Source organism: Thalassococcus profundi (assembly GCF_003344785.1).
GTDB classification, from domain to species: domain Bacteria; phylum Pseudomonadota; class Alphaproteobacteria; order Rhodobacterales; family Rhodobacteraceae; genus Puniceibacterium; species Puniceibacterium profundi.
The window spans coordinates 430,143-484,748 of record NZ_QPMK01000001.1 but is presented as its reverse complement, the minus strand read 5'-3'; the positions used below and the strand labels follow the sequence as shown (position 1 = coordinate 484,748).

Annotated in this window: 58 protein-coding genes (2 of these 58 running past the window's edge); 21 read left to right on the top strand and 37 right to left on the bottom strand. The window is 64.3% G+C overall.

The features are described 5' to 3' along the window. The 3 genes in view from DU478_RS02245 to DU478_RS02235 are tightly spaced (at most 30 nt apart) and all read right to left on the bottom strand, a layout consistent with a single transcriptional unit that may run on beyond the window. Positions 1-75, bottom strand: partial view of a carbon-nitrogen hydrolase family protein gene (locus DU478_RS02245; RefSeq protein WP_114509292.1) — the 5' end (the start) only. It extends 756 nt beyond the left edge of the window; 75 of the gene's 831 nt are visible here — the first part of the coding sequence; its start codon is at positions 73-75; its stop codon lies beyond the left edge, outside the window. Continuing rightward, positions 75-332 carry a glutaredoxin 3 gene (gene grxC, locus DU478_RS02240; RefSeq protein WP_114509291.1) on the bottom strand — a complete coding sequence of 86 codons (258 nt, stop codon included), beginning with the start codon at positions 330-332 and terminating at the stop codon, positions 75-77. Before grxC ends, DU478_RS02245 begins: the two co-directional genes overlap by 1 nt. A gap of 30 nt (positions 333-362) precedes the next feature. Next, positions 363-1,037, bottom strand: a complete 675-nt coding sequence (locus DU478_RS02235) for a ComF family protein (protein ID WP_114509290.1) — start codon at positions 1,035-1,037, stop codon at positions 363-365. 68 nt (positions 1,038-1,105) lie between these two features. Between DU478_RS02235 and DU478_RS02230 the strand changes: the two genes are divergently transcribed. After that, positions 1,106-1,927 (top strand): methyltransferase domain-containing protein, encoded by an 822-nt coding sequence (locus DU478_RS02230; protein ID WP_114509289.1) that lies wholly within the window; start codon positions 1,106-1,108, stop codon positions 1,925-1,927. Between the two features lie 55 nt (positions 1,928-1,982). Further along, on the top strand, positions 1,983-3,047 hold the full coding sequence (gene hemH / locus DU478_RS02225) for a ferrochelatase (RefSeq protein WP_114509288.1): 1,065 nt from the start codon (positions 1,983-1,985) through the stop codon (positions 3,045-3,047). A gap of 78 nt (positions 3,048-3,125) precedes the next feature. Here the strand turns inward: hemH and DU478_RS02220 are convergent, their stop codons facing one another. After that, positions 3,126-3,317, bottom strand: coding sequence for a ferrochelatase (locus tag DU478_RS02220; protein ID WP_114509287.1), 192 nt, complete (start codon positions 3,315-3,317; stop codon positions 3,126-3,128). A 152-nt stretch (positions 3,318-3,469) separates the two neighbouring features. Then, positions 3,470-4,072: a L,D-transpeptidase gene (locus tag DU478_RS02215; RefSeq protein ID WP_114509286.1), complete on the bottom strand. Its 603-nt coding sequence runs from the start codon at positions 4,070-4,072 to the stop codon at positions 3,470-3,472. A 166-nt stretch (positions 4,073-4,238) separates the two neighbouring features. Here DU478_RS02215 and dalA point away from each other — a divergent pair, with 166 nt between their 5' ends. Beyond that, positions 4,239-4,802 (top strand): divisome-associated lipoprotein DalA, encoded by a 564-nt coding sequence (gene dalA / locus DU478_RS02210; protein WP_114509325.1) that lies wholly within the window; start codon positions 4,239-4,241, stop codon positions 4,800-4,802. Between the two features lie 60 nt (positions 4,803-4,862). Here dalA and DU478_RS02205 read toward each other — a convergent pair whose 3' ends face one another. From DU478_RS02205 to hslO, 8 genes are all read right to left on the bottom strand, one after another. Then, a complete protein-coding gene (locus tag DU478_RS02205) occupies positions 4,863-5,363 on the bottom strand; it encodes a L,D-transpeptidase family protein (RefSeq protein WP_114509285.1) in 501 nt (166 codons plus the stop codon). Between the two features lie 82 nt (positions 5,364-5,445). Beyond that, on the bottom strand, positions 5,446-6,225 hold the full coding sequence (locus DU478_RS02200) for an ion transporter (protein ID WP_114509284.1): 780 nt from the start codon (positions 6,223-6,225) through the stop codon (positions 5,446-5,448). Beyond that, positions 6,225-7,451, bottom strand: coding sequence for a class I SAM-dependent RNA methyltransferase (locus tag DU478_RS02195; RefSeq protein ID WP_114509283.1), 1,227 nt, complete (start codon positions 7,449-7,451; stop codon positions 6,225-6,227). Before DU478_RS02195 ends, DU478_RS02200 begins: the two co-directional genes overlap by 1 nt. A gap of 48 nt (positions 7,452-7,499) precedes the next feature. After that, positions 7,500-9,332, bottom strand: coding sequence for an ABC transporter ATP-binding protein (locus DU478_RS02190; RefSeq protein ID WP_114509282.1), 1,833 nt, complete (start codon positions 9,330-9,332; stop codon positions 7,500-7,502). Next, a complete protein-coding gene (locus DU478_RS02185) occupies positions 9,329-11,185 on the bottom strand; it encodes an ABC transporter ATP-binding protein (protein ID WP_114509281.1) in 1,857 nt (618 codons plus the stop codon). The genes DU478_RS02190 and DU478_RS02185 overlap by 4 nt, the downstream gene beginning before the upstream one ends. 159 nt (positions 11,186-11,344) lie before the next feature. Beyond that, on the bottom strand, positions 11,345-12,508 hold the full coding sequence (locus DU478_RS02180) for a CCA tRNA nucleotidyltransferase (RefSeq protein WP_114509280.1): 1,164 nt from the start codon (positions 12,506-12,508) through the stop codon (positions 11,345-11,347). Next, positions 12,505-13,110 carry a CoA pyrophosphatase gene (locus tag DU478_RS02175; protein WP_114509279.1) on the bottom strand — a complete coding sequence of 202 codons (606 nt, stop codon included), beginning with the start codon at positions 13,108-13,110 and terminating at the stop codon, positions 12,505-12,507. Before DU478_RS02175 ends, DU478_RS02180 begins: the two co-directional genes overlap by 4 nt. Next, positions 13,094-14,083, bottom strand: coding sequence for an Hsp33 family molecular chaperone HslO (gene hslO, locus DU478_RS02170; RefSeq protein ID WP_114509278.1), 990 nt, complete (start codon positions 14,081-14,083; stop codon positions 13,094-13,096). The genes DU478_RS02175 and hslO overlap by 17 nt, the downstream gene beginning before the upstream one ends. Positions 14,084-14,159: 76 nt before the next feature. Between hslO and DU478_RS02165 the strand changes: the two genes are divergently transcribed. Beyond that, positions 14,160-14,600 (top strand): NUDIX hydrolase, encoded by a 441-nt coding sequence (locus DU478_RS02165; RefSeq protein WP_114509277.1) that lies wholly within the window; start codon positions 14,160-14,162, stop codon positions 14,598-14,600. Positions 14,601-14,603: 3 nt separating this feature from the next. On the opposite strand, the gene DU478_RS02160 is transcribed toward DU478_RS02165, so the two are convergent. After that, on the bottom strand, positions 14,604-15,875 hold the full coding sequence (locus tag DU478_RS02160) for a PP2C family protein-serine/threonine phosphatase (protein ID WP_267897073.1): 1,272 nt from the start codon (positions 15,873-15,875) through the stop codon (positions 14,604-14,606). A gap of 155 nt (positions 15,876-16,030) precedes the next feature. Here DU478_RS02160 and DU478_RS02155 point away from each other — a divergent pair, with 155 nt between their 5' ends. Then, complete coding sequence (locus DU478_RS02155; RefSeq protein WP_114509276.1) at positions 16,031-16,363, top strand: Hpt domain-containing protein; 333 nt, start codon at positions 16,031-16,033, stop codon at positions 16,361-16,363. Positions 16,364-16,447: 84 nt separating this feature from the next. Here the strand turns inward: DU478_RS02155 and ilvA are convergent, their stop codons facing one another. Continuing rightward, on the bottom strand, positions 16,448-17,674 hold the full coding sequence (gene ilvA, locus DU478_RS02150; RefSeq protein ID WP_114509275.1) for a threonine ammonia-lyase IlvA: 1,227 nt from the start codon (positions 17,672-17,674) through the stop codon (positions 16,448-16,450). Between the two features lie 40 nt (positions 17,675-17,714). Beyond that, on the bottom strand, positions 17,715-18,467 hold the full coding sequence (locus DU478_RS02145) for a hypothetical protein (RefSeq protein WP_114509274.1): 753 nt from the start codon (positions 18,465-18,467) through the stop codon (positions 17,715-17,717). A 128-nt stretch (positions 18,468-18,595) separates the two neighbouring features. Between DU478_RS02145 and DU478_RS02140 the strand changes: the two genes are divergently transcribed. Continuing rightward, positions 18,596-19,837 (top strand): argininosuccinate synthase, encoded by a 1,242-nt coding sequence (locus tag DU478_RS02140; RefSeq protein ID WP_114509273.1) that lies wholly within the window; start codon positions 18,596-18,598, stop codon positions 19,835-19,837. A 73-nt stretch (positions 19,838-19,910) separates the two neighbouring features. Next, positions 19,911-20,195: an SCP2 sterol-binding domain-containing protein gene (locus DU478_RS02135; RefSeq protein WP_114509272.1), complete on the top strand. Its 285-nt coding sequence runs from the start codon at positions 19,911-19,913 to the stop codon at positions 20,193-20,195. A gap of 96 nt (positions 20,196-20,291) precedes the next feature. Here the strand turns inward: DU478_RS02135 and DU478_RS02130 are convergent, their stop codons facing one another. From DU478_RS02130 to DU478_RS02115, 4 genes are all read right to left on the bottom strand, one after another. Further along, positions 20,292-20,708, bottom strand: coding sequence for a DUF7282 domain-containing protein (locus DU478_RS02130; protein WP_114509271.1), 417 nt, complete (start codon positions 20,706-20,708; stop codon positions 20,292-20,294). Between the two features lie 134 nt (positions 20,709-20,842). After that, the gene (locus DU478_RS02125) at positions 20,843-21,559 is read right to left on the bottom strand and encodes a sulfotransferase-like domain-containing protein (RefSeq protein ID WP_114509270.1); all 717 of its coding nucleotides are present in this window, start codon (positions 21,557-21,559) and stop codon (positions 20,843-20,845) included. Positions 21,560-21,562: 3 nt separating this feature from the next. Beyond that, positions 21,563-21,841, bottom strand: coding sequence for a hypothetical protein (locus DU478_RS02120; RefSeq protein WP_114509269.1), 279 nt, complete (start codon positions 21,839-21,841; stop codon positions 21,563-21,565). Then, the gene (locus tag DU478_RS02115; protein ID WP_114509268.1) at positions 21,838-22,743 is read right to left on the bottom strand and encodes a D-amino acid aminotransferase; all 906 of its coding nucleotides are present in this window, start codon (positions 22,741-22,743) and stop codon (positions 21,838-21,840) included. Before DU478_RS02115 ends, DU478_RS02120 begins: the two co-directional genes overlap by 4 nt. A 111-nt stretch (positions 22,744-22,854) precedes the next feature. Between DU478_RS02115 and msrA the strand changes: the two genes are divergently transcribed. Then, positions 22,855-23,508 carry a peptide-methionine (S)-S-oxide reductase MsrA gene (gene msrA / locus DU478_RS02110; protein WP_114509267.1) on the top strand — a complete coding sequence of 218 codons (654 nt, stop codon included), beginning with the start codon at positions 22,855-22,857 and terminating at the stop codon, positions 23,506-23,508. Positions 23,509-23,583: 75 nt separating this feature from the next. Here the strand turns inward: msrA and DU478_RS02105 are convergent, their stop codons facing one another. Both DU478_RS02105 and DU478_RS02100 read right to left on the bottom strand, forming a co-directional pair. After that, positions 23,584-24,456: a ribokinase gene (locus DU478_RS02105; protein WP_114509266.1), complete on the bottom strand. Its 873-nt coding sequence runs from the start codon at positions 24,454-24,456 to the stop codon at positions 23,584-23,586. Between the two features lie 96 nt (positions 24,457-24,552). Next, positions 24,553-26,808: an NADP-dependent malic enzyme gene (locus tag DU478_RS02100; protein WP_114509265.1), complete on the bottom strand. Its 2,256-nt coding sequence runs from the start codon at positions 26,806-26,808 to the stop codon at positions 24,553-24,555. Between the two features lie 126 nt (positions 26,809-26,934). On the opposite strand from DU478_RS02100, the gene mutS reads away from it, so the two are divergent. Further along, on the top strand, positions 26,935-29,577 hold the full coding sequence (gene mutS, locus DU478_RS02095) for a DNA mismatch repair protein MutS (RefSeq protein WP_233501082.1): 2,643 nt from the start codon (positions 26,935-26,937) through the stop codon (positions 29,575-29,577). 34 nt (positions 29,578-29,611) lie between these two features. Here mutS and DU478_RS02090 read toward each other — a convergent pair whose 3' ends face one another. Both DU478_RS02090 and hrcA read right to left on the bottom strand, forming a co-directional pair. Next, positions 29,612-30,175, bottom strand: a complete 564-nt coding sequence (locus tag DU478_RS02090) for a nucleotide exchange factor GrpE (protein ID WP_114509264.1) — start codon at positions 30,173-30,175, stop codon at positions 29,612-29,614. 9 nt (positions 30,176-30,184) lie between these two features. Next, the gene (gene hrcA, locus DU478_RS02085; protein WP_114509263.1) at positions 30,185-31,249 is read right to left on the bottom strand and encodes a heat-inducible transcriptional repressor HrcA; all 1,065 of its coding nucleotides are present in this window, start codon (positions 31,247-31,249) and stop codon (positions 30,185-30,187) included. A gap of 113 nt (positions 31,250-31,362) precedes the next feature. On the opposite strand from hrcA, the gene rph reads away from it, so the two are divergent. The 3 genes from rph to hemW are packed head-to-tail and all read left to right on the top strand — an operon-like array spanning position 31,363 to position 33,834. After that, on the top strand, positions 31,363-32,076 hold the full coding sequence (gene rph, locus DU478_RS02080; protein WP_114509262.1) for a ribonuclease PH: 714 nt from the start codon (positions 31,363-31,365) through the stop codon (positions 32,074-32,076). After that, positions 32,073-32,684, top strand: coding sequence for an RdgB/HAM1 family non-canonical purine NTP pyrophosphatase (gene rdgB / locus DU478_RS02075; protein WP_114509261.1), 612 nt, complete (start codon positions 32,073-32,075; stop codon positions 32,682-32,684). The genes rph and rdgB overlap by 4 nt, the downstream gene beginning before the upstream one ends. Further along, positions 32,677-33,834 carry a radical SAM family heme chaperone HemW gene (gene hemW / locus DU478_RS02070; RefSeq protein ID WP_114509260.1) on the top strand — a complete coding sequence of 386 codons (1,158 nt, stop codon included), beginning with the start codon at positions 32,677-32,679 and terminating at the stop codon, positions 33,832-33,834. The genes rdgB and hemW overlap by 8 nt, the downstream gene beginning before the upstream one ends. Here the strand turns inward: hemW and DU478_RS02065 are convergent. Genes DU478_RS02065 through rho form a run of 6 tightly spaced genes read right to left on the bottom strand, consistent with a single transcriptional unit; the run spans position 33,831 to position 40,624 of the window. Further along, positions 33,831-34,742 (bottom strand): ParB/RepB/Spo0J family partition protein, encoded by a 912-nt coding sequence (locus tag DU478_RS02065; protein WP_114509259.1) that lies wholly within the window; start codon positions 34,740-34,742, stop codon positions 33,831-33,833. The genes hemW and DU478_RS02065 overlap by 4 nt on opposite strands. 17 nt (positions 34,743-34,759) lie before the next feature. Further along, positions 34,760-35,569 carry a ParA family protein gene (locus DU478_RS02060; RefSeq protein ID WP_114509258.1) on the bottom strand — a complete coding sequence of 270 codons (810 nt, stop codon included), beginning with the start codon at positions 35,567-35,569 and terminating at the stop codon, positions 34,760-34,762. Next, the gene (gene rsmG, locus DU478_RS02055) at positions 35,562-36,170 is read right to left on the bottom strand and encodes a 16S rRNA (guanine(527)-N(7))-methyltransferase RsmG (RefSeq protein WP_114509257.1); all 609 of its coding nucleotides are present in this window, start codon (positions 36,168-36,170) and stop codon (positions 35,562-35,564) included. The genes DU478_RS02060 and rsmG overlap by 8 nt, the downstream gene beginning before the upstream one ends. Before the next feature lie 2 nt (positions 36,171-36,172). Next, complete coding sequence (gene mnmG / locus DU478_RS02050) at positions 36,173-38,047, bottom strand: tRNA uridine-5-carboxymethylaminomethyl(34) synthesis enzyme MnmG (RefSeq protein WP_114509256.1); 1,875 nt, start codon at positions 38,045-38,047, stop codon at positions 36,173-36,175. A 2-nt stretch (positions 38,048-38,049) separates the two neighbouring features. Beyond that, complete coding sequence (gene mnmE, locus DU478_RS02045; protein WP_114509255.1) at positions 38,050-39,336, bottom strand: tRNA uridine-5-carboxymethylaminomethyl(34) synthesis GTPase MnmE; 1,287 nt, start codon at positions 39,334-39,336, stop codon at positions 38,050-38,052. 16 nt (positions 39,337-39,352) lie between these two features. After that, positions 39,353-40,624 carry a transcription termination factor Rho gene (rho, locus tag DU478_RS02040; RefSeq protein ID WP_114509254.1) on the bottom strand — a complete coding sequence of 424 codons (1,272 nt, stop codon included), beginning with the start codon at positions 40,622-40,624 and terminating at the stop codon, positions 39,353-39,355. Between the two features lie 539 nt (positions 40,625-41,163). On the opposite strand from rho, the gene DU478_RS02030 reads away from it, so the two are divergent. Genes DU478_RS02030 through dnaQ form a run of 4 tightly spaced genes read left to right on the top strand, consistent with a single transcriptional unit; the run spans position 41,164 to position 43,865 of the window. Then, on the top strand, positions 41,164-41,763 hold the full coding sequence (locus DU478_RS02030) for a Maf family protein (protein WP_114509252.1): 600 nt from the start codon (positions 41,164-41,166) through the stop codon (positions 41,761-41,763). Then, positions 41,760-42,593 carry a shikimate dehydrogenase gene (locus DU478_RS02025; RefSeq protein WP_114509251.1) on the top strand — a complete coding sequence of 278 codons (834 nt, stop codon included), beginning with the start codon at positions 41,760-41,762 and terminating at the stop codon, positions 42,591-42,593. The genes DU478_RS02030 and DU478_RS02025 overlap by 4 nt, the downstream gene beginning before the upstream one ends. Then, on the top strand, positions 42,590-43,186 hold the full coding sequence (gene coaE / locus DU478_RS02020) for a dephospho-CoA kinase (RefSeq protein WP_114509250.1): 597 nt from the start codon (positions 42,590-42,592) through the stop codon (positions 43,184-43,186). The genes DU478_RS02025 and coaE overlap by 4 nt, the downstream gene beginning before the upstream one ends. Then, positions 43,179-43,865, top strand: coding sequence for a DNA polymerase III subunit epsilon (gene dnaQ / locus DU478_RS02015; protein ID WP_114509249.1), 687 nt, complete (start codon positions 43,179-43,181; stop codon positions 43,863-43,865). Before coaE ends, dnaQ begins: the two co-directional genes overlap by 8 nt. Positions 43,866-43,869: 4 nt before the next feature. Here dnaQ and secB read toward each other — a convergent pair whose 3' ends face one another. Further along, positions 43,870-44,379 (bottom strand): protein-export chaperone SecB, encoded by a 510-nt coding sequence (secB, locus tag DU478_RS02010; RefSeq protein WP_114509248.1) that lies wholly within the window; start codon positions 44,377-44,379, stop codon positions 43,870-43,872. 57 nt (positions 44,380-44,436) lie between these two features. Continuing rightward, positions 44,437-44,946, bottom strand: coding sequence for an FxsA family protein (locus DU478_RS02005; RefSeq protein WP_114509247.1), 510 nt, complete (start codon positions 44,944-44,946; stop codon positions 44,437-44,439). Between the two features lie 119 nt (positions 44,947-45,065). On the opposite strand from DU478_RS02005, the gene DU478_RS02000 reads away from it, so the two are divergent. From DU478_RS02000 to DU478_RS01990, 3 genes are read left to right on the top strand one after another with little or no spacing between them, the layout of a single operon-like run. Beyond that, the gene (locus DU478_RS02000) at positions 45,066-45,725 is read left to right on the top strand and encodes a Tim44/TimA family putative adaptor protein (RefSeq protein ID WP_114509246.1); all 660 of its coding nucleotides are present in this window, start codon (positions 45,066-45,068) and stop codon (positions 45,723-45,725) included. Between the two features lie 41 nt (positions 45,726-45,766). Beyond that, complete coding sequence (gene mltA / locus DU478_RS01995; RefSeq protein ID WP_233501081.1) at positions 45,767-46,768, top strand: murein transglycosylase A; 1,002 nt, start codon at positions 45,767-45,769, stop codon at positions 46,766-46,768. After that, entirely contained in the window at positions 46,765-47,358 is a 594-nt protein-coding gene (locus tag DU478_RS01990) for a Smr/MutS family protein (RefSeq protein ID WP_114509244.1), read from the top strand. The genes mltA and DU478_RS01990 overlap by 4 nt, the downstream gene beginning before the upstream one ends. Positions 47,359-47,365: 7 nt before the next feature. On the opposite strand, the gene DU478_RS01985 is transcribed toward DU478_RS01990, so the two are convergent. From DU478_RS01985 to crtA, 5 genes are read right to left on the bottom strand one after another with little or no spacing between them, the layout of a single operon-like run. After that, entirely contained in the window at positions 47,366-48,577 is a 1,212-nt protein-coding gene (locus DU478_RS01985) for an MFS transporter (RefSeq protein ID WP_114509243.1), read from the bottom strand. Between the two features lie 51 nt (positions 48,578-48,628). Then, positions 48,629-49,495: an alpha/beta fold hydrolase BchO gene (gene bchO, locus DU478_RS01980; protein ID WP_114509242.1), complete on the bottom strand. Its 867-nt coding sequence runs from the start codon at positions 49,493-49,495 to the stop codon at positions 48,629-48,631. 1 nt (position 49,496) lies between these two features. Next, complete coding sequence (locus DU478_RS01975) at positions 49,497-51,176, bottom strand: magnesium chelatase subunit D (RefSeq protein WP_114509241.1); 1,680 nt, start codon at positions 51,174-51,176, stop codon at positions 49,497-49,499. Beyond that, the gene (bchI, locus tag DU478_RS01970; RefSeq protein WP_114509240.1) at positions 51,173-52,177 is read right to left on the bottom strand and encodes a magnesium chelatase ATPase subunit I; all 1,005 of its coding nucleotides are present in this window, start codon (positions 52,175-52,177) and stop codon (positions 51,173-51,175) included. The genes DU478_RS01975 and bchI overlap by 4 nt, the downstream gene beginning before the upstream one ends. Then, positions 52,174-52,881, bottom strand: a complete 708-nt coding sequence (gene crtA / locus DU478_RS01965) for a spheroidene monooxygenase (RefSeq protein ID WP_114509239.1) — start codon at positions 52,879-52,881, stop codon at positions 52,174-52,176. Before crtA ends, bchI begins: the two co-directional genes overlap by 4 nt. A 146-nt stretch (positions 52,882-53,027) precedes the next feature. Here crtA and DU478_RS01960 point away from each other — a divergent pair, with 146 nt between their 5' ends. Together DU478_RS01960 and crtB are read left to right on the top strand one after the other, a co-directional pair. Then, positions 53,028-54,551, top strand: coding sequence for a phytoene desaturase (locus DU478_RS01960; protein WP_407703143.1), 1,524 nt, complete (start codon positions 53,028-53,030; stop codon positions 54,549-54,551). Next, positions 54,548-54,606, top strand: the 5' end (the start) of a protein-coding gene (gene crtB, locus DU478_RS01955) for a 15-cis-phytoene synthase (RefSeq protein ID WP_114509237.1). It continues 985 nt past the right edge of the window; only the first 59 of its 1,044 coding nucleotides appear in the window; it begins with the start codon at positions 54,548-54,550; the stop codon falls past the right edge of the window. Before DU478_RS01960 ends, crtB begins: the two co-directional genes overlap by 4 nt.

Below are 54,606 nucleotides of genomic sequence, written 5' to 3'. Positions count from 1 at the left end.
CAGCATTTCAGAGACGATATTGAGGTTGTGCCCCGGGTTGTCCGAGGCCGTCATCTGGAGCAGCGCCGCGCGCATCAGGCGGCCAGCAGCGGGTCCAGCTTGCCCGCCCTGTCCAAGGCATAAAGCTCGTCGCAGCCGCCCACATGGGTGTCGCCGACAAAGATCTGCGGCACGGTGCGGGCGCCGCCTGCGCGGGTGATCATCTCGGGCTTGCGCGCGGGGTCGGCCAGCACATCGATCTCGTTGAACGACACGCCCTTCTGCGTCAGCAGGCGCTTGGCCGCGTGGCAAAAGCCGCAGAGCGGCGAGGTATAGATGTCGACGTTTTGCATATGGGTATCCTTTATCCCTTTGTCGGGGATTTAGGTGTCCTTTGCAACGCGTGCCAGTACCACCGTGACAACCCTGCTTGCACCGGACGCATGGCACGCCTCTGTCGCGGCGCCCAGCGTGGCACCCGAGGTCATCACGTCATCGACGATGACCACCGCACGGTCCTTCAGGACGCCGGCCTTTTTCGGATGCGGCTCTATCGCGCCCTGCAGGACGCCGAAGCGGTCGTCGCGGCTGCGCCCGTCCAGCGACGGCGTGCGCCGGGGCCGGATCAGCGCGTCGGGGCACCAGTCGCAGTCCAGCTCCGCCGCCAGCGCATTGGCCAGCAGCGCCGACTGGTTGTACCGCCGTGCCGCGAGCCGCCAGAAGTTCAGAGGCACCGGCACGAGCAACGGGTCTTCGGGCAGGATCGGCCGCAGCGCGCGGGCCATCCAGCGTGCGGCCGGCACGGCAATGTCGTGCCGGTCGCCGTGTTTCAGCGCCAGCACCAGCCGCCGCGCCGTGTCCCTGTAGAGCAGTGCCGCCCGGCCCTGCGCCCAGGGCCGGGCCACCGTCAGGCAGTCGTCGCAATGTTCGGCCTCGGTCGATTCGCCGGGCAGCGGTACGCCGCAGAGGTCGCAGACAAGGCCTGCGACGAAGGGCGTGTCGCGCCAACAGACACCACACAGGCCGAAATCCGTCTCGACCAGGCCGCCGCAGGACATACAGCGGGCCGGGTAGATCAGCGAAAGCGCCGTTTGAAACCCTCGTGTCAGCAGCTTATCTATCCCACATGTCCACACCGCCCGACCTGACCGACCGCCGCGCCCTTTCGCAGCACCGCGTCCGCGCCGCCCGCGCGCCCGCCCTGTTCCTGCACGAGGCCGCCGCCGAAGAGGTTCAGGATCGGCTCTCCATGGTTAACAAATCCTTTCACGCGCCGGCCGTGATCACGCCTTTTCCGCAGGCCTGGGACACGGTCCTGCCCGAGGCAAGGATCGTCCCCGACGAAGAGGTGCTGGCTTTGGACGAGGCCGCGCACGACCTGATCGTGCATGGTCTTGCGCTGCACTGGGCGAACGATCCGGTCGGCCAGTTGATCCAGTGCCGCCGCGCGCTGAAACCCGATGGTCTGCTGCTTGCCGTCACCTTCGGCGGTCGCACCCTGCAAGAGCTGCGCGCGGCCCTGGGCCAGGCCGAGATCGAATTGACCGGCGGGCTGTCTCCGCGCGTGGCCCCGATGGGCGAAATCCGGGACCTTGGCGGTCTGCTACAGCGCGCGGGCCTTGCCCTGCCGGTGGCCGATGGCGTGGCGCAGACCGTGAGCTACGCCACGCCTTTCGACCTGATGCGCGACCTGCGCGCCATGGGCGAGAGTAATGCCCTGCATGCGCGGCTGCGCAGCCCAACCCGCCGCGCCGTGCTGATGCGCGCGGCAGAACTTTATGCCCAGGGCTTTGCCGATGCCGATGGTCGCATCACCGCCACCTTCGAGACCATCGTGCTCACCGGCTGGGCGCCCGATGCCAGCCAGCCGCAGCCGCTGCGCCCGGGATCGGCCGGCGCACGGCTTGCCGACGCTCTGGGCACGCGCGAGACGCCCCTGAAAGATTGACCTTAGCGTCTCAGGCTATATGTCAGCGTGAACCGCAGACAGACCGGGACCACAGATGCTGGACGCCACCAAAGCCGCGCAGCGCCCTGCGCATGCCCCCGCCGATCATCCGAAAGTCGCCGCCGCCAAGGTCGGCATTCTTCTGGCCAACCTCGGCACGCCGGACAATTACGACTACTGGTCGATGCGCCGGTATCTCAACGAATTCCTGTCCGACCGCCGGGTGATCGACTATTCGCCGTGGCTCTGGCAGCCGTTGCTGCAGCTCGTGATCCTGACCAAGCGCCCGTTCAGCTCGGGCGAGGCCTACAAGTCGATCTGGAACGAAGACCAGGGCGAAAGCCCCCTGATGACCATCACGAAGGACCAGACCGCCGCGATTTCAAAGGCGATGAAAGACCGCTACGGCGACCAGGTCATGGTCGATTTCTGCATGCGCTACGGCAACCCGTCGACCAAATCCAAGGTGCGGGCGATGATCGATGCCGGCTGCCGAAAGATCCTGTTCTTCCCGCTGTACCCGCATTACGCCGGCGCCACCTCGGCCACGGCGAACGACCAGTTCTTCCGGGTTCTGATGGAAGAGAAGTGGCAGCCGACCGTGCGCACCGTCGATCCCTATTTCGAACATCCGCTCTACATCGAGGCGCTGGCCCAGTCGATCGAGGCCGCCTATGCCAAGATGGAGACGAAACCGGATATCCTGTGCTGTTCCTACCACGGTGTGCCGAAACGTTACCTGATGGAAGGCGATCCCTATCACTGCCAGTGCCAGAAGACGACGCGCCTGCTGAAGGAACGGCTGGGCTGGGCCGATACCGACATCAAGACCACCTTCCAGTCCAAGTTCGGCCCCGAGGAATGGCTCAAGCCCTACACCGTCGAAGAAGTGGCACGGCTGGCGTCGGAGGATGGCAAGAAGAACATCGCCGTCTGCGCGCCGGCCTTCTCGGCCGACTGCATCGAAACGCTCGAAGAGATCAACGAAGAGATCAAGGAAAGCTTTGAAGAGGCGGGCGGCGAGCATTTCACCTACATTCCCTGCCTCAACGACGATCCGGCGCACATCCGGGCGCTGTCGGCAGTGATCGAGGAAAACCTCGAAGGCTGGCTGCGCTAGGCGCGATGCTTTCGGATCACGGGACATGAAAAAAGGCGCCGCAATCGCGGCGCCTTTTCTCTGGTAAAGCTGTAGAGCTTAGTTGGCGGCAGCAGCTGCGACGACAGCCAGCAGCAGCAGCGGCACCAGGATCGCGGCCGAGGAAGAAGCCTGTTCGGTTTCTTCGACGACAACGACGGGCTCCATCATGACGTCGTCTTTTGCATACGAACCGGCATAAGCGGTCGATGCAGCAGCGGTCATGGCAGCGGCGAGAGCGAGATTCTTCATTACTATCCTCCAGATATACGCCTGATCGTCTTTCACAAAGGAAGACCGGCAGCAGGCACCCAAGACTTACCTCGTAAGAATTCTTAAGCAGCAATTCTGGGCGATTGCAATTGTATCCTATCAGGCGGCTCGGCGCTCCCGGAGAGATGTCGTCAAATTAGCAACACCTGCGTTCCCACCTTGGCAAGCTGGTACAGCTGCTCGATATGCTCGTTGTAGAGCCCGATGCAGCCGTTCGACGACCGGCGCCCGATCTTGCGAGTGTCATGGGTGCCGTGGATCCGGTAGTAGGTCCAGCTCAGGTGGAGCGACCGCGTGCCGAGCGGGTTGTCCGGCCCCGGCGGCACGTAATCCGGCCATTCCGGGTTGCGCTGCTTCATCGACGGCGTCGGACGCCAGTCGGGGTTCGGGTCCTTCAGGACCACGCTCGTCCGCCCGCGGCGGGTCAGGTCCTCGGTCAGCGGCACGGAGGTCGGATAAAGCTTGTAGGTGCTGCGGTCCTCGGACCAGTAGTGCAGCGCACGGCTTTGCGTGTCGACCAGGATCGCACCGTTGTTGAGATTCGAGAAATAGGGCTGCCAGTCCAGCGACCGGAAGCTCGAGATGTTGCGGCGCACGGAGGTGGAAATGTCGCGCTCCATCTCGACGGTACCGGCGCCGTTGACGTCCTGCGCCAGCGCTGGCGTTCCGATCACTGCAGCGGTCCCGGCGAGGAAACTGCGCCGGTCTAGCGTGTGTTTTGCCGATTTCGTCATGTCATCGACTCCTTAAGAAGACACAATATTGATCGGTATATTATTGCGGTAATGTCTCAGTCGCAAATCAAAGACCCGTCAACAGGCAGGCTCACGCCGATGTGGGTTTGATTAGCAACGTTTGCCGCGATAAGGCAGGGCAATCCCGTGAATAGGTGGCCCCATGATGATCCGCATACCCCTTCTTCTTTCCGCAGCAGCCCTGGCCTTGTCCGCATGTGCCGCACCGCCCCCCTCTGCGCCGACCCTCGGCCCGGATGGTCGGCCGCTGCCGCAAGTGTACCGAATCAACTCTGCGTCCGAAGGGCGGATCCAGTACCGCGTGCTCGATTCCGTGAATTCCCTGCGCCAGGCCGCAGGCGCGTCGCCGGTTGACCTGAATTCGTCGCTGAACGCCGCCGCCGCCACTCATTCGCGCGACATGTCGGTTCAGAACCGGCCGTGGCACTTCGGCTCTGACGGATCGTCGCCGATCGACCGCGTGCGCCGGGTCGGCTACACCGGCGAGATGCTGGGCGAAAATATCTCGGAAACCTACGAGACCGAGTTGGAAACCCTCGGCGCCTGGATGGAAGAATCGGCCACGCGCGACGTGATCCTCGACCCCGAAGCGCGTGAGATGGGCTTTTCCTGGTACCAGGAACCCAACGGCAAGATCTGGTGGACGATGATCATGGGCGGTTCCGGCGCGTCGCAGCCGGTCACACCGATCCCGACCGAAGCCTTCTGATACAGGGTCGGCCGAGATCGATCCGGCCCCGAAGATCAGGCCGGATCAGTCTCTGTTCCGTCACGGATTGATCGTGATCGGCGTGCCGTCCCGCACCATGGCATAGATGTCTTCAATCTCGCGGTCGGTGACCGCGATGCAGCCCCAGGTCCAGTCGCGCAGGTTGCTGCGGTAGGGCTTGGGCCGCCCGTGAATGAAGATGTCGCCGCCCGGGCTCTTGCCCAGTGCCTCGGCCATCGCCTTGTCGCGTTCGTTGGGATAATCCAGCCCGATCGACAGGTGGAACCGGCTGTTTGGGTTACGCCGGTCAATGGTATAGGTGCCTTCGGGGGTCCGACCGTCGCCTTCGACTTGCTTGTGGCCCGCCGGCGCGAATCCCAGACCGATGTCGAAATCGCGCAGTACCTTGGTGTGGTGCAGAAGGTACATGCGCCTGTCGGCCTTGTTGACCACCACATGGGTCACTTCGGGTCCGTTGTATGTCCTGAACTTGCTGCCGCCGCCGCAGCCTGCCAGCGCAAAGGCCAGCAGAAGCGCGGCCAGAACCGGTATCACTCTCATTGCTATGTCCGCTCGTTTTTTTTCGCACCATAGCGGTAAAAACGGCACCGCAACAGATGCAGAATGCGCGATCACGGCGGGTTTACCGCTTGTCCCGCGCCTCCAGCTGTTTCTCGATGGCGACAAGCCGCGCCAAAACCTCGTCGCGGTAGGTGCCGGTGGCGGCGTCGGCTTCCTCGGAATGCGCTTCCTGCATCGAATTGACGATCAGACCCACCAGAAGGTTCACCACGGCAAAGGTCGTGACCATGATGAACGGCACGAAGAAGGCCCAGGCGTAGGGATAGGCGTCCATCACCGGGCGGACGATTCCCATGGACCAGGATTCCAATGTCATGATCTGGAAAAGCGTATAGGCCGACCGGCCAAGGTCGCCGAACCACTCGGGAAAAAGCGCGCCGAACAGCTGCGTCGCCATGACCGCGCCGATGTAGAAGATGATCGCCATCAGCAGGAACACGCTGGCCATGCCCGGCAGCGCGCTGACGAAGCCTTCAACCACGCGGCGCAGGCGGGGTGCTATCGAGATGACCCGCAAGATCCGCAGGACGCGCAGCGCCCGCAGGACAGAGAAGGATTCCGTCCCCGGCGCCAGCGCGATGCCGACGATCAGGAAATCGAAGATGTTCCAGCCGTTGCGGAAGAAATTGCGCCCATGGGCAAAGAGCTTGGCCGCAAGTTCCGCCACGAAGATCGCAAGGCAGGCCCGGTCGAGCGCCTTGATGAGCGGCCCGGCCTCGGCCATGATCTCTTCGGAGGTTTCCATCCCCAGCAGAACCGCGTTGATCAGGATCACCGCGATGATCGCGTTCTGCACACTGGCCCGCGCCATGAAGGCGCCGACCCGTTCCCGAAGTTGCATCATGCCTGTCCCTCGACCCTAAGCTGCGCGGCCATCTCCACATGGGTGGACCAGCGGAACTGGTCAACCACCTGCACCCAGTCGATGCGATAGCCCGCCGACACCAGGGCGGCGCAATCCCGCGCAAAGGTCACCGGGTTGCACGACACATGCGCGACGCGCGGCACCTGTGCCTTGGCGATCTGCGCAATCTGCGCCTCGGCCCCGGCGCGCGGTGGGTCGATGACTACGGCGTCGTAGCGTGACAGTTCCTCGGCCAACAGCGGATTGCGGAAGAGGTCGCGCGTTTCGGTGCTCAGCGGCTTGAGACCCTGCGCGTTGCGCGCGCCGTGATCCAGCGCCGTCAACATCGGGGCACTGCCTTCGACGGCATGGACTCGGGCGGCATCGGCCAATGGCAGGGCGAAGGTGCCGCAACCGGCGAAGAGGTCGACGATCCGGCCAGCCTCGCCCACCGCTTCGCGCACCGCGTCCAGCAGCGCCGCCTCGCCCTCGGGTGTCGCCTGCAGGAAGGCCCCCGGCGGCACGACGACCTCGGCCCGGCCCATGATCTGCCGCGGCGGGCGGCGGGTAATGGCGAAATCCCCGTCCCAGCCTATGCGCGCGAGGTCGTACTTGCGCGCCAGATCCGCCAATGCCGCCGACAACGGTGCATCCAGCGGCTTGCCGCCCGTCACCGACAGGTCGAGCCCGTCGGCCGAACGGGTCATCAGCACCGAAAGCTCGCCTTTGCGGCTGGCCGCGAGCACGGCCAGCTCTTCGGCCAGCGGCAGGGCGGCTGCGATCTGCGGATGCACCAGCTGGCAGTCCGGCACCGACACGATCACGTCCGACGCTTTCATGTGAAACCCCGCCAGCCCGCCCTTCTTCGTGCGCCGCGCCGAAAATGTCGCGCGGCGGCGGCTTTGCGCGGGCGACACTGCGATGGGCCGGAACGGCGCCGAAAGGCCCTGTGCCGCCAGCGCCGTGCGCACCACCTCCACCTTCCAGTCGGCCAGGAATGCGTCGCTGGCATGCTGCAACTGGCAGCCGCCGCAGGACTTGGCATGACGGCAGGGCGGGCGCACGCGGTCGGACGACGGCGTGAGGATGCGCGGCGTCGCCATGACGCCGTCCGTAACGGCGCCTTCGACCTCTTCGCCGGGCAGGGCCCCCGGCACGTAAACCGGCCCGGCGGCAATGCCGTCTCCCTGGTGCCCAAGCCTGTCGATGATGAGATGTTCCATACCCGCCTTGTGCCCGGTCTCGGACGGCGCGTCGAGACCCGGCACCGCCTATTCGGCGGCGTGCCGTGCGCCGAGGAACCCGCCGGATTGCTTGCTCCAGTAACGCGCATAAAGCCCACGCTGCTTCAGCAACGCCTCGTGCGTGCCTTCCTCGACGACGCGACCACGGTCCAGCACGACGATCCGGTCCATGTCCGCGATGGTCGACAGCCGGTGCGCGATGGCCAGCACGGTCTTGCCCTCCATCACCGCCTCAAGCGCCGACTGAATCGATTCCTCGACCTCGGAGTCGAGCGCGCTGGTCGCTTCGTCCAGGATCAGGATCGGCGCGTCCTTCAGGATCGCACGGGCCAGGGCGATGCGCTGCCGCTGGCCGCCCGACAGTTTCACGCCCCGCTCGCCAAGGTGCGCGGCATAGCCCTTGCGCCCGAAATGATCTTCGAGATCCTTGATGAACTCGTGCGCCTCGGCCTTGCGGGCGGCGGCAAAGACTTCTTCCTCGGTGGCGTCGGGCTTGCCGTACCGGATGTTGTCGAGCGCCGAGCGGTTGAACATCGCGGTCTCCTGCGTGACCATCCCGATCTGCCGCCGCAGGCTTTCCTGGGTGACCTTGGAAATGTCCTGTCCGTCGATCAGAATCTTGCCCTTTTCGGCGTCATAGAGCCGCAACATCAACGCCACCAGCGTGGACTTTCCGGCCCCGGAGGCACCGACAATGCCAAGCTTTTCGCCCGGTTGAATGGTCAGCGCGATATGCTCGATCCCGCCGACATCGCGCCCGTAGGCAAAGCCCAGGTCGTCCAGTTGGATCCGGCCATCGGTGACGGTCAGGTCGGTGGCGTCCGTCGCATCGACCAGCCGATGCGGCGGGGTCAGGGTGCGCATGCCGTCCTCGACCTCGCCGACGTTGGCGTAAAGGCTCATCAACGTGAAGCTGACCCAGCCGGTCATCTGTGCCAGACGCAGGCTGATCGCACCGGTCGCGGCGATGTCCCCGGCCGAAATCACCCCCAGCGTCCAGTACCAAAGCGCCCCGCCCACCAGCAGCACCGGCAGGATGCCCGCCAGCGCCATCAGCCAGAACCGGAAGGCGACCGAGACATATCCGAACTCCAGGAACCGCTTGCGGTAGCTGTCCATCGAATTGAGCGCCGCGCGGTCCTCGTGGTCGTGATGGGCAAAGAGCTTCACCGTCTTGATGTTGGTCACCGTGTCCACCACCTGCCCGGTCACCATCGCCCGGGCCGAGGCACGCGCCTTGGACCGGGTGCGGATGCGCGGCATGTAGTGGCGGATCAGAAAACCATAGGCGATCATCCAGACCAGCAGGCCCGCGGCGATGCGCCAGTCCACCGTGCCCAGAAGCAGGATCGACCCGACGACCGACGCCACGGCGAACAGCACCGTCTGGATGATCTCGGTCACCGTGTCGTTCAGCGCGCGGGCGGTCTGCATTTCCTTCTGCGCGATCCGCCCGGCAAAATCGTCGTCGAAGAACGTGACCGACTGGCCCAGCGTGAACCGGTGCAACCGCGACAGGACGAGGTTCATCACCGCCGGCTGCATCAGGATCGTCTGCGCAAACGAACTCAGCCCCAGCACCGCGGGCCGCAGCCCGATGAAGAACACCAGCGCAAAGACGAAGAGCGCCGTGTTCTCGGCGAAAAGCCCGGTCACGCCGGTGTCCAGCGCCGCGTCGATCACCCAACCCAGCAGCAGCGCCGCGATCACCTCGGCCACGCCGGCAAGCACCGACAGGACGGCGGCAAAGGACATGACCCGGCCCGCCCCCTCCAGCGCCCAGCGGAAGAACGCGAACAGCGTGCGGGGCGGCGGGCCCTTGGCCGGTTGAAAGGGATCTATCCAGGTGTCCGGGTTCATTCTGCTGCGTCCGTGTCGATTTCGGGGTCGATGTCGAGAAAGCCGCCCGATTGGCGCTTCCAGAACTGGGCATATAGTCCGCTCACCGACAAAAGCGCGTCGTGAGTGCCCTCTTCGACGATCCGCCCCTGATCGAGCACGAGGATGCGGTCCATACGGGCAATCGTGCTCAGACGGTGAGCGATGGCGATCACCGTCTTGCCCTCCATCATGCCGTAGAGCGTGTCCTGGATCGCCGCCTCCACCTCGGAGTCGAGCGCGCTGGTCGCCTCGTCCAGCAGCAGGATCGGCGCGTCCTTGAGGATCACCCGCGCCAGCGTCACCCGCTGCCGCTGACCGCCCGACAGTTTCACGCCGCGTTCGCCCACATGGGCGTCATAGCCGCGGCGGCCCTGCGGGTCCTCTAGGTCGAGGATGAACTCATGCGCCTGCGCCTGCCGCGCGGCGGCGATCATCTGCTCTTCGGTGGCGTCGGGACGGCCATACAGGATGTTGTCGCGCACCGACCGATGCAGCAGCGCGCTGTCCTGCTGGACCATGCCGATGGCCAGCCGCAGGCTGTCCTGCGTGACGCGGGAAATGTCCTGTCCGTCGATCAGGATGTGGCCTGACTCGGCATCGTAGAATCGCAAAAGCAGCTTGACGAGGGTCGATTTGCCCGCGCCCGACCGCCCGATCAGGCCAACCTTTTCACCCGGCGCGATGGCCAGGTCGATCCCGTCGAGCCCGCCCGCCTCGCGCCCGTAATGATGCATGAGACCCTTCAGCTCGATCCGCCCTTCGCGCAGTTCAAGCGGCTGCGCATCCGGCGCATCGGTGAGCGTGACGGGCTGGGCGATGGTCTCCATCCCCTCGGCCACGACCCCCAGTTCGCGGAAGAACGAGGTCAGCGCCCACATCAGCCATCCGGTCATCGCGTTGAGCCGCAGCGTCAGCGCCGTCGCCGCCGCGACCACGCCGACGGTGGCCGATCCGGTCATCCAGAACGCCACCGCCAGACCGACAACGCCGACGATCAGCAGCCCGTTGAGCAGCACGAGGGTCACATCCATGATGGTAAAGAGCCGCATTTCGCGCTGGAAGGTGACACGCGTCCTGCTCATCGCCTCGCGCGCATAGTCCAGCTCGCGGTCGTGATGCGCGAACATCTTCACCGAATGGATGTTGGTATAGCTGTCGACGACGCGGCCCGTGACCTCGGACCGCGCGTCCGACGCGGCCTTGGACGCGGGCCCGATCCGGCGGACGGTCCAGCGCATGAGCAGACCGTACAGCACCAGCCAGCCCACCAGGGGCAGCATCAGCCAGGGATCGGCGCGCCCCAGCAGCAGCAAAGCGCCGATGGCATAGGCCACCGCGTAGGACAGGGCGTCGAATATCTGGAACACGGCTTCGCCCGCCGAAGAGGGCGTCTGCATGATCCGGTTGGCGATGCGGCCGGCGAAATCGTCCTCGAACCAGCCCACGGACTGCCGCAGAACATGCCGATGCGCGCGCCAGCGCACGAGGGTGCCGAAGTTCGGCAGGATTGCGTTGTTCAGCACCAGCACGTCCAGCGCCTGCACCACCGGGCGCAGCAGCAGGATCGCCAGCGCCAGCCAGATCAGCGCCGCCCCGTGATCGGCCCAGACCTGCGCCGGATCGCCGGAAAGGATGTCGACGATCCAGCCCATGGCCCAGATCAGCCCCAGCTCGACACCGGCCACGACGACGGACAACAGCGCCGCGATGACAAAGAGCCGCCGGAACGGTCCCACATATTGCAACATGAACGGCAACAGCCGCTGCGGCGGCGTGTCGTTTTGCGGATGGTCGACAAACGGATCGACACGCGATTCGAAAAAACGGAACATGGCAGGATTTCCAGGAAACAGGAGAAAGATGGATAGGGTGAGGCCGATGGCTCACCCGCGCGCGCAGGTTCGCTTTAGGCGAAGCTTGGGATGAGGCGCGCGTTTTCCATTAAGATCTCCATTCCGGTGGTCGTTTCTTACACCGGATGACGCAACCTGTCACCCCCTTGATGCGCGCTCCAGAAGTGCGGCGCGTGTCAGGGCAAACCCCGATGCGATCCAGAGCGCTTCGAGCCGGTCGAGTTCCGCGCCCAGCGCGGGGCCGGTCACCCCCGGCATCAGGTCACGTGCGGTGATCGGAAACTGCGCCTTGGCGCCCTCTTCGATCGCGTCGCGTAACCCGTCGGGGAGCGGCTGTTCCAGAAGCGCGCTCCGCAGCAATGCCGCGTCGATGGCGCGGTCCGCACCATGGCGATAGGCGACCTCGGCCAGGCTTGCGGTGCCATCGATCAGGCTCTGATACAGCGCAAGTCGCTTCTCCTGTGCCCGCGACAGACGCAGGTCCGCGCCGGTGAAGACGCCCAGCGCCGCCAGCCGGCGCAGCGGGTCCGGCGGGCAGTCCAGCGAGCCTTCCGAGTGCACCAGAGGAGCCAGAGCCTGCGTGTCGGCGCCGGGCAGGCACCGGGCCAGCACGCCGGTCTGCTGCATCACGGCCACCGCCGGCGCCGGGTCGGGCGCGGCCAGCAGCTTGATAAGCTCCGCCGTCACACGTTCGCGCGACAGCGCGTCCAGACCGTCTAGGTTGTCCGCGATCGCAGCCAGCGCATCGGCATCAAAGCCGCCGTCCGGGTCGGCATACCAGGCGCTGAACCGAAGGAAGCGCAAAATGCGCAGGTAATCCTCGCGGATGCGCGCCGCAGGATCCTCGATGAACCGCACGAGGCGCGCTTGCAGGTCCGGCAGGCCGCCCAGAGGGTCGATCACATGACCGGACGCATCGGCGTAAAGCGCGTTCATGGTGAAATCGCGGCGGCGGGCGTCCTCTTTCACGTCATCGGAGAATCGCACCGTCGCGTGCCGTCCATCCGTCTCTACATCGGCGCGAAAGGTGGTCACCTCATAACCCGTGCCATCGGCCACCACGGTCACGGTGCCATGGTCGATGCCGGTCGCCACCGGCTTCAGCCCCGCCGCTTCGGCCAAGGCCATGACGGTCCGAGGTCGCGCGTCGGTGGCGATGTCGACATCCTCCACCGCCTTTCCGATCAGCGCGTTGCGCACACATCCGCCCACCGCATAGGCCGCATGCCCGGCATCGGTCAGCATGCCCAGCACCGCTTGCGTCCCAAGTGCGGACAGCCACGCTCCGGACACGCGGGTCATCGGCCCATCCGGTCGGCGAGCCCGCGCAACACCCGCGCGGTTGCCCCCCATATGTAATAGGGGCCGAAAGGCACCGTGTAATAATGCCGCCGCGTGCCGCGCCAGCGCCGGAACTGCACGCTGAAGCGGTCCGGGTCGGTGACATGATCCAGAGGGACCAGGAACACTTCTTCGACCTCGCCGGGTTCGGGCACCGGGTCGAAGGCGCCGCGGACAAGTCCGACGACCGGAGTCATGGCAAAGCTGGTGACGGTCTCATGGCCCGGCAGCGTGCCGAGGATCTCGACCCTGTTGCGCGGCAATCCGATCTCTTCCTCGGCTTCGCGCAGGGCTGCAGCGATGGCGTCGGCGTCAACGTCATCCTGTTTGCCGCCCGGAAAGGCGATCTGTCCCGGATGATGCTTGAGCCGCGACGACCGTTTGGTCAGCACGATATTCAGGCCGTCCGCCCCATCGGTTAGCGCAAGCAGAACGCCCGCCGGACGCAGGATACGTCCGGCGGGCAGCACCACTTCGGGGTTCAGGTCGAAATCCGACGTGGCGCGCGTTTCGGCATCGAGAGCCCGGCGCAGGGCCGCGATCTGTTCAGCGGTCCTGCTCATCTGCGGCCTCGAACCCGACGGTCGCCGGGTCCAGATCGTAATGGGCGCCGCAGAACTGGCAATCGGCGGTCACGCGTCCCTCGTCCGTGGTCATCTTCTCGATGTCCTTGGCCGAGTAGATCGACAGGCTTTGCCGCACGCGATCCTCGGAACAGGTGCAGCCGAAACGGACCGGCTGCGGATCGAAGACGCGCGGCTGATCCTCGTGGAACAACCGGACCAGCAGGTCGGTCGGCGGCAGGCTTGGGCCGATCAATTCCATTTCCTCGACCGTATCGAGGTGGAAATTGGCCCGGTTCCAGTTGTCGCCCTCTTCGCCGTCGACGATATCACCCGCTTCCAGCAGCCCGCCTTCGCCGGACCCGCCGTCCTTGGCAAAGGGCGATGCCTTGGGCATGTGCTGCAGCATGATGCCACCAGCGCGCCAGTGTTCGGACCCGCCCTGTTCGGTGGACCGGCCAAAGCTCAGCTGGAACCGCGTCGGCAGCTGTTCGGATTGCGCAAAGTAGGTGCCCGCACAGGCCGCCAGCGAGTCGCCGGTCAGCGGCGTGATGCCCTGATACGGCTGCATGCCTTCGCCCTGGTCGATCAGGATCGCGAAATACCCCTCCCCCACCTGGTCGATCGGCGCACCGTCGGTCAGGCGGTCCCGGTCGAAGCTTGCATAGGCACGAATGCGCGCGGGTTCGCCGTCAGAGGCAGGCGCGAAGTAATCGGTCGCGATCATCCGCACCGGCCCTTTCGACTGCACCTGCAACGACAGTTTCCAGCGCAGCTTGATCGTCGGACCGATCAGCGCGGTGAGCAAGGCCATCTCGGCCACCAGCGCCTCGACCTGCGGCGGGTAGTCATGCTGCTTCAGAATCCCGCCAAGAACGCCGTCCAGCCGTGCGACACGGCCGCGGATATCCGAGCGGTCAAGCTGAAAGGGCAGGACGGTGTCGTCCCAGGCGAGTTTGGTTCCAAGCGTCATGGGGTTTCCTTATTTGCCGCGGATTGGCATACCGCGTCCATATAAGGGCAACAAGGCAGAGTCCAAGGGGGCGGGAATGACACGGCGATTCGGCACACCGCCCGAGGCGGGGCGCAGTTATACCCGCCGCCCGGGTGTCTACGCGATCCTGCCGCGCCGGGGTATGCTGCTGCTGACCCGGCAAGAGGCCCCCGCGCCGGAACTGCAATTGCCCGGCGGCGGCATCGACCCCGGCGAGTCGCCGTTGACGGCGCTGCACCGCGAGGTGTTCGAGGAAACCGGCTGGCGGATCGCGCAGCCGCGGCGCCTGGGCTGTTTCCGGCGCTTCACCTTCATGCCGGAATACGACCTCTGGGCCGAAAAGATCTGCACGATCTACCTCGCAACGCCGGTTCGGCCTCTCGCAGCCCCGACCGAACCCGATCACATGGCGCTGTGGATGGCCCCAGAGGATGCCGCCCGCAAGCTGGGCAATGCCGGCGACCGCAGCTTTGTCGCCCGTTTCGCGGTGCATTAGGGTCTAAAGAACGTCGAACTCCAGCAGCGTCGCCGATACGTCGTCCTGCAGGCCGGTCTCTGCATCCATGGCAAGGGTCAAGCGCCAGAAGAGATCGTCGAGGAATTCGGTGCCGCAGCCGTCTTGGGCCGTTTCCCGAACCAGCCGCAACAGCCCGACCTCGTCGAGCATGGCGCCGTCTTTCATCACCGCCTCGCTGAACCCGTCGGTGTAAAGCAAGAGGCGGTCGCCGCTGCCCAGCTGCAGCGACTGACGGTCGTAGCGTGCCTCGTCGACAAGCCCGATGGGCAATCCGCCGTCCCCCACGAATTCGGCGCTGCCGTCGGCCCGCAACAGCAGGGGCGGCGGATGGCCCGCCTGCACCATGTCGACCCGGCCACTGGAAAGATCGGCGCGGAAATAGAGCATGGTGAGGTATTCCGCCACGCCGGTATCGCCGGACAAGCGCTCGTTCAGCAGTGCCGCGACTTCTTCGGGCGGGCGCAGGCTCTGGCCCGGGCGCGCGGTACGGTCCAGCGCCAGGTTCTGGTCGGGAAAGCGGGCGCTGAGGTAATCCGCGACCCGCGCCGTCACCAGAGCCGAGGTGATGCCATGGCCCGACACGTCGATGCTGTAGGCCCCCAGCGCCCCCGGTTCGGGGCTGAACATGCCGACCAGATCGCCGCCCACATGGCCGCAGGGTTTCAGCAGCAGGCTCACCCGTGAGGTTCCGAAGACGGCACTTCGGTTCGGCACCAGCGCCTCTTGAATGCGGCGGGCCTGTTTCAGATCGTTGTCGATCGCGTCATAGACCGCCTGCAACTTGGCCAGCGTGTCCGAGATCACCCGGTTCTTGTCGCTGAGTTCGCGTTGCATCGACAGAACCCGCGCGCCGGCATTGATGCGCGCGCGCAATTCGTCCGCGTTGACCGGCTTGGTCAGGAAATCGTCGGCGCCCGCGTCGAGCCCGCGCACCACCTCGCCCTTTTCCGACTTGGAAGTCAAAAGGATGAAATAGCCGTAGGCGTCACGCGGCAGGGCCCGGAATCGGCGGCAGAACTCCAGCCCGTCCATGCCCGGCATCATCCAGTCCGACAGCACCATGTCCGGCGCCAATGTCGGGCACAGCGCCAGCGCCGCTTCGGCGCTTTCGACGCAATGCACCTCGATCCCCCATCGGCCCAGCATCGCCGACAGAATCCTGAGCTGCAGAGGGCTGTCGTCGACGACCAGCACCCGCTGCACCGGACCGGGCGCGGGCGATGTCCCGGACGATGAGAAGCCTGTGACCGTCAACTGAATCCCTTTTGCCGAACCTTCGCGTGACCGCAAAGCCCATACGCGCAGGGGTTTAACGCCGGATGAACCGTAAAATCCGCCAAATTCTTCCCGGACACGCTAACCACGTCTTCACCTCTCGGGTGCAGGGTGCCAGCGTCAAGGAGGTGGCGATGATCGACTGGGCGCGCGTGAGGGAACTTCGCGATGAAATCGGTGAAGAGGAATTTCGGGAGGTGGTGACGCTCTTTCTGGACGAGATGGAAACGTCTCTGTCGCGCCTCGAACCGGATGCCACGGCACAGCGGGCGGAATCCGACCTGCACTTTCTCAAGGGCAGCAGCCTGAACCTCGGGTTCTCCGACCTCGCGTCGTTGTGCCAGCGCGGCGAACGGGCGGCGGCAACCGGTGCGCCCGAAACCGTGACGCCAGAAGAGGTCCGGCGTCTTTACTCCGCGTCCAAAGCGGAATTCATGGCCCAGATGCCGGCTCAACTCGGGGTCTGACGCGACCGTTCGGATCAAACAATGCAGATCGGTGATGTCCCCGTCCGGCGCTCGTCTCCACCGCGGTCTTGCCGCCGAAGGCCATCAGATCACGAACTGCGCCAGCAATTCGTCGTCGGTGATGTCGTGATAGGCAAAGCCCTGATGCTCGAGCTTGGCGAAGAAGTGGTCGAAATTCGCGGCATCGGTGGTTTCGATCCCGATCAGCACCGACCCGAAGTTGCGCGCCGATTTCTTCAGGTATTCGAACCGGGCGATATCGTCCTCGGGCCCGAGAATGTTCAGGAAATCCTTCAGCGCGCCGGGCCGCTGCGGCAGGCGAAGGATGAAGTATTTCTTGACGCCGGAGTAGCGCTGCGCACGTTCCTTGACCTCGGGCAGCCGTTCGAAATCGAAATTCCCGCCCGAGGTCACGCAGACAACGCTGCGGCCCCGGATCGCCTGGCCCAGATCCTTGAGCGCATCGACCGCCAGCGCGCCCGCCGGTTCCAGCACGATGCCTTCGACGTTGAGCATGTCCAACATCGTGGTGCAGAGCCTGTCCTCGTCGATGGCCAGCACATTGGCAAGACCCACGCCCGAGAGCCGCGCAAAGGTGCGTTCGCCGATCTGCCCGACCGCGGCCCCATCGGCAAAGGTGTTGACCTTGGGCAGCTTGACCGGCTTGCCCGCCGCCAGCGCCGCCTGCAGGCAAGCGCCGCCCGAAGGCTCCACAAAGGTATACTGACAGCCGGTGCCGAAATAACTGATCGTCCCGGCGGATAACCCGCCGCCACCCACCGGCACCACGACGTGATCGGGCAAGCCGCCCATCTGATCCTCGATCTCGACCGCGACCGATGCCTGCCCCGCGATGACGTCGTCGTCGTCGAAGGGCGACAGGAAATGCCCGCCCGCCTCGGAACAGAAGCTTTGCGCGGCGTGCAGCGTGTCGTCGAAATAATCCCCGACCATACGGATTTCGATCGCATCACCGCCAAACATCCGCGTCTTCTGGATCTTCTGCTGGGGCGTCGTGACCGGCATGAAGATTACGCCGTGGGTGTCGAAATGCCGGCACATGAAAGCCACGCCCTGCGCATGGTTTCCGGCGCTGGCGCAGACGAAGAGCTTTGCCTCGCGCTGCTTGCGCATGGCATTGAACGCGCCGCGCAGCTTGTAGCTGCGCACCGGCGACAGGTCTTCGCGCTTGAGCCAGATATCGGCGCCGAACCGGTCCGACAGATGCGCGTTGCGCAAGAGCGGGGTCGCTGGAAACACCTCGCGCATCAGCTTTGCGGCGTCGCGGGCTTCGGTCTGGAAATCGGTCATACAGTGCCTTTCGGAACCTCGGCTCGGGGCATCGCGCGGGTCAGTCGATGGGCCGTTTTTCGATGAAATGGCCGTACAGCGTGGTCAGCAGCGAAATCCCGATCACCGTGGCGAACCAGTTCACCACCAGCGCGTAGACCAGGCTGATGAAAGAGGTCGCATCGCCGCTGAGCAGCGTCGGTAGCTGCACGACGATGCTGGCGGCGACGACGATGGCGGTCAGCGTCAGCAGAGTGCCGGTTTCGCCCTTGGTCGCATCCCAGGCCTCTCCCAGCCGCAGCTTTTCGCCCAACGCGGCGGCGGGCAACATCACCGAAAGCCGGAAGAAGAGGTACGCGCCGAACCCGATCATGAAGAACGGCACCATCGCCACGAGCGGCGGCGCGACCATGGCGATCAGGCTGATCGGGATCGACGCCGCGACCACGGCAAAGGCGATGAGCAGCCCCAGCAGGATCGACCGTCCCAGGTAGCTCAGCATGTTGGACCCGTGCCAGCGCGGCAGCCAGCCGGTTGGATATTCCTCGGCCAGGACGAACCGGTGCCAGGCGACGGCGATCCAGAGGCTGGCGATGACGGCGAGGATCGACAGTAGCAGGCTCGATCCGGCCGTGCCCGGGTCCATCACCGGAAATTCCGTCCCCGCCATTTCGGTCATTTCCGGCGGGTTGAGGTACAGGAAAATCGAATTGGCCGCCTGTACCAGGTACAGGACCAGCGACACCCGCAGGGCGTTTTCGAGGTTGGAGAACACCAAGCGCACCGAATGGGTGAAAATCTGCAAGCCCTTCATCGCGGCCCCCTGTCTGACATGTCGCGCCTTGGCTAACATGACCCGCGCCGGGCGGAAATGGGCAAACCTTGCCCCGACTTTGAAAACCGGGTAATCGCCGCGCCAAACCCGAGACAAAGGAACGCCTCATGTCCGCCGCCAAAACGCCCGCGCCCAAGAAAGTCGTCCTGGCCTATTCCGGCGGCCTCGACACCTCGATCATCCTGAAGTGGCTGCAAACCGAATACGGTTGCGAGGTCGTGACCTTCACCGCCGATCTGGGCCAGGGCGAAGAGCTGGAGCCCGCGCGCAAGAAGGCCGAGCTTCTGGGGATCGCACCCGAGAACATCTATATCGAGGATGTGCGCGAGGAATTCGTGCGCGACTTCGTCTTTCCGATGTTCCGCGCCAACGCGCTTTACGAGGGTCTTTATCTGCTTGGCACCTCGATCGCACGCCCGCTGATTTCCAAGAGGCTGGTCGAGATCGCGGCCGAAACCGGTGCCGACGCGGTGGCCCACGGCGCGACCGGCAAGGGCAACGACCAGGTGCGGTTCGAACTCAGCGCCTATGCGCTGAACCCAGATATCAAGGTGATCGCGCCCTGGCGGGAATGGGACCTTTCCAGCCGGACCAAGCTGCTGGCCTTCGCCGAGGAAAACCAGATCCCCATCGCCAAGGACAAGCGCGGCGAAGCGCCGTTCTCGGTTGACGCGAACCTCCTGCACACCTCGTCCGAAGGCAAGGTGCTGGAAGACCCGGCAGAGGCCGCGCCGGATTACGTCTACCAGCGCACCGTTGCACCCGAGGCGGCGCCCGACACGCCGGAATTCGTCGAGATCACCTTTGAAAAGGGCGATGCGGTCGCCATCGATGGCGAGGCTTTGTCGCCCGCGACGATCCTCACCCGGCTCAACGAACTGGGCGGCAAGCACGGCATCGGGCGGCTCGATTTCGTCGAGAACCGCTTCGTCGGCATGAAGTCCCGCGGCATCTACGAAACGCCGGGCGGCACCGTCCTGCTCGAGGCGCATCGCGGGATCGAGCAGATCACGCTCGACAGCGGCGCGGGCCACCTCAAGGATTCGCTGATGCCTCGGTATGCGGAACTGATCTACAACGGCTTCTGGTTCAGCCCCGAACGCGAGATGCTGCAGGCCGCCATCGACAAGAGCCAGGAGCATGTGTCGGGCACCGTCCGGCTCAAGCTCTACAAGGGGGCCGCCACCTGCGTCGGCCGCTGGTCGGACGCGTCGCTTTATTCCGAGGCGCATGTGACCTTCGAAGACGACGCCGGCGCCTATGACCAGAAGGACGCCGCCGGCTTCATCCAGCTCAACGCGCTGCGGCTGAAACTACTGGCCGCGCGCAAGCGGCGGCTCAAGGGCTGAGCGCCGTAACGTCGCGATTGCCACACCGAAAATGCGTCTCTACTTCTGCCCGGAAACGGGCAGGAGACTTCTGATGACCATGGATGAAATCGCGGCGCTGATGCAGCGCGGGCTGGACAGGCACCCGCTGGACGACAGCCTGAAATTCGATTGCGGGGACGATGGCGCGATCACGGTGACGGATGGCAAGGCGCTGCGTCAGGACCTGCCCGCGGATTGCACCATCCGCATCTCGCAGGCCAACCTCGTCAAGCTGATCGACGGCAAGCTGAACCCTATGACCGCCTTTGCCATGGGCAAGATCAAGGTGTCGGGCGACATGTCCGTCGCCCTGAAACTCGGAAAGATGCTGGGCTGAGCCCAAAAGAAAACCGCCGGGCACATGGACCCGGCGGTTTCCGAGCGCCGTCAACTCCGCAGTATCACCAGCGCTCTAACGGTTGTCCTCGAAGGACTACTCGGCAGTGACAACCGTCATCACGAGATTCTCTTCGACCCGGATCGGACCGTCTTCGGTGGCGCCCAGCGTATATTCGAACACGCCGGTCGACATGCCGCCGTCTTCGCCGTGGACCATCAGCATCAGCATGTCGCCCGAAGCCACGTCTTCCTGCAGGATCGCGGCCACGTCCATGTTCTCGCCTTCGCGCAGCGGCGCGTAGCCGACCACGGGGCCGGGCTTCATCTCGGAATCGGTGCGGTGTACCACGAGCCAGCCGTTGGCCGGGGCCACGACCTTGGTGGCGCTCACGACGCCGTTTTCGACCGACTGGTCGGACGCTTCGACGGAGGGTGCCATGCCGTGTGCTGCGGCAAAGGCCATGCCAGCGGATACGGTCAGGGCGGCGGTGGTCATCATAAGAGTCTTCATGTCGTCTCTCCTGTTTTCACATGAGGACAAGGGCGTTTGCCCTGTCTCAAATCGAACACACGGCGGATGCGACGGAGAGTTTCATCGGCGACAGAAATTTTTTCGACTGAATTTCCGAGCCCGTGTCGGCACCCTTAACGCAGGGCGGCGGCGGCCATCTTGTCGTAATACGGCAACGCGCGTGCGGCGAGCTCTGCCGCCGGACCGTCCAGATCGGGAAGCGGTCCCTCGGGCCCCGCAAACCCTGTGGACCGGTGCACCGAGGCGTACCAGACCTCTTTCCAAACGCCGTCCTGGCGGTGCCCGCCATTGGGCCAGGACAGCATGGCGGGATCGAAGGGCAGGCCGATGGCCGTGCAAAGCTTGCGCAGCATGTTTTCCGGATCCTGCCGGATGTCGGCGCTGTCGATCACCACCGGGTCCTGACCGGCGGCGCGCAGCGTCTCGAACAATTCGGCTTGTTGCACGAAACCGATATCCTCGAGCGTCGGGTTCTCGTATTTGGCGCCGAAACTGGCGACCACGCGGGCGGGGTGGCGGATCAGGAAGACATGCGTGCAGCCGCCGAACCAGTCGCGCGGCATCGCCGGGATCATGTGCTGCGCCATGTGCTTGTGATAGACATGCGGCTTGCCGTCCGGGATCGGGCCGAGCAAGGCCGCAGCCACCTCTTCGGCGCTGTCCGGCCGGTCGGCAATGATCTCTTCCCGCATTGGATGATCGAGGCCGGTTTCGCGCAGGTATGGCCCGTAAAACGGTTCATCCACCACGTGGAAGTCGGCGCGGTTGCCGAAACTGTACATCATCGCCGTGCTCAGGTTGCGCGGCCCGGACCACATCGCCAGTCGCATCGGCTATTCCATGATGACTGCGACATCGTCGCAGCGCGGCGGCATCACGCCCTCCCGCACCGCGTCATCGAGGCGCGGCGTGATCGTGTGTACCATTCTGCCATCCGTCAGGGTCAGCGACACGGTGCGATCATGCGCCTGGTACACGCTTTCAACCTGACACGCCTGGAACAGCTGCACCGCGTCGGGCCAAGGAATGTCCGATCCCTCTGGCGGCAACGGCACCAACGGCGCGCAGGCGGCTATTGTCAGAACGGCAGGCAGAAGGGCAAAGCGTGTCATCGGCAGGTCTCCGCGATCAGGGATTTGTAAAGCGCGCGGATGCGTTCGGTGACCGGACCCATCTGCCCCGTTCCGATCTGGCGCCCGTCGATCGACCCGACCGGCGTCTGTGCGCCGAAAGTGCCAGTGAGAAAGGCCTCGTCCGCGCCATAGGCATCGACCAGCGAATAGTTGCGCTCGAAACAGGGGATGCCGTTGGCATGGCAAATCTCGATGACCTTGGCCCGAGTGATCCCGTTCATGCAGTAATCCCCGGTACTGGTCCAGACCGCCCCCTTGCGCACGATGAAGAAGTTGCAGGCGTTGGTGGTGTTCACGAATCCATGCACGTCGAGCATCAGCGCCTCGTCCGCGCCGGCCTTTTCCGCGGCGATGCAGGCGAGGATGCAGTTGAGCTTGGAATGCGAGTTGAGCTTGGGGTCCTGCGTCATCGGCAGCCCGCGCATATGCGGAACGGTGGCCAGCCGGATCGGACGCGGGATCGACGGGCGCGAATGCTCCATAATGATCGCCACCGTCGGCCCCTGCCGCGACAGCGACGGGTGCTGGAACGGCCGGGTCTTGACGCCGCGGGTGACCATCAGCCGGGCATGGGCGTCGGTGGTCATGCCGTTGGCCTTTTGCGTCTCTGACAAGGCGGAAATCACCTGATCGCGGGTCATGCCGATGTCGAGATCGATAGCCTTCGCCGCCTCGAACAGACGGTCCATGTGATCGTCGAGGAACGTCCAGTGCCCGTCGTAAAGCCGCAGACCTTCCCACACGCCGTCGCCCAGCATGAAGCCGGAGTCGTAGACGCTGACCAACGCTTCGGCCCTGGGCTTCAGCGCGCCGTTGAGCCAGATCAGGATGGCGTCGTTGCGGGCATCCTCGGCGGCCTGGTGGGTTGTGACCTCGGTCATGTCGGCTCCTGCGTTGCGTCACGTGATGTCACCATGCCGTGACCGGGCGGGCGCGTCCATTGCCGGATGCGTTGTGCCCGTGCAGTCTGATCGCACAGAAGGAGTTTCATCATGCAGTTCCGCAAACCGCTCACCGCCCTTTCCTGCCTGGTGGCCGCCGCGCTGGCGCTGACCGCGCAGGCGCAGCGCGCGACAGCCGCCGATATCGTCGTCGCCGGCGGCTGTTTCTGGTGCGTCGAGGCCGATTTCGAGAAGGTCGCGGGCGTTGGCGACGTGGTGTCCGGCTACACCGGCGGCACGACCGACAACCCGACCTACAAGCAGGTGACAGGCGGCGACACCGGACATTACGAGGCCGTGAGAATCCCCTACGATCCCGCAAAGATCAATCTGGACCAGCTATACCGCCTGTTCTTCCGTTCGGTCGATCCGACGGATGCGGGCGGCCAGTTCTGCGACCGCGGCGACAGCTACCGCACGGCGATTTTCGTCTCTGATGAACGGCAAAGAGCGGCGGCCGAACAGGCCAAGGCCGAGGCGCAGCGCGCACTTGGGCAGGAGATCGTCACGCCGATCCTTGACGCGGACACCTTCTACAAGGCCGAGGACTATCACCAGGACTACTACAAGGGCACGAACAGGGTCCTGACCCGGTTTGGCTATATCGACCAGAAAGACGCGTACGAACGCTACCGCGAAGGCTGCCGCCGCGACCAGCGCGTGCGTGCACTGTGGGGCGACGACGCGCCATTTGTTGGCGGGTAAGAGGCGCCGCTTTCGCACAGAGGCGCATTTTCCTCGAGGGAAACGGACCGGAAATCTCGGGATTTCCGGCACCCTTCAGAAACGGCTGTCCTGCACGTCCTTGAGATCGGGAATGACATCTGCCGTCCCGTGGCGCGTCGTCATGATCGCCGCGGCACGGTTGGCTTGCGCCAGCGCCTGCGCCATCGGCATCCCACGATCCAGGCCGGCCACGAGAAATCCCGTGAATGTATCGCCGGCACCCGTGGTATCCACCGGCGTCACAGGCAGCGCCGGGATGTCCTGCGCGTGTCCCGTGTCGGTGTTGATCCAGCGGCAGCCATCTGCCCCGAGGGTGATCACCACGTCGCGGACCGGCAGAGCGTCCGGTGGCAGACCGGTCGCCGTCTCGAGCTGCGCCGCCTCGACCGCGTTCAATACGAGCAGGTCGAGCAGCGGCAAAACCTCGGCCACAGCCTCCGCGCCGAAGGGCGCAGCGGCATAGGCGATGCGCAGCCCCCGCGCCGACGCCATTCCGGCCCCTGCCCTTTGCGCATTCGTTTCGTTCTGGAACAAAAACGTGTCGCGCGCCGTCGACAGCTCGAGCGCGAGGTCGATTTCCGTCTCTGACAAGGCCCAATTGGCGCCCGGATGCAGAAGAATCGTGTTCTCGCCGGCATCGTCCACGGCGATGATCGCATGGCCCGTCGCCTCGGCGGCTACCGCGATGTGGCGGGTGTCGACGCCGTATTCCAGCAGCCGGTTGGAGGCCCATTGCCCGTCCTCGCCGACCGCGCCGATATGCACCACATGCGCCCCGGCCCGCGCCGCCGCGACGGACATGTTGGCACCCTTGCCGCCCAGCCCGCGCGACATTGATGTCGCCGCCAAAGTCTCCCCCGCGCCCGGCAGATGCGGCACACGGTAGACAAGGTCCGCGTTGATCGAGCCGAGGTTGAAGATGGTCACGACCGATCCTCCTTCATCTTGCCACCCGCGAAATTTGCGTCGCAAAATTCGCGGTCAAACTCCCGCCGGAGGCTCCGATCCCCGCCACACGCGCCGTCATCCGACCTTGCACGCCGCCAGCACCGCCATGTTGAGGATATCGTTCGCGGTCGAGACCGACGAGCAGATCTGGATCGACTTGTCGACACCGGCGAGGATCGGGCCGATCACCGTCGCACCCGCCATTTCCTGCATCAGCTTGACCGAGATTGACGCCGAGTGCCGCGCCGGGACGATCAGGATGTTGGCCGGCCCGCTGAGACGCGAGAACGGATAGGCCTCCATCGCGCGGGCATTGAGCGCCACGTCCACGGTCATCTCGCCCTCGTATTCGAAGGACACACCGCGCTGGTCCAGCACCTGCGGCGCAATGTGCATCTTGGCCGCGCGTTCCGACACGGGGTACCCGAACGTCGAGAAGGATACGAAGGCCACCCGCGGCTCCAGTCCAAGGTGCCGGGCGACGCCAGCCGCGCGTTCCGCGATGTTGGCCATGTCATGCTCGTCGGGCCATTCATGCACCAGCGTGTCGCCGATCAGCACGATCCGGCCCTTGTGCAGCAGCGCCGTGATGCCAGCGGCGCCGTGTTTCGCATCGGCGTCGAAGACATGGTTGATCCGCTGCATCACATGCGCCGATTTGCGCGTCGCACCGGTGATCAGACCGTCGCCATGGCCATGCGCCAGCATCAAGGCCGCAAAGACGTGCCGGTCGCGGGTCGCAAGCCGGTGGATGTCCTGCCGGTCGTGACCTTCGCGCTGCAACCGGTCGTAGAGGAAAGCCTTGTAGGTTTCGAGATACCGGGTGTTCGCGGCGTTCACCACTTCGATCTCGCGGTAGGCGTCTTCTAGGCCGGCCGCTTCGAGCTTGGCCTTCACATCCGCTTCGCGCCCGACGACCAGCGCGGTGCCGAGGCCGGACCGCTGGTACATGACCGCGGCGCGCAGTACGCGCGGATCGTCGCCTTCGGCAAAGATCATCCGCGCCTGGGCCGCCCGCGCCCGGGCGTTGATGCCGCGCAGGATGCTGGCGGTCGGGTCCATGCGGGATTTCAGCGACAGCTCGTAGGCATCCATGTCGATGATCGGCCGCCGGGCCACGCCGGTGTTCATGCCCGCGCGGGCCACCGCCGTGGGAATGCGGTGGATCAGCCGCGGATCAAAGGGCGTGGGAATGATATAGTCGCGCCCGAAACTGAGGTTCTTGCCATAGGCGAGCGCCACCTCGTCCGGCACGTCCTCGCGGGCGAGTTCCGCCAGCGCCTCGGCACAGGCGATCTTCATCTCGTCGTTGATCGCGCGGGCGTGGATGTCGAGCGCGCCGCGGAAGAGATAGGGAAAGCCCAGGACGTTGTTCACCTGGTTCGGATAATCGCTGCGCCCGGTGGCGACGATGGCGTCGGGCCGCACAGCATGGGCATCCTCGGGGGTGATCTCGGGGTCCGGGTTGGCCATGGCGAAGATCACCGGGTTGTCGGCCATGCTTTTGACCATGTCCTGCGTCACCGCGCCCTTGGCCGAAACGCCGAGGAAGACGTCGCAATCGACCATCGCCTCTTCGAGGCTGCGCGCGGGAGTATTGGCGGCATGGGCCGATTTCCACTGGTTCATGCCCTCGGTGCGGCCCTGGAAGATCACGCCCTTGGTGTCGCACATGATGCAGTTGTCGTGCCGCGCACCCATGGCCTTCAGCAGCTCGAGGCAGGCGATGCCGGCGGCGCCCGCGCCGTTCAGCACGATCTTGACGTCCTCGATGTTCTTGCTGCTCAGGTGCAGCGCATTGATGAGACCTGCCGCACAGATCACGGCGGTGCCGTGCTGGTCGTCGTGAAAGACCGGAATGTCCATCTGTTCCTTGAGCGTCTGCTCGATGATGAAGCACTCGGGCGCCTTGATGTCCTCTAGGTTGATTCCGCCGAAGGTCGGACCCATGAGCTTCACCGCATTGATGAAGGCGTCGGGGTCCTCGGTATCCAGTTCGATGTCGATGGAATTCACGTCGGCGAAACGCTTGAAGAGCACCGACTTGCCCTCCATCACCGGTTTCGACCCCAGCGCGCCGAGGTTGCCGAGGCCCAGCACCGCGGTGCCGTTGGAGATCACCGCCACCAGGTTGCCCTTGTTGGTGTAATCGTAGGCCAGTTCGGGGTTCTGAGCGATTTCCTCGCAGGGCACGGCAACGCCCGGCGAATAGGCGAGGCTCAGGTCCCGCTGCGTGGTCATGGGCACGGTGGCCTGCACCTCCCACTTGCCGGGGGTCGGTTCCAGGTGGAAGGCCAGCGCCTCTTCTCGGGTGTATTTCTGGTTGCTCATTCCGGCGCTCCTCCCAAAGCGGTCGGTTGCTCTTAGACCAGCGGCGGGGGCGGCTCAACCGCGTTGGTTTTGGCTTTCGGTCGGATGCCGGGATTTGTAGGGTTGCGGCGCAACCGAGGGGGTCACATGAACGCGGTCACGCCGATGATGGCGCAGTATCTGGAGATCAAGGCGCAGTACCCGGATGCGCTTCTGTTCTACCGGATGGGCGATTTCTACGAGATGTTCTTCGACGACGCGGCCGCGGCCGCGGCGGCGCTGGACATCGCCCTGACCAAGCGGGGCAAGCACGACGGTGACGACATCCCGATGTGCGGCGTCCCGGTGCATTCCGCGGAAGGTTACCTGCTGACCTTGATCCGCAAAGGCTTCCGCGTCGCGGTCTGCGAACAGATGGAAAGCCCGGCAGAGGCGAAGAAGCGCGGATCGAAATCGGTGGTCAAACGCGACGTGGTGCGGCTGGTCACCCCCGGCACGCTGACCGAGGAGTCGCTGCTCGAGGCGCGGCGGCACAACTACCTGGCCGCATTGGCCCGTGTCAGAGACGATTGGGCGCTGTCCTGGGCGGATATTTCGACCGGCATGTTTCACGTGATGCCGTTGAGCCGGCCCCGCATCGGCGCGGAACTGGCGCGTCTGGCGCCGAGCGAGATTCTGGTGTCGGACACGGTCGACGAGGAGATGCGCGAAGTCTTTGCCGACCTCGGACTCCTGCCCACGGTGCTGTCGCGCGGGTCTTTCGACTCCACCTCTGCCGAAGCGCGGGTCTGCGGGCTTTTTTCGGTCCAGACGCTGGAAGCTTTCGGACGCTTCGAACGGGCCGAGGTGGCGGCCATGGGGGCGCTGGTCGACTACCTCGACATCACCCAGAAAGGCCGGCTGCCGATCCTGCACCCGCCACGGCAGGACCAGGTGTCGCGGCTCTTGCAGATCGACGCGGCGACGCGGCGGAACCTCGAACTGACGCACAGCCTGCAGGGCGGTCGGTCCGGATCGTTGCTGTCGGTGATCGACCGGACGGTGACCGCGGCGGGTGCGCGTCTGCTGGAACGGCGGGTGTCGGCGCCGTCCCGCGAGCTGGCGGTGATCGGCGCCCGCCAAGAGGCTGTCACCTGGTGCCTGGAGAACCAGGAACAGGCTCTGTTTCTGCGCGATGCGCTGAAACGCGTGCCGGACCTGGACCGGGGCCTGTCGCGGCTTGGGCTGGATCGCGGCGGGCCTCGGGACCTGGCCGCCGTGCGCAATGCCCTGGAACAGGCCGAAACCCTGGCCCGTCAACTGGACGGTCTGGAGCTGCCCGAGCAGCTGACGGAGGCGCGGGACGATCTTGGCGGACACGACGCGCTGATCGCGCTTTTGGACGACGCCTTGATCGCCGAACCGCCGCTTTTGGCCAGGGACGGCGAGTTCATCGCGGCAGGCTACGATGCGGAACTGGACGAGGCGCGGACGCTGCGCGATGAAGGGCGCGGCGTGATCGCGCGGATGCAGGCGGACTACGCCGCGCAGACCGGCGTGAGCTCTCTGAAGATCAAGCACAACAATGTACTAGGCTATTTCATCGAGACGACGGCCACCCATGCGGAAAAGATGCTGTCACCGCCACTGTCCGACACCTTTATCCATCGGCAAACCACGGCGAACCAGGTGCGGTTCACCACCGTGGAGCTGTCCGAGCTGGAAACCAAGATCCTCAATGCGGGCGGGCGGGCCATCGAGATCGAAAAGCGGCTCTATGATAGCCTGAAAGGTGCGGTTCTGGATCGCGGGGCGGAGATTGCCCAGACGGGGCTCGCGCTGGCGGAATTCGATCTGGCCGCCGGTCTTGCAGACCTGGCCGCCGATCTGGACTGGTGCCGTCCGGTCGTGGACGACAACCGGGCCTTTGCCATCGAGGGCGGGCGGCATCCGGTGGTCGAACGGGCGCTGACGGCGCAAGGTGCGGGTCCGTTCATCGCCAACGACTGCGCGCTGGGACCGGAGGGCGACGGCGCAGCGGTTCAGCTTCTGACCGGCCCGAACATGGCGGGGAAATCGACCTATCTGCGGCAGAACGCGCTGATTGCGCTGCTGGCGCAGATCGGGGCCTATGTGCCCGCGCGATCCGCGCATATCGGGCTGGTGAGCCAGATCTTCAGCCGCGTGGGTGCCTCCGATGACCTGGCGCGGGGCCGGTCGACCTTCATGGTCGAGATGGTCGAAACCGCGGCGATCCTGAACCAGGCCGATGACCGGGCCCTGGTGATCCTGGACGAGATCGGGCGCGGCACCGCGACCTATGACGGGCTGAGCATCGCCTGGGCGACCTTGGAACATCTGCACGAGGTGAACCGGGTGCGCGGTCTCTTTGCCACGCATTACCACGAACTGACCGTCTTGGCCGGCAAACTGCCGGGGGTGCGCAATGCCACCGTGGCGGTGAAGGAATTCGAGGGCGAAGTGATCTTTCTGCACGAGGTCCGCGACGGAGCGGCGGACCGCAGCTATGGCGTTCAGGTGGCACAACTTGCGGGGCTACCTCCCGCGGTGATCAAGCGGGCGCGGGACGTGTTGAACCAGCTGGAAAAGGGCGAACGCGAAAAGGCCGCGCCGAAAGCGTTGATCGACGATTTGCCATTGTTTTCGGTGGCCGCGCAGTCCCCTGCCCCGTCGGCGTCGCAGGACCCGTCTGAAGTCGAAACTCGGCTGTCGGCTTTGTCACCGGACGAGATGTCGCCGCGGGAGGCTTTGCAGGCGCTTTACGATCTGAAGGAGTTGCTACGCGGGTAAGGTGGGTTGGAAACCCACCCTACGAGGGGCGCGATCAGGAGGCGGGCATCGAGCTGACGCCGACCTGCGCGGGGCGCAGAAGCCGGTCGTGCAGCATGAACCCTACGGCGGAGACCTGGATGATCTCGCCCGCCTTGGTGCCGGGCACCGGTGCTTCGAACATCGCTTCGTGCTGCTGCGGGTTGAAGCGCTCGCCGACCTCGGGGGTGATCGGCTGGATGCCGTGTTTCTTGAAGACCGAGGTGAGTTCGCGCAGTGTCAGCTCCACACCCTCGAGCAGGGCACCGGAGATCTGTTTCTGCTCTTCGTTGGCGGTGGCAAGTGCGCGCTGCATGTTGTCGTAGACCGGCAGCAGGTCGCGGGCCAGACGGGCGCCGCCGTAATTCTCTGCTTCGCGGCGGTCCTTGTCGGCGCGTTTGCGGGCGTTTTCCGCATCCGCGAGGGCGCGCATGAACCGGTCCTTGAGCTCGTCACGTTCTGCGCGCAGCGCATCGAGTTCGGCCGCTTCGCCGTCGATCTCTGCGATATCGTCCGCATATTCCTCGGCGGTCGCTTCGTCGATATCGTCGAGAAAGTCGTCTTTCTTCGGGTCTGCCATGTTTAACCTCTAACTCCGGTCGGAAATCAGCTTGCCGACCAGTTGTGCCGTGTAGTCCACGATCGGGACAATCCGTCCGTAATTCAGGCGCGTGGGTCCGATCACGCCGACCGCACCGATGATCTTACGATCCGCGTTCATATATGGAGAGACCACCAGAGAGGAACCCGAAAGTGAGAAAAGTTTGTTTTCGGAGCCGATAAATATCCGCACGCCTTCGCCGGATTCGGTCAGTTCCAGAAATTCGGCGATGTCGCGCTTGCGTTCGAGGTCGTCGAAGAGGCTGCGGATGCGGTCGAGCTCTTCCGCCTGCCCGTCGGACGCGAGCAGATTCGCCCGGCCGCGCACGATCAGGCGCTCTGGCTGGTTGGCGTCGTCGTCCCAGACCGCAAGACCCGATTCGACCAGCGCCTGGGCCAGACTGTCGATTTCCTGCCGGCGCTTGCTGATTTCGGCGGCGATGACGGTGCGCAGCTCGGACAGGGTCTTGCCTTCGATGAGCGCGTTGAGGAAATTCGCCGCCTCTCGCATGGAGCTGGGCGTCTGGCCGGGCGGCGGCGCAAAGAGCCGGTTTTCCACGTGGCCGTCGGCGAAGACCAACACCACCAGGGCCCGGTCATGGCCCAGGCTCACGAACTCGATATGCTTGATCGGCGCCTCGTGTTTCGGCGTGAGCACCAACGAGGCGCCCTGCGTCATGCCCGAGAGGGCCGATCCGACACGATCGAGCAGGCCGCCCACGTCCTCGGTGTTGCTGGCAAGGGTGGCGTCCAGCTTTTCGCGATCCGACAGGTCGAGGTCGCGCACTTCGAGCAGCCCGTCGACGAACATCCGCAGCCCCATCTGGGTCGGCACGCGGCCGGCGCTGATATGCGGGCTGTCCAGGAGGCCGAGGTATTCGAGATCCTGCATGACGTTCCGAACGGTCGCCGCCGAGACCTTTTCGCTGAGCGTCCGGGTCAGGCTGCGCGATCCCACCGGTTCGCCGCTTTCCAGATAGCCTTCGACGACCCGGCGAAAGACTTCGCGGGAGCGGGCGTTGAGCTGATCGAAGATATCGCCGCCTTTGGTCATGGTACTCCTTGGGCTGCGGCCATTAAAGGCGCTGGCGCGCAAAGGTCAATCGGGGTTGCGCTTGGGCTCCGTGCCCCTGTATCCCGACGCGGACACGCGAGGAAGGACAGAGCATGAGACCGTCGGGAAGAGATTTAAGCGAAATGCGCGCCGTTTCAATCGAGACGGGGGTGACGAAACATGCCGAGGGCTCCTGCATGATCCGCATCGGCGACACGCATGTGCTGTGTACCGCGACCATCGAGGATCGGGTGCCGCCGTTCATCAAGGGATCCGGGCTGGGCTGGGTGACGGCGGAATACGGCATGCTGCCGCGCTCCACCACCAGCCGGATGCGGCGCGAGGCGACCTCGGGCAAGCAGGGCGGCCGGACGGTCGAGATCCAGCGCCTCATCGGACGGTCGCTGCGCGCGGGCGTGGACCGGGTGGCCCTGGGCGAGCGGCAGATCACCGTCGATTGCGATGTGATCCAGGCCGATGGCGGCACCCGCTGCGCGTCGATTACCGGGGGTTGGGTCGCGCTGCGGCTGGCGGTGAACAAGCTGCTGAAGGCGCGGGAGATCACCACCGATCCGCTGATCTCGCCCGTGGCTGCGGTGAGCTGCGGTATCTATGCCGGTCAGCCGGTTCTGGACCTCGATTATCCCGAGGACAGCGAGGCCGGGGTCGACGGCAATTTCATTCTGCGCGGGGACGGACAGGTGATCGAAGTGCAGATGTCGGCCGAGGGTGCGACGTTTTCGCGGATGCAGATGGGACAGTTGATGGACTTGGCCGAGGCCGGTGCGGCGCAGCTGGTCGCGGCGCAGTTGGCAGCGGTGGCATGACGCGCAAGCTGTCCGAAACGCGACTTCTGGTGGCGACGCACAACCGGGGCAAGCTGGAGGAGATCGACGATTTGCTGGCGCCCTTCGGGGTCGAGGTCGTGGGCGCGGCCGAGATGGACCTGCCGGAGCCCGAAGAGACGGGCACGACGTTTGTGGAGAATGCCCGGATCAAGGCGCATGCGGCGGCGCAGGCGACAGGTCTGCCGGCGCTGTCGGACGACAGCGGGCTCGAGGTCGACGCTTTGGACAATGCACCGGGGGTCTATACGGCGGATTGGGCCGAAACAGGCTCTGGTCGCGATTTCGAGATGGCGATGCGGAAGGTGCACGATCTGCTTGAGGCCAAGGCGGCGCCGGAACCGCGGGTTGCGCGGTTCTGCTGCACCCTGGTACTGGCTTGGCCCGATGGACATGACGAGGTCTTTCCCGGCCAGATCGCGGGACGGCTGGTCTGGCCGATGCGCGGCGATCTGGGTCATGGCTACGATCCGGTTTTCGTGCCGGACGGGTACGAGCAGACCTTCGGTGAAATGGATCGTTGGGCGAAGAACCGCATGTCGCATCGCGCCGACGCCTTCGCGAAATTCGTGAAGGGCTGCTTTGACTGAGGATTGGCGGTTCGGCGGCTTTGGTCTGTATGTGCATTGGCCGTTTTGCGAGGCCAAGTGTCCCTATTGCGATTTCAACAGCCATGTCACCGCGCATGTGGACCAGACCCGCTGGGCCCGTGCACTGGTGTCCGAGGTCGACCGGGTAGCGCGGCTCACGCAGGGACGGGTCCTGAACTCGGTCTTTTTCGGCGGCGGGACACCCAGTCTGATGGCGCCGGAGACGGTTGCGGCGGTTCTCGAAGCTGTGCGGCGGAACTGGACGCTGGCGAATGACGTGGAGATCACCCTCGAAGCCAATCCGCGGTCTGTCGAGGCGGGCAAATTTCAGGGATTTTCCGATGCGGGGGTCAATCGCGTATCGCTTGGTATCCAATCTCTGCGTGACGACGATTTGAGACGCCTCGGGCGGTTGCACAGCGCAGGTGAGGCCCGGAAGGCGTTTGACGTGGCGCGATCGGTTTTCGACCGGGTCAGTTTCGACCTGATCTACGCGCGGCAGGGTCAAAGCCTGGAGGCGTGGGCGGCCGAGTTGCAGGAGGCCATGTCCATGACGGTCGATCACCTGTCGCTCTACCAGCTGACGATCGAGCCCGGGACGGCGTTCTGGGATCGGCAGCGGAGTGGCGGTTTGCGCGGATTGCCGGACACGGATCTGGCCGCGGATATGTACGACATGACGCAGGAGATGACGGCGCGCGCCGGGTTCGGCGCTTATGAAGTGTCAAACCACGCGGCCACCGGCGCCGAATCGCGGCACAACATGATCTATTGGCGCCAAGGCGACTATGCCGGGATTGGTCCCGGTGCGCACGGACGGCTGACCCTTGCGGGGACGCGGATGGCGACCGAGGCGCTTCATGCGCCGGGCGCGTGGTTGCATGCTGTGGAGAACGCTTCCGACTTTGAGACAGTGACCGTCTTGTCCCAGAAAGGTCAGCTTAGCGAACACATCATGATGGGTCTTAGGTTGACCGAGGGACTAGATATAGAAAGATTGGAGCGATTTCCCGACATTCCGCTCAACGAGCAGGCCGTCAGCGAGCTGGAAGCGCTCGGCATGCTCTGGCGACGGGAGGGACGGTTGGGGGCGACGATGCAGGGCCGTCTTGTCCTGAACTCCGTCATCGCCGAACTGATGCCGGATTAGCGACTTGTGCTGAGCAGCATGCAGAGCGCGTCGAGCTGTTCCAGTGTGTCGTAGGAGATGGTGACACGACCGGATTCGTGCCCCGGCTTGTGATCGACCGACACACGCATGCCTGTCGCCGCGGACAGATCGTTTTCAAGCGCCTTGGTGTCGGCGTCCTTTTCGAACGTGTAGCCGCTGGTCTTTTTCTTCTGAGCCGGGGTTTCTCCGGTTGCCGCTGTCTTGGCCAGCTTTTCCGCTTCTCTGACCGACAGGCTGTTCTTGACGATCTTTTTGGCCAGGCTTGCCGGATCCGGCGCGGTGATAAGCGCCCGTGCGTGGCCTGCGCTCAGCGTGCCGGTGCTGACCATGGACTGCACCTCTTCGGGAAGGTTGAGCAGACGCATCAGGTTTGCGATATGGCTGCGGCTTTTTCCCAAGGCTTCGGCGAGCTTTTCCTGGGTATGGCCGAACTTGAACATCAGCTGCCGGTAGCCTGCCGCTTCTTCGATGGCATTCAGATCGGCGCGCTGAATGTTCTCGATGATCGCGACTTCAAGGACCTCGGTGTCGTTGAAATCCCGGACAAGCACAGGCAGTTCGTGCAGCTTTGCCATCTGCGCGGCGCGCCACCTGCGTTCGCCGGCGACGATTTCGTAGGCGTCTTCGATGGTCGGGTGCACACGGACGATCAAGGGCTGAATAACACCCTTGGTGCGGATCGAATCCGCGAGTTCGGCCAGATGTTCTTCGGTAAAGCTTCGGCGCGGCTGATCGGGGTTCGGATGGATGCGTTCGACCGGAACTTGCCGGTCGGGACGTCGGGGCGCGGCTTGCGGGTCGTCGGTGCGGACCGACGGCTCCACATCGGCCATGAGTGCCGACAGGCCACGGCCCAGTCCACGGCGTGCGTCCTTTTTCTCTGCCATCTCGATCACCTCTTTGCTTATGCCGCGATTTTCGCGTTTTTCTTGACCAGTTCCCGAGCCAGTGCCCGGTAGGCCAAGGCTCCGCGCGATGTGGTATCATAGGTGAGGACCGGTTGCGCGTAGGACGGAGCTTCGCTGACCCGCACGTTGCGGGGAATGACCACGGAAAAGACCAGGTCTCCGAGGTTGTTGCGCGCATCAGCCTCTACCTGCTGGGACAGGTTGTTGCGGGCATCGTACATGGTGAGAACCACACCTTCGATGCGGAGTTTCGGATTGGCTGTCTGGCGCACTTCGCGGATGGTCAACATCAGTTGTGACAGACCTTCCAATGCGAAGAATTCGCTTTGCAGTGGAACGAGAATCGAATGCGCGGCGACCATGGCGTTGACGGTCAGCAGGTTCAGGGACGGCGGGCAATCGATCAGGATGAAATCCAGCGCAAAGCTGTCGATATCCGTCTGTCGCAACGCATCATGCAGAAGAAAGCTGCGTTTTTCGTTCGACATAAGCTCGATATCCGCTGAGCTCAGATCCACGGTGGCCGGGATGAGCGAGAGGTTCGGAACGGCGGTCGATTGGATCACATCGGCAAGGTCGATATCTTCAAGGAGAAGTTCATAGGTTGTGAACTCCCGATCGCCCGGTTCGATGCCAAGACCGGTGGAGGCATTGCCCTGGGGGTCGAGATCGACGATCAGGACGCGGTGACCCAATTCGGCCAAGGCGGCGCCAAGATTGATGGTTGTGGTGGTCTTGCCCACACCGCCTTTCTGATTTGCCACGGCGATGATTTTTGGCGTTTCGGGGCGCGTGGGATCAGACATATGAGAGATCTCCGATTTCCAGAACGACAGCGTTATCTTCGGTGATACTTTTATGCGACTTGCACGAAAAGGACCATTGGCCTTGCGCATCGGAAATCTCTTTTTTCCAGGTTTCGCCTTTCAGAAACAGCGCGGTTCCGTCGGGTGAGAGGTGCCGATGGGTCCATGTCAGAAGTTTGTCCAGATTTGCAACGGCGCGGGCACTGATAACGTCTGCATCAAGAGGTTCCAGAGCTTCGATACGCGCGTTCATAACCGACGCTTCGGCTTCCGTTTCCCGGATGATGCTGCGTAGAAAAGTCGCTTTCCGGGTATCGGATTCCACCAGGGTAACGTGGAGGTCAGGTGCCAGTTGCTTTGCGAGGATCGCGATCACCAAACCCGGAAAGCCCCCGCCGCTGCCCAGGTCCACCCAGTGCAAGGCGTTCCGGGGCATATGATGGAATAGCTGGGCGGAATCGATCAGGTGGCGCTCTCTCGCATCGGTCAGCGTCGATCTGGAGACCAGGTTGATTTTGGTGGTCCATTTCTCCAGCAACTTCTGGAAAAGCTCCAAACGCTCGATTGTTTCACGTGAAACACTCAGGCCAGCAAACTCCATCGTCAACCGGCTTTTCGCGCGTTGTGGCGCAGTCTGGCCAGGATCAAGGTCAATGCGGCCGGGGTCATCCCTTCGATCCTGCTCGCTTGTGCTACACTGTGCGGACGGACGTATTCAAGCTTCAACCGAAGTTCCGACGAGAGGCCGCTGAGCTCCGCATAGTCGAAATCGGATGGGATCGTCAGGGATTCATCCTTTTTCAGCGCCTCGACATCCCGTTTCTGCCGAGCGATGTAGTTGGCGTACAAAGCGTCTCGGCCCAGCTGCGCCTGAATATCTTGATCGATCTCAGCCAGACCCGGTCGCGCCTCCGCCAGCCGTTCAAAAGTCACGTCCGGAAAGGACAAAAGCTGGAACGCCGTTCGTTTTGCGCCATCCTTGCTGACCTGCACACCCATGTTCTGGACCTCACGCGGCGTAAACACAGCATGATCCAGCCTGCCCCTCGCCGTTTCAAGCCGCTCCGCCTTCTGTTCGAACAATCGCTTTCGCCTCTCGGAAACGCACCCGAGTTCGATGGCCAACGGGGTCAGTCTTTGATCGGCGTTGTCCGCTCGCAGGGACAATCGGAATTCAGCACGCGACGTGAACATACGATACGGCTCGCTGACACCACGGGCGGTCAAATCGTCGACCATGACGCCGATGTAACTGTCGGAGCGGCTGAAGGTCACCGATGGCCTATCCAAAGCAGCGCTGGCGGCGTTCAACCCGGCCACCAACCCTTGCGCCGCCGCTTCTTCGTACCCGGTTGTCCCGTTGATTTGTCCAGCCAGAAACAGGCCCGGGACAGATTTGACAGCCAGACGAAGATCCAGACTTCTGGGATCGATGTAATCGTATTCGATCGCGTAACCCGGTTGCAGAATGTCTGCCGACTCCAGTCCCGCAATGGAGCGAACGTACTCTTCCTGAACCGACTGAGGCAGAGAGGTCGATATCCCGTTCGGATAAATAGTCGAGTCGTCCAGTCCTTCCGGTTCGAGGAAGACTTGGTGTGACTCCTTTTCCGAGAAGCGTACGACCTTGTCCTCGATCGACGGGCAATAGCGCGGCCCGACTCCGTCGATCATACCTCCATACATCGCGGATTTTTCAAGGTTCTGGCGAATGATGTCATGCGTACGCGCGTTGGTATGAGTGATACCACAAGAGATTTGGCGCGCCGATGGCTGCGTGTTGAGAAATGAAAACATCACAGGGTCATCATCCCCCGGCTGCGAATCCAACGCAGACCAGTCGATTGTCCGTCCATCGAGCCGCGGCGGCGTGCCCGTCTTCAGACGTCCAAGACGGAAGCCAAAGTCGTCAATACGTTCCGCAAGCCGAACAGAAGGCCTGTCCCCCATGCGTCCGCCGGGAAATGACCTGTCGCCGATATGAATGAGACCTCGAAGGAATGTACCTGTGGTCAGGACCACTGACGCCGTGGTCAATTGATCGCAATCGTTCAGCACCACGCCGACAACCCGATCACCTTCCATCACGAGGTCGGTCACCTCACCCTCGACGATCTCGAGGTTTTCGCGCGCCTCTGTCAGGGCCAGCATTTCCCGGCGATAGATTTTGCGATCGGCTTGTGCTCTGGGGCCTTGGACAGCAGGTCCCTTACGCCGGTTCAGCAGCCGGAACTGTATCCCGGCGGCATCGGCCACAACGCCCATCGCCCCGTCCATGGCGTCAATTTCCCGAACCAGATGACCTTTTCCCAACCCGCCGATCGCCGGGTTACAGGACATCACACCAATTCCGGAGCGCGTCAAAGTAACCAAAGCCGTTTTTGCGCCCATGCGGGCCGCAGCATGCGCGGCTTCTGCGCCTGCATGACCGCCACCGACCACAACGACATCAAACATGCGATGTTTCACGTGAAACAATCCTATTTCCCGAGGCAAAAGTTGGAAAAGATCTCGTCCAACAAGGCTTCGACATCCATGTCGCCAATCAGGGCACTCATGCGGCGCGCTGCAGTCCGAATCTCCTCTGCCGTCATATCATAAAACTCCGGTCCTTGCGCAACCATATCCAAAGCCGCATCCAGGGCGTCTCGTCCTTCGAGAAGAGCTGCCCGATGCCGTTCGCGGGTCACGAGGCTGGCATTCAGGGTCATCTCCCCCAGCCGCTCGGTGATCTCCTGAATCAACCTGTCGATCCCGAAGCCGGTTCGGCCCGAAATGCCCAATCGGTGCGCGCCTGCATCATCTTTTGCAATCCTGAGGATGTCGATTTCCTCCCGACCTTCGGGCAGCGCGGCTTCGCTGGCGATAAGATGAACCCGCAAATCCGCGGTGCCTGCGCGCTCCCGCGCGCGTTTCACACCAATCGCCTCGACAGCGTCAGTGGTGTCCCGCAGACCGGCGGTATCAAGCAAGGTCACCGGCACTCCGCCAAGGTCCATGCGTACCTCGATGACATCCCGGGTTGTCCCCGCAACATCCGATGTGATCGCCGCTTCGCGTCCCGCCAGCGCGTTCAGCAAGGTCGACTTCCCGACATTCGGCGCGCCGATGATCGCAACTTCAAACCCCTCACGAATGCGTTCCGCACGCCGCATCCCCGTCAGTTCGTCCGAGATCCGGGTGCGGACGCGGGTCAGCAAGGCACCAACCTCCGGTGTCACATCCGTCGGCACCTCTTCGTCGGCGAAATCAATCACCGCCTCCAACAAGGAGGCGGCACGCACCAAATCCTGCCGCCATTCGCGAACGCGCGCACCCAGATCGCCGGACAGCACCCGCAGCGCCTGCTTCCTCTGAGATTCGGTCTCGGCCTCGATCAAGTCCGCAAGCCCTTCGACCTGCGTCAGGTCCAATCGCCCGTTTTCCAGTGCGCGCCGCGTGAATTCCCCCGGTGCGGCGGAACGCAAGTCGGACATGTCCGCCAGCTCACTCAGTACCGCACGAATGACGGCAATGCTTCCATGCAAATGCAGCTCGACCACGTCTTCGCCTGTGAAGCTGCTGCCGTCTTCAAACGTCAGAACCAGAGCTTCGTCCAGGAACACGCCCTCCGCGCTCTGCAAACGCCTCACGGATGCGCGCCGCGCATCGGGAACCGGCACATCGCTCAACCGTTGCAAAGCCGCCGTCGCCGACGGCCCGGAAATCCGGACCACCGCAACGCCGGATTTCCCCTGCGCCGTCGCCAGGGCAAAGATCGTTTCCATAGCTGCCCCTTTCAGGTCAGGTGTTCATGGAATCGAAGAATTCGGAATTCGTCTTGGTCTGCTTGAGTTTGGAAATCAGGAACTCGATCGCGTCGGTCGTGCCCATCGGGTTCAGAATCCGACGCAGCACAAAAGTCTTCTGCAGATCCCCCTTCTCGACCAGAAGCTCTTCCTTCCGCGTTCCGGACTTGAGGATATCCATCGCCGGGAACACGCGCTTGTCGGCCACCTTCCGGTCCAGCACGATCTCGGAGTTGCCGGTCCCCTTGAACTCTTCAAAGATGACCTCGTCCATGCGGCTGCCCGTATCGACAAGCGCCGTGGCGATGATCGTCAGCGACCCGCCTTCCTCGATATTCCGCGCAGCACCAAAGAATCGCTTCGGCCGCTGCAACGCGTTCGCATCGACGCCACCGGTCAGAACCTTTCCCGAAGACGGCACGACGGTGTTGAAAGCCCTACCAAGTCTTGTGATGGAATCCAACAAGATCACAACATCTCGCTTGTGCTCCACCAGGCGCTTCGCCTTCTCGATCACCATCTCCGACACCGCGACATGCCGCGTTGCCGGCTCGTCGAAGGTCGAGGACACAACCTCGCCTTTCACCGATCGCTGCATGTCCGTGACTTCCTCCGGCCGCTCGTCGATCAGCAGGACGATCAGATAGACGTCGGGATGGTTCTTCTCGATGCTCGCCGCGATGTTCTGCAAAAGAACGGTCTTGCCGGTTCTCGGCGGTGCCACGATCAGCGACCGCTGACCTTTACCAATCGGTGCCACCAGGTCGATGATCCGTGCCGACCGATCCTTGATCGTCGGATCTTCGATTTCCATCTGCAACCGCTCGTCCGGATAAAGCGGCGTCAGGTTGTCAAAGGCGATCTTGTGCCGCGCCTTCTCCGGATCCTCGAAATTGATCCCCGCCACGTCCGTCAGCGCGAAATAGCGCTCGTCATTCTCCGGCGCCCGCATCTCGCCCTCGATCGTGTCTCCGGTGCGCAGAGAAAACTTCCGGATCATCTCGGGAGAGACATAGATATCGTCCGGACCCGGAAGATAGTTGGCCTCGGGCGACCGCAGGAACCCGAATCCGTCCTGCAGGACCTCCAGGACACCGTCGCCGAAAATCTGCCAGCCTTCATCCGCCCGCTCACGCAGGATCTGGAACATCATCTCGCCCTTGCGCATGGTCGAGGCGTTCTCGATCTCCAGTTCCTCGGCCATGGACAAAAGGTCCTTGGGACTCTTCGCCTTGAGATCGGACAGGTTCAGCTTTTCAGTGGTCATCGCACATCCTTGCCGCCCCACTTGGGGAGCGCATCGTCGGTCTTCATCGGGAAACATCGCTTTCGGACGAAAGCCCTAGTCGTGTAGCCATCCCGGCCCGTCCTGTCAATCGCGCCGGCCATCCCGCCCGCAAGGCTCGGGGCCGGCTTAAAAAAAGAAGATAAAAATAAGAGATGATGAAGAGTCTGGGCGCCGGCTTCCTCGGGATAACTTTGCTGTCCCGTCCTTTTCCACACCCGACAGTCCTGTGGACGGATCGGTGCAGAAAAACCGGCACAGATCGCCGGGGTTTCCGCCAGGGTCTTGCAAATGCGCGATTTCCATCCCGAGATCGCTTATCCGAGGTCCGAGGATACTCATCTTGACAACCGGGCACACCAAAGGCTGTCCGCATCCCGCCGTTTATCCCAATGCACAGGCGAACGAATCCGGCGTGGTCCGGGACAAGTCCCGCTTTTGTCCCGTGGCTTGCAATGACGGGGCTTTTTCCTCAGAACGGTAGCCAGTCGGCCACCAGGCTTTTCAACGGGTTTTTCCACATGCCGCAAGAGCTCATTCTGGCCTCCGGCTCCGAGATCAGGGCGAAGTTGCTCACCCAGGCATGCATCCCGCACCGAATCGATCCGGCCCGAATCGATGAAGAGGCCGTACGCGCGGCGCTCGAGGCCGAGGAGGCCAAGCCCCGCGACATTGCCGACACCCTTGCCGAACTCAAGGCCCGCAAGATCAGCGACAAACACCCCGAGGCGACGGTGCTGGGCTGCGACCAGGTCCTGGCGCTCGGCAACACGGTCTTCGGAAAAGCCGCCGACCGCGAGGAGGCCTTCGAGCATCTTTCGCGGCTCAGCGGGCAAACCCACATGTTGCTATCCGCGGCGGTGATCGTCGAAGCGGGACAACCCACTTGGCGGCATGTCGGCGTGGTGCGCCTCACCATGCACAGCCTGTCCCGGGACTTCATCGAGGGCTATCTCGACCGAAACTGGCCGGACGTGCAAAGCTCCGTCGGCGGCTACAAGATCGAAGGCGAAGGAGTGCGTCTCTTCTCCCGCATCCAGGGCGACCATTTTTCCATCCTCGGCCTGCCCCTGCTCGAATTCATGAACCACCTCATCCTCAAGGGAGAGCTCGCCTCATGAGCCTGACCCGCATTCCCCTCGCCGGCGTGATCGGCTCTCCCATAGCGCATTCCAAATCGCCCCGGCTGCACGGACACTGGCTGCGGAAATACGGGCTCGCCGGTCACTACGTGCCGATGGATGTCGCGCCGGAAAAGCTCGGCCAGGCGCTCGCCATGCTGCCGGAACTTGGCTTCGTCGGCGTGAACATCACCATCCCCTACAAGGAAACGGTGATGGAGCTCGCCGATCTGGTCACCGACCGCGCCACGCTGATCGGCGCCGCGAACACGCTGATCTTCCGCAAGGACGGCAAGATCCATGCGGACAATACGGACGGCTATGGTTTCATCGAAAACCTGCGCCAGTCCGCCCCGCACTGGGCGCCCGCGTCCGGGCCGGCGGTCGTGCTGGGCGCCGGCGGTGCCGCGCGCGCCGTCATCGCCTCTCTGCTCGATGTCGGCGTGCCGCAGATCCTGCTCAGCAACCGGACCCGCATCCGAGCCGACAAGCTGCGCACCGATTTCGGCCACCGGGTCACGGTCGTCGAATGGGTCCAGGCCGGCAACGTGATGGAGGATGCCGCGACGGTCATCAACACCACTTCACTCGGCATGGTCGGCAAGCCGGAAATGCGCGTGCCGCTGGATGGCCTGCGCCCCGGCACGGTCGTGAACGACCTGGTCTATACCCCGCTCGAAACCCGCCTGCTCCGGGTTGCGGCGGAACAGGGATGCACCGTTGTCGACGGTCTGGGCATGCTGCTGCACCAGGCGGTTCCCGGCTTCGAACGCTGGTTCGGCCAGCGTCCGCAGGTCGACGAGGCTCTGCGCGCCGCCGTCCTGAGATGACGTTCCGTCTCGGTCTCACCGGCTCCATCGGCATGGGCAAATCGACCACGGCGGCCATGTTCGCAGACGCCGGATGCGCCGTCTGGGACGCGGATGCCGCGGTGCACCGGCTCTACACGCCGGGAGGCGCGGCTGTCGCGCCTTTGCGTGCCGCTTTCCCCGATGCCATCGACGCGACCGGCGCCGTGTCGCGGGACAGGCTGCGCCAGATCATTTCCGCCGACCCGACGGCGCTGCGCAGGATCGAAGAGATCGTGCATCCGCTGGTGCAGCAGGATCGCGCCGCCTTTGCCGCAGCCCATGCGGACGCGATCTGCGTTTTCGACATTCCCCTGCTCTTCGAGACCGGCGCAGAAACCGAGATGGATGCCGTCGCATGTGTCTCTGTTGCACCCGAAGTCCAGAGAAAACGCGTTCTCGCGCGCGGCACGATGTCGGAAGACCAATTTGGGCAGATCCTTGCCAAACAGATGCCGATCGCCGAAAAACGGGCCCGATCCGACTACGTTATCGAAACCGACACGCTTGAGCATGCCCGCGCCCGGGTGCAGGATGTGATGGCGGATATCGAAAGGCGGCTGGCCGATGCGTGAAATCGTTCTCGACACCGAAACCACCGGGTTCGATCCCGAATCCGGCGACCGGATCGTCGAAATCGGTGCGGTGGAGCTTTTCAACCACGTGTCCACGGGCCGCACCTATCACCAGTATATCAACCCCGAACGCACCATGCCGCAGGAAGCCTTCGAGGTGCACGGCCTCGGCGACGACTTCCTCCGCGACAAGCCGGTCTTCGCGAAGATTGCCGATGATTTTCTGGCGTTCGTGCAGGATTCGAAACTGGTGATCCACAATGCCAGCTTCGACATGAAGTTTCTCAACGCCGAACTCGGCTGGCTGAAAAAGCGCCAGTTGCCGATGGACCAGGCCGTCGACACACTCGCCATCGCGCGCAAGAAATTTCCCGGCTCGCCGGCCTCGCTCGACGCGCTCTGCCGGCGTTTCGGCATCGACAACGCTGCGCGGACCCTGCACGGCGCGCTTCTCGATTCCGAGATTCTGGCCGAGGTCTATCTTGAGTTGATCGGCGGCAAGCAGCCGGATTTCGGCCTGAATGTCGATCAGGGCCGCAGTTCTTCCGAGACAGGTGCAGCGGACTGGCGCCCGTACAAGAGGCCCGAACCGCTGCCGCCCCGGATCACGGAATCGGAAAAGGCGGCGCATGCCGCCTTTGTCAAAAAGCTCGGGGAAAAATCCCTATGGAAAGCCTGACCGGTCAGGCGCTTGCGGAATCGTCCGCGGGCACCGTGGCCGCCTGACGACGCATCATCTCGTTGCGGTACAGCGACACGAAATCGATCGTCTCGAGGTTCAGCGGCGGGAAGCCGCCGTCCCGCGTCACGTCGGCGACGATCCGGCGCACAAAGGGAAACAGCATGCGCGGGCATTCGATCAGCAGGAACGGATGAATCTGCTCGTCCGGCACGTTCTCGATGTGGAAGACACCACCGTATTCCAGTTCCATCAGGAACAGCTGATCGCCGCTGCCCTTGGCCTTGCTGTCCACCTTGAGCTTCATCACCACTTCGAACTGGTGATCCGGCGTCCGCTTGCGCGCATCCAGATTGACCTGGACCTGGACGTCCGGCTGCGTCTCGCCGCCGGTGCCCTTCTGGGCCAGGATATTTTCGAACGACATATCGCGGATGAATTGCGCCAGGACGTTCATCTTGATCTGCGGCGCCTGGGCTGCGTCGGCTGCCCCGTTCGTGGTGGTATCGGACATTGGGTCACTCCCTTGGGATCACGGTCGCAAAACTGTTAGCAGCATGATCTTCAGGCCTCAATGCTTGGTCCAGCCGGAACCGGGGTGCGTCGGTCGCTTTTCTGGCGGCAGTTCCTCGAATTCGCCTTCGATCACGTCGCCGTCCCGCGGATGAACGGGACCGCGGCGCGGCCCGCGCGGTCCCTGCGACGACGGGCCGCTGCCCATCTCGAACCGCTGCACCTTCACATGCTTCCGCAGGTAGCGGAACACCGCGACCCGCACAGGCGGCATCAGCAAGGCAAAACCCAGCGCATCGGTGAAAAAGCCCGGCGTCAGCAGAAGCACCCCGGCAATCAGGATCATCGCCCCATGTGCCAGAGGTTCCGTCGGATCGCTCAATTCTCCGAATGTTCTGCGGATGTTGTTAATCGCCATGGCACCCTGCGTCCGGACCAGCCAGGTGCCGATGATGGCGGTCAGCACCACGACAAGGAGCGTGGGCCAAAGCCCGATCAGGCCGCCCACCTGGATGAAGAGCGCGATTTCGATCAGCGGTACCGCCAGGAACGCTACAAACAACCACATTTTTTCTCTCCTTCATCCTGGGGCGTATCACGCCGGCCTAGGTGGACTCGTCCATTCCTAGCACCTACATAAGAACGTAAGCGCAAGAATGAAACGCATGCCCCCAACGTGAGGTCCCGATGAACTCCCCGATTTTGCAACTGCTGGTCCTGGCCGGGATCGCCGTTTTCCTGATCCTGCGTCTGAAAAGCGTCCTCGGCACGCGCGACGGGTACGAAAAACCGCCCGCCCCCGCCCCCGGTCCCGCCAACGCACCGCGCCGCGACTTCGAGGTGATCGAGGGGGGGCCGGATCACGACATCAACGACCACGTGCCCGCCGGAAGTCCCGAGGCCGAGGCGCTGGCCAAGATGAAACGGGCCGAACCCAGCTTTGGCGTGGCGGATTTTCTAGGCGGCGCACGCGGCGCCTACGAGATGATCCTGATGGGGTTCGAGCGTGGCGAACTGGCCGAGATCAAGCCCTTCCTGAGCGAGGATGTCTACGAAACCTTCGCCGAGGTGGTCGAGGCCCGCGAAGCGCAGGGCCTCACCATCGAAGCGGAGTTTGTCGGCATCCGCGAGATGTCGCTCCATGATGCCACCTTCGACGACGACACCCGGCTGGCAGAGTTGACCGTCAAGTTCGTCGGCGAACTGACGTCCGTGGTCCGCGACCGGTCCGGCGAGGTGATCGAGGGCAGCCCGACGTCGCCCAAGAAACAGAAAGATGTCTGGACCTTCGCGCGTCACATGGGCAGCGACGACCCGAACTGGCAGCTCGTCGCCACCGGCGAATGATCGGACGGCTCGGTGTTGCGCTGACTGCGGGGATTCTGGCCATGACCGGAGCCGCCGCCGATGCCAACACCGGCCCGTCTTTTGCCATTCTGGGCTTCGAGGACCTCGACGGCTGGGCCATGGACGATCACGCCGCTGCCCTCGACGTCTTTCGCAACACATGCGGCGACATGCCCGATCCCGACTGGGTCACGCTATGCGCCGTCGCGGCGGATGCCAGGGATGCCCGCCAGTTCTTCGAGCTGTTTTTCCGTCCGGTCATGATCACCGATGGCGAAGCGGGTCTGTTCACCGGCTACTACGAACCCGAACTCGACGGCTCGCCAGTGCCGACGGCGCGGTATCGCCATCCGATCTATGCCATGCCGCCCGAAGCGCGCGCCGCCACCCCGTGGCTCAGCCGCCGCGATATCCTGGCCGGCGGCGCCCTGTCGGGCCGCGGGCTGGAGATTGCCTGGGTCGACGACCCGGTGGAACTGTTCTTCCTGCAGATCCAGGGGTCCGGGCGGGTGCGCTATCCCGACGGGCGATACATCCGCGTCGGCTATGGCGGCGCCAATGGGCACCCCTACCGGTCCATCGGGCAGGAAATGGTGCGCCGCGGCATCTACCAGCCGCACCAGGTCTCGGCCGAGGTGATCAAGAACTGGGTACGCCGCAATCCGGCCGACGGCGAAGAGCTGCTGTTCCACAACCCGTCCTACGTTTTCTTCCGCGAGGTGAGCCAGGTGCCCGCGGACAAGGGTCCGCTGGGCGCCATGAACCGCTCGATCACCGCGATGCGCACCATTGCCGTCGATCCCGCCTACACGCCGCTTGGCGCGCCGGTCTGGATCGAAAAGGACGGCGCCGATCCGATGCGTCGCCTGATGATCGCGCAGGACACCGGTTCGGCGATCAAGGGCGCGCAACGCGCCGACGTCTTCATCGGCAGCGGCGACGACGCCGGGCGGATCGCCGGAACCCTGCGCGATCCCGGTCGCATGGTCGTCCTCATGCCGATCCAACGCGCCTATGCGCTCTTGCCGGAAAGTGAACAATGACCCGGCGCAAGATTCGCCCGGACGAGCTCGATCTCTGGCGGCAGGTGGCGAAGACGACGCAAAAGCTCGACAAGCGCCCCGATCCGTTCGCCGCAAAATCCGAAAAACCCGTCACTGATACGGCACGAACTGGCAAAACGGCACCCGATACCCTGCCCCGCTTCGATATCGGCGCAAAATCTCCGCGCAGCGAAACCCTGCCCACGCCACGCAGCACTTCGCAACGTCTTGCACAGGACCCGGTGCGCATGGACAAGAAGGCGCACACCCGCCTCAAGCGGGGCAAGCTGGCGCCGGAGGCGCGGATCGACCTGCACGGCATGACGCTGGATCAGGCGCACCCGGCGCTGATCCGCTTCGTGCTGACCTCCTACACCCGCGGTCTGCGGCTGGTTCTGGTCATCACCGGCAAGGGTCAGCGTGAAGACCCCTATGATCCGATGCCGATGCGCCGCGGCGTGCTCAAGCAGCAGGTGCCGGTGTGGTTGCGGATGCCGCCGGTCGCTCAGGCCGTGTTGCAGGTGACCGAAGCGCATATCCGCCACGGCGGCAGCGGCGCCTATTACGTCTACCTGCGCCGCGACCGGTAGGCGCGGATCACAGCAGCCGCGCCGCGCGCCGCACGCCGATCTGCATCATCACCGTGGTGAAGACGAAATAGGCGGCAATGCCGATGTATTGCGCCTCGATCCCGACCTGCCAGTCGATCAGCACGCCGGTCAACCCCGGTCCCAGCGCCGTGCCAAAGACCATGACGGCCGCCCCCATCGCCTTGATCGAGCCCAGGTAGCGGGTGCCGAAGAATTCGGCCCAGAAGGCATTCGGCAGCGTTTGCTGCATGCCCTGGGTCATGCCCAGAAAGACGAAGCCAAGCGCCAGCGTCCAAAGCGACCCGGCTGCCGAAAACAGCAGGAAGGCCGCGACCAGTGGCAGCTGGAACCACGGCAGCACCCGCGCCGTGCCGAACCGGTCCAGCGCCATGCCCGACAACACCATCGACAGCACGCCGACGCCGGTGAAGATCGGGATCATCGCGACGAAAGACAACAGTGCCCAGCCCTTCACCTCGGTGTAATGCACCTGGTGAAAGAAGAACGCCGTGGCAAAGGCCGGCGGTCCCAGCAGAGCCGGCACCATGAACCAGAACAGCCAGTGCCGGAACACCTCGGGTCGCCGCCAGTGCCGGTCCGACATGCCGGCGGACTGGTCCATCTCGGCCATGCTTTGCGGGGTGCGTTCCTCGCGCAGCAGGCGCCAGAGAACCGGGATGCCCGCCAAAGCCACCAGTGCTGCGATCACCCAGAGCATCCGCCAGTCGAAGATCAGCAGCAGCGACACGAACGTGACGGGCATCAGCGCCTCGCCCACGGCGATGCCCAGACCGGCGATCGACAGCGCCTTGCCGCGCGTGGCGATGAACCAGCGCGACATCGACACCACCGCGATGTGGCTGGTCATTCCCTGCCCGCCGAAGCGCAGGGCGAAGATCGCCAGCGGAAGGAGCCAGGCGCTGGTGTTGAACGCCATGAAGAGGCATGCAGCCGCGAGGAAGGTCAGCACGAAAGCGCCCAGTGCCCGCGACCGGTATCGGTCGGTCAGACCCCCGGCCCAGACCATCGCGACCGCCGATGCGGTCGTGCCCAGGGAATAGATTCCGCCCCAGTCGCCATGGCTCAGCGCGAAGGCATCCTGGATCTTGCCCGCGAAGATCGAGATGAAAAAGGTTTGGCCGAAGCTCGACAGGAAGCTCAGAAGCGCGCCGGCGGCGAGCCATTGAGCATTGGACCGAAGAAACTGAAAAACCTGCATGCCGGTTGTTTCTGCCTGTGCCGGGGCGGCTTCAAGCGGAATCGCAACAGCTTAGGCGTTGGATGCGCTTTTCAGCCAATCCACGATCCGCGCCGCGATGACATCGGGTGCTTCCTCGTGCATCAGGTGACCGTAGTCGTCGAGGCTTTGCACCTCGGCACGTGGCATGCGCCGCGCGGCGTCGACCGCGATCACAGGCGGTATCGTGGCGTCGTTGCTGCCGGTCAGGAACAGGCAGGGCGTGTCCACATGCGGCAGGTCGGCGAGCAGCCCGTCAAGCTTCCATTGCGCCATCATCAGCATGACCCCGTCGACGTGGTCACGGTCGCGAAACAGTCTCGCATAAAGCGCGATGCCTTCGGGTTCGAGCCGCGACCCCGTCCCGCGCAAGAGCCGCGACACGCGTTCGGGCGTCGCCATCTGCTTCAGCGCCAGGTCGACGATGAAGGGTGTCATCGCCACCATCCGCGCCACGACCGGAAAGGTCAGGCCGGCGAGGCCGCGAAACGGCTCCAGCGCCGGATTCAGGCTGACGATCCTCGGCCGAAGCTCTTGCAAGAGCGCCAGCCGCAGCGCCACCGCCGCCCCGGCAGAATGCCCGACGACGGCGGCGGGCAACCAGCCTTCGTGGCTGCACAGTGCGGCAAGATCCTGTGCCATCGTGTCCAGCGCCGACCGGTGGCGGGTGCCCAGACGGGTGAATCCGTGCCCCGGCAGATCGACCGCCACCACGCGGAACCTCTGCGCCAGAAGCGGGATCAGGTCGCGATAGCTGTGGCTCGACCCGCCAGCGCCGTGGATCAGCAGAACCACCGGCCCGCTACCGGTTTCCTGTACGTGCCAGTCGTGCGGGCGCACCCGGATCATCCGGGACAGGTCGCTGTTCGGCCAGTCCGCCAGGTCGCGGGCGGGGTCCATCCTATCCCTCCAGCGCGGTGCCGATCGCGCGGGACAAGCCTTGCGCATCGGCCCGAGGCAGGGGGACATAGGCCGCGCGCAAGGTCTGCGCCAGCTTCGCGAGGTCCGGCTGCGGGCGCATGGCGGTGTCGATCACCGCACCCGGCATGTTCATCGCCGCCACCAGCCCGGCCATCAGATAGGCATCCTCGGCCGCCGCAGCGCGGCCTGTGCGCCCCGGCAGAGGGACGTTCGCGCGCCCGTCGGTCAGCAAAGCCAAAGCCGGCGAGAGCCCCTGCCCCTGTGCGCGTTGCGCGAGGTCGGCCACCATCCGCAAACCCGCCGCCAGCGGCGTCCCGCCACCGCCGGCAAGCCCGGCAAGCTGGCGTTTGGTCTGCACCAGCGACCGGGTTGGCGGCAGCGCAAGTTCGGCGCCGTCGCCGCGGAAGGTGATCAGCGCCACATGGTCCCGGCGCGCATAGGCTTCGGCGAGCATGAGCTCGATCGCGCCCTTGGCCTCGGCCAGCCGAGCCATGGCGGCAGAGCCCGAGGCGTCGACGGCAAAGATCACCAGCCGGTCGGACAGCTCCTGGTATCGTTTCACGTGAATATCCGACGGACGGATCAACAGACCGGTGGCGTCGGGTTGCGCCTTTCGCCGCAGCGGTTGCCAAGGCGCCGCGGCGCGCAGCGTCGCGATGAGGTCGATACGGTTCTGGCCATCGGCCCGGCCTTTGCGCGACGGCAAGGGGCGGCCGCGCCGGTTGCCCTTGCGTTTCTGCCCGGCGCCGCCCGATCCCTTGCCCGCCGGTGCCGTCCGCGGCACGGACAAGGCGGCCAGCACCTCGGGCGGCAGGAGCGCCTTGACCGCGTCGATCAGCATGTCCTGTGGCAGCCGAAGATCGTCGGATATGTCTCTGTCCTGCCCGGAGTCGCCATCGTGTTCCGGTTCCGGCGGGGTTGCCGCATCCTCGTCGCCTTGCGGGATGACTGTGGCGCGATGGGCAAAGACAAGCTGCGCGGCGATCTGGATATCGTCCTCGCCCACCTTGTTGCGGTGCGACACCGCCGCATGCGCGCGTGCGGCGCAACAGGCGAGCCAGGGCGCCCGCAACGACCCGATGCCGAACCGCGCCGCGGTTTCGGTGAGAAGGATCATGGCCTCGTCTGGAAGGGTCACAGAGGAGAGCCGCGTCCGGGCCGCGTCGATCTCCGGATCGCCCAGGGCCAGTTCCGCCAGATCCTGAGCGCGCAGCCCGTCGAGATCGACCCGAAAGGCCAGCCGCTCGGTCAGTGTTGAAGGCGCGCGCTCATCCGCGTCGGCACCTTCATCCAGCAGGATCAGAGACTGTTCTGCCCCGCTGTCCAACGCCTGCGCGAGCCGTGCCGCCAGCCCCGGTCCGCAGCGTTCGGCCATCGTCAGCATCAGCGTGCCGGGACGAGACAAAAGGCCGGTAGAGCGGATCACCCTGCCCGCCGCAAGCGTCGCGGCGATATCGACACCGCCGAACAGTGCCGTGTCGTCGATATCGGGCGTGATCCTTCGCGGTGCCAGCGCCGGGGGCATCCGCGACAGGAAGGCGTCGCGCACCGGACCGGCGCGGGCGCGCAGGTGCAGACCGCCCAGACCGACGGGATCGACCGCAAGCAGGGTCAGGGCGAGATGCCCGGTGATCCATGCCTCCAGCCGGTCCTGCATCATGCAAACACGTCCTCGACGGTGCGCAGAACCCGCGATGCCGACCCCGCTTCGTCCAGCGGATCGCGGCGCAGCCGGTGGCTGAGCGACATCGGCGCCACGCGCCGCAGGTGGTCGCGGGTCACGGCATCGCTGCCCTCGTAGGCAGCAAGGGCGCGGGCGGTGCGCAGCAGCGTCAATTCTCCGCGCAGCCCGTCGGAGCCCAGCGCCACGCACAACTCCGCGCAGTCGCGCAAGGCGGCATCGGAGGCTTCGACCGAACCTAGTGCCGCGCGTCCCGAAAGGATTGCCTTGCGGATTTTCGTGTCCTTGGCGCGCCATTTCTTGAGAAACGCTTCGGGCTGGGTGTCGAAGGCGGCGCGGCGGCGGATGACCTCGACCCGTTCGTCGATGTCCGTCGGCGAACGCACCTCGACCGACAGGCCGAACCGGTCCAGCAGCTGCGGCCGCAGCTCGCCTTCCTCGGGGTTCCCGGAGCCGACAAGTACGAAGCGCGCGTCATGGCGGATCGACAGACCTTCGCGTTCGATCACGTTCTCTCCCGACTGCGCCACGTCAAGCAGCAAGTCGACGATGTGATCCTCGAGCAGGTTCACCTCGTCGATATAGAGATAGCCGCGGTTTGCGCGCGCCAAGAGCCCCGGTTCGAACGCCTTTTCCCCGCGCGTCAGCGCCCGTTCGATGTCGAGCGCACCGACCACGCGATCCTCGGTCGCACCCAGCGGCAGGTCGATCACCGGCGTCGGCACGTCATGGGATTTGCCCGACACCGGTTCCGCCCAGTCCGGGTGATCCTCCGCCGTGGCGGCGTTGGTCGGGCTGCCCACCAGCGCCCGAATCGGCGGCAGTAGCGCGGCCAGCGCGCGGACAGCGGTGGATTTGCCGGTCCCGCGGTCGCCGAAAACGAGCACCCCGCCGATGCCGGGGTCGACGGCGGTCAGGATCATCGCCTGCTTCATCTCGGTCTGGCCGACGATGGCGGAAAACGGAAAGGGCTGTCTCATGCGGCTGTGTCCTTGAGAATGCGTGGGCTGAGGCCGTCCCAAGCCCCCTCTTCGCTGTGCAGGCGGAAGCGGGCGTAAAGCTCTTCGCGGAACCAATCGCCGGAGCGCACCGCCTGTATGGCGCGGGCGTGGGGGCCGTCGCGGCGGGCGAATTGTGCCATGCTGCCGCTGTCGGGCCAGATCGAAAAGGTGATCTGGTGCATCAGGGGGACTTCTCCGATGCCGATCTTGAACAGCACGTTGGGGTCGGTGCCGATCACCTCGCTGATATCCGGCACCCTGCCCCAGAAGCTCAGCGCCGTGCGTGGCCTGATCGTCGCGCGGGTCAAGGCGGCGATCGGGCCGGTCCTTGGGTCGTCCTGCGGATCGAAGGGCGTGCGTGCTGACCACGCGCCCCGCGCCGAGATCGGCGTGAGGTAAAGCGTCCAGTGTTCGTCGGCGCGATGACGATACCTTTGAAACAGCCGCGTCCCGGCGATCCGATCCTTCGCTGTCTGCGCATCGGGCCATGTGGCAAGGATCGCGTAGACGGTGGTGTTGGGCACGGGCGTGAAACCTTCGCCAGTGCCGGAGCCGCAGAGCTTCCAGAACCCGATTCCGGGAATCCGGGCCATGTCGATTCGCCCAGCACCCATCATCGCAAGCGCCCAGAGCCGCGATAGCGGAGCATCGAAACGAAAGAAGGACAGGCTGACGATCTGCATGTGACCTCGGCGAAGTGTAAACTTAGTCTGACACGGAGCTCGCGCGATGAAAAGTGTCGCGTGTCGTATCGGAGCTTCCGGTTTGCATTGTCAGATTAAGTTGACACCTGTAGCGTGGAGGTATGATGACAAAATTCGACACGCGGCTGAGCGGCCTTGCCGGTCAGAAAGACGCGCCCCACGCGCTGGTGGTCGGGGCCGGCCTCGGGGGTCTTGCCTCTGCCATGCGGCTGGGTGCGCGCGGATATCGGGTGACGGTGATCGACCGGCTGGATGTGCCGGGCGGGCGCGGCTCCTGCCTCTGGAAGGACGGCCACCGGTTCGACCTCGGTCCGACCATCGTCACCGTGCCGCAGACCTTCCGCGAGCTGTGGCGGGCCTGCGGACGGGATTTCGACGCCGACGTGGACCTGCGCGCGCTCGACCCGTTTTACGAGATTCGCTGGCCGGATGGATCGACCTTTACCGCGCGGCAAGACACCGATGCCATGCGGGCCGAAGTGGCGCGCCTGTCGCCCAACGATTTGCCCGGCTACGAGAAATTCCTGAAAGATAGCGAACGCCGCTACTGGTTCGGGTTCGAGGATCTGGGCCGCCGGTCGCTGCACCGGCTGCGCGACCTGATCGCGGTCCTGCCGACATTTGCCTGGCTGCGCGCCGACAAGTCGGTCTATGCCCATGCCGCCAGCCGCGTGAAGGACGAACGCCTGCGCATGGCGCTGTCCTTCCATCCGCTCTTCATCGGCGGCGATCCGTTCAACGTCACTTCGATGTATATCCTCGTCAGCCACCTCGAAAAGGAATTCGGGGTGCATTACGCCATGGGCGGGGTCGCCGCGATTGCCAAGGCAATGGCGGACGTGATCGCCGACCAGGGCGGCGTGCTGCGCTATGAAACCGAGGTGGATGAAATCCTCGTCCGTGACGGCCGCGCCAAGGGTGTGAAGCTGACCACCGGAGAGATCGTAACCGCCGACGTCGTGGTGTCCAACGCCGACGCGGGCTTTACCTACGATCACCTGCTGCGCAACACGCCGCGCCGCCGCTGGACTCCGAAGAAGCTGGCAAAGGCGCGGTGGTCGATGGGCCTTTTCGTCTGGTACTTCGGCACCAAGGGCACGGCGGGAATGTGGAAGGATGTGGGCCACCACACCATTCTCAACGGCCCACGCTACAAGGGCCTCGTCCGCGACATCTTCATCAACGGCACCCTGTCCGACGACATGTCGCTCTATGTCCACCGGCCCAGCGTCACCGACCCGACCGTGGCGCCCGAGGGCGACGATACCTTCTATGTCCTGAGCCCCGTGCCGCACCTCGGTCACAAGAATCCCGTGGATTGGGAGAGCGAAAGAGCCGCTTACCTCGACAAGATGAGCGACGTGCTTGACGCCCAGCTTCTGCCGGGATTTCGCAACCGCATCACCGCGCAAGAGGTGTTCACGCCAGAGGAGTTCCGGTCCCGGTATCTCTCGCCGCACGGCACCGGCTTTTCCATCGAACCGCGCATCCTGCAAAGCGCGTATTTCCGCCCGCACAACGTGTCGGAAGAGGTGAAGGGCCTGTACCTCACCGGTGCAGGCACCCATCCCGGCGCGGGCCTGCCCGGCGTGATCTCTTCGGCGGAAGTGTTGAGCCAGCTTGTCCCCGATCCGGAGACCGTGGCATGACCCTGCGCGACGCCGATATCGAGGCCTGCGCCGAGGCCATCCGCCACGGGTCGCT

What these genes read in the sequence shown, in the direction of transcription:
- hrcA (WP_114509263.1), bottom strand. Translation starts at nt 31,249, where the DNA reads ATGACCAAAGGCGGCGATATCTTCGATCAGCTCAACGCCCGCTCCCGC.
- DU478_RS02230 (WP_114509289.1), top strand. Translation starts at nt 1,106, where the DNA reads ATGTCCACACCGCCCGACCTGACCGACCGCCGCGCCCTTTCGCAGCAC.
- hemH (WP_114509288.1), top strand. Translation starts at nt 1,983, where the DNA reads ATGCTGGACGCCACCAAAGCCGCGCAGCGCCCTGCGCATGCCCCCGCC.
- dnaQ (WP_114509249.1), top strand. Translation starts at nt 43,179, where the DNA reads ATGCGTGAAATCGTTCTCGACACCGAAACCACCGGGTTCGATCCCGAA.
- mltA (WP_233501081.1), top strand. Translation starts at nt 45,767, where the DNA reads ATGACCGGAGCCGCCGCCGATGCCAACACCGGCCCGTCTTTTGCCATT.
- DU478_RS02145 (WP_114509274.1), bottom strand. Translation starts at nt 18,467, where the DNA reads ATGAAGGGCTTGCAGATTTTCACCCATTCGGTGCGCTTGGTGTTCTCC.
- DU478_RS01975 (WP_114509241.1), bottom strand. Translation starts at nt 51,176, where the DNA reads ATGATGCAGGACCGGCTGGAGGCATGGATCACCGGGCATCTCGCCCTG.
- DU478_RS02215 (WP_114509286.1), bottom strand. Translation starts at nt 4,072, where the DNA reads ATGACGAAATCGGCAAAACACACGCTAGACCGGCGCAGTTTCCTCGCC.
- DU478_RS02000 (WP_114509246.1), top strand. Translation starts at nt 45,066, where the DNA reads ATGAACTCCCCGATTTTGCAACTGCTGGTCCTGGCCGGGATCGCCGTT.
- DU478_RS02120 (WP_114509269.1), bottom strand. Translation starts at nt 21,841, where the DNA reads ATGACACGCTTTGCCCTTCTGCCTGCCGTTCTGACAATAGCCGCCTGC.
- DU478_RS02130 (WP_114509271.1), bottom strand. Translation starts at nt 20,708, where the DNA reads ATGAAGACTCTTATGATGACCACCGCCGCCCTGACCGTATCCGCTGGC.
- DU478_RS02125 (WP_114509270.1), bottom strand. Translation starts at nt 21,559, where the DNA reads ATGCGACTGGCGATGTGGTCCGGGCCGCGCAACCTGAGCACGGCGATG.
- mutS (WP_233501082.1), top strand. Translation starts at nt 26,935, where the DNA reads ATGAACGCGGTCACGCCGATGATGGCGCAGTATCTGGAGATCAAGGCG.
- DU478_RS02205 (WP_114509285.1), bottom strand. Translation starts at nt 5,363, where the DNA reads ATGAGAGTGATACCGGTTCTGGCCGCGCTTCTGCTGGCCTTTGCGCTG.
- DU478_RS02235 (WP_114509290.1), bottom strand. Translation starts at nt 1,037, where the DNA reads ATGTCCTGCGGCGGCCTGGTCGAGACGGATTTCGGCCTGTGTGGTGTC.
- DU478_RS01990 (WP_114509244.1), top strand. Translation starts at nt 46,765, where the DNA reads ATGACCCGGCGCAAGATTCGCCCGGACGAGCTCGATCTCTGGCGGCAG.
- DU478_RS02025 (WP_114509251.1), top strand. Translation starts at nt 41,760, where the DNA reads ATGAGCCTGACCCGCATTCCCCTCGCCGGCGTGATCGGCTCTCCCATA.
- DU478_RS02180 (WP_114509280.1), bottom strand. Translation starts at nt 12,508, where the DNA reads ATGACCCGCGTGTCCGGAGCGTGGCTGTCCGCACTTGGGACGCAAGCG.
- DU478_RS02190 (WP_114509282.1), bottom strand. Translation starts at nt 9,332, where the DNA reads ATGAACCCGGACACCTGGATAGATCCCTTTCAACCGGCCAAGGGCCCG.
- DU478_RS02005 (WP_114509247.1), bottom strand. Translation starts at nt 44,946, where the DNA reads ATGTGGTTGTTTGTAGCGTTCCTGGCGGTACCGCTGATCGAAATCGCG.
- DU478_RS02135 (WP_114509272.1), top strand. Translation starts at nt 19,911, where the DNA reads ATGACCATGGATGAAATCGCGGCGCTGATGCAGCGCGGGCTGGACAGG.
- DU478_RS02175 (WP_114509279.1), bottom strand. Translation starts at nt 13,110, where the DNA reads ATGAGCAGGACCGCTGAACAGATCGCGGCCCTGCGCCGGGCTCTCGAT.
- rdgB (WP_114509261.1), top strand. Translation starts at nt 32,073, where the DNA reads ATGACGCGCAAGCTGTCCGAAACGCGACTTCTGGTGGCGACGCACAAC.
- DU478_RS02115 (WP_114509268.1), bottom strand. Translation starts at nt 22,743, where the DNA reads ATGACCGAGGTCACAACCCACCAGGCCGCCGAGGATGCCCGCAACGAC.
- bchO (WP_114509242.1), bottom strand. Translation starts at nt 49,495, where the DNA reads ATGGACCCCGCCCGCGACCTGGCGGACTGGCCGAACAGCGACCTGTCC.
- DU478_RS02065 (WP_114509259.1), bottom strand. Translation starts at nt 34,742, where the DNA reads ATGGCAGAGAAAAAGGACGCACGCCGTGGACTGGGCCGTGGCCTGTCG.
- secB (WP_114509248.1), bottom strand. Translation starts at nt 44,379, where the DNA reads ATGTCCGATACCACCACGAACGGGGCAGCCGACGCAGCCCAGGCGCCG.
- DU478_RS02090 (WP_114509264.1), bottom strand. Translation starts at nt 30,175, where the DNA reads ATGGCAGACCCGAAGAAAGACGACTTTCTCGACGATATCGACGAAGCG.
- DU478_RS02195 (WP_114509283.1), bottom strand. Translation starts at nt 7,451, where the DNA reads ATGGAACATCTCATCATCGACAGGCTTGGGCACCAGGGAGACGGCATT.
- rph (WP_114509262.1), top strand. Translation starts at nt 31,363, where the DNA reads ATGAGACCGTCGGGAAGAGATTTAAGCGAAATGCGCGCCGTTTCAATC.
- DU478_RS02140 (WP_114509273.1), top strand. Translation starts at nt 18,596, where the DNA reads ATGTCCGCCGCCAAAACGCCCGCGCCCAAGAAAGTCGTCCTGGCCTAT.
- DU478_RS02165 (WP_114509277.1), top strand. Translation starts at nt 14,160, where the DNA reads ATGACACGGCGATTCGGCACACCGCCCGAGGCGGGGCGCAGTTATACC.
- bchI (WP_114509240.1), bottom strand. Translation starts at nt 52,177, where the DNA reads ATGAGACAGCCCTTTCCGTTTTCCGCCATCGTCGGCCAGACCGAGATG.
- msrA (WP_114509267.1), top strand. Translation starts at nt 22,855, where the DNA reads ATGCAGTTCCGCAAACCGCTCACCGCCCTTTCCTGCCTGGTGGCCGCC.
- DU478_RS02220 (WP_114509287.1), bottom strand. Translation starts at nt 3,317, where the DNA reads ATGAAGAATCTCGCTCTCGCCGCTGCCATGACCGCTGCTGCATCGACC.
- dalA (WP_114509325.1), top strand. Translation starts at nt 4,239, where the DNA reads ATGATCCGCATACCCCTTCTTCTTTCCGCAGCAGCCCTGGCCTTGTCC.
- DU478_RS02100 (WP_114509265.1), bottom strand. Translation starts at nt 26,808, where the DNA reads ATGAGCAACCAGAAATACACCCGAGAAGAGGCGCTGGCCTTCCACCTG.
- coaE (WP_114509250.1), top strand. Translation starts at nt 42,590, where the DNA reads ATGACGTTCCGTCTCGGTCTCACCGGCTCCATCGGCATGGGCAAATCG.
- DU478_RS01985 (WP_114509243.1), bottom strand. Translation starts at nt 48,577, where the DNA reads ATGCAGGTTTTTCAGTTTCTTCGGTCCAATGCTCAATGGCTCGCCGCC.
- rsmG (WP_114509257.1), bottom strand. Translation starts at nt 36,170, where the DNA reads ATGGAGTTTGCTGGCCTGAGTGTTTCACGTGAAACAATCGAGCGTTTG.
- ilvA (WP_114509275.1), bottom strand. Translation starts at nt 17,674, where the DNA reads ATGACCGATTTCCAGACCGAAGCCCGCGACGCCGCAAAGCTGATGCGC.
- DU478_RS02185 (WP_114509281.1), bottom strand. Translation starts at nt 11,185, where the DNA reads ATGTTCCGTTTTTTCGAATCGCGTGTCGATCCGTTTGTCGACCATCCG.
- DU478_RS02200 (WP_114509284.1), bottom strand. Translation starts at nt 6,225, where the DNA reads ATGCAACTTCGGGAACGGGTCGGCGCCTTCATGGCGCGGGCCAGTGTG.
- crtA (WP_114509239.1), bottom strand. Translation starts at nt 52,881, where the DNA reads ATGCAGATCGTCAGCCTGTCCTTCTTTCGTTTCGATGCTCCGCTATCG.
- DU478_RS02060 (WP_114509258.1), bottom strand. Translation starts at nt 35,569, where the DNA reads ATGTCTGATCCCACGCGCCCCGAAACGCCAAAAATCATCGCCGTGGCA.
- DU478_RS02155 (WP_114509276.1), top strand. Translation starts at nt 16,031, where the DNA reads ATGATCGACTGGGCGCGCGTGAGGGAACTTCGCGATGAAATCGGTGAA.
- mnmE (WP_114509255.1), bottom strand. Translation starts at nt 39,336, where the DNA reads ATGGAAACGATCTTTGCCCTGGCGACGGCGCAGGGGAAATCCGGCGTT.
- hslO (WP_114509278.1), bottom strand. Translation starts at nt 14,083, where the DNA reads ATGACGCTTGGAACCAAACTCGCCTGGGACGACACCGTCCTGCCCTTT.
- rho (WP_114509254.1), bottom strand. Translation starts at nt 40,624, where the DNA reads ATGACCACTGAAAAGCTGAACCTGTCCGATCTCAAGGCGAAGAGTCCC.
- grxC (WP_114509291.1), bottom strand. Translation starts at nt 332, where the DNA reads ATGCAAAACGTCGACATCTATACCTCGCCGCTCTGCGGCTTTTGCCAC.
- DU478_RS02030 (WP_114509252.1), top strand. Translation starts at nt 41,164, where the DNA reads ATGCCGCAAGAGCTCATTCTGGCCTCCGGCTCCGAGATCAGGGCGAAG.